Origin of the sequence: Novosphingobium sp. SG751A (genome assembly GCF_013149295.1) — a bacterium.
Classification (GTDB): domain Bacteria; phylum Pseudomonadota; class Alphaproteobacteria; order Sphingomonadales; family Sphingomonadaceae; genus Novosphingobium.
This window is the reverse complement of record NZ_JABGCB010000020.1, coordinates 1-57,671: the sequence shown is the minus strand read 5'-3', so window position 1 is coordinate 57,671 and position 57,671 is coordinate 1. Positions and strand designations below refer to the sequence as shown.

The 57,671-nt window shown below is 63.2% G+C and carries 47 protein-coding genes (1 of these 47 running past the window's edge); 20 read left to right on the top strand and 27 right to left on the bottom strand.

Annotated elements, in window-relative coordinates; genetic code table 11:
* The 3 genes from cofD to FHW96_RS21690 all read left to right on the top strand — a co-directional run.
* A protein-coding gene (cofD, locus tag FHW96_RS21700; RefSeq protein WP_172342659.1) for a 2-phospho-L-lactate transferase crosses the window boundary here: on the top strand, nucleotides 1-892 show its 3' portion. 38 nt of this gene lie to the left of the window's left edge; 892 of the gene's 930 nt are visible here — the last part of the coding sequence; its start codon lies beyond the left edge, outside the window; its stop codon occupies nucleotides 890-892.
* A 4-nt stretch (nucleotides 893-896) separates the two neighbouring features.
* Complete coding sequence (gene cofC / locus FHW96_RS21695; RefSeq protein WP_172342658.1) at nucleotides 897-1,481, top strand: 2-phospho-L-lactate guanylyltransferase; 585 nt, start codon at nucleotides 897-899, stop codon at nucleotides 1,479-1,481.
* Nucleotides 1,482-1,555: 74 nt separating this feature from the next.
* Nucleotides 1,556-2,728, top strand: a complete 1,173-nt coding sequence (locus FHW96_RS21690; RefSeq protein ID WP_172342657.1) for an acetyl-CoA C-acetyltransferase — start codon at nucleotides 1,556-1,558, stop codon at nucleotides 2,726-2,728.
* Between the two features lie 242 nt (nucleotides 2,729-2,970).
* On the opposite strand, the gene FHW96_RS21685 is transcribed toward FHW96_RS21690, so the two are convergent.
* Genes FHW96_RS21685 through FHW96_RS21670 form a run of 4 tightly spaced genes read right to left on the bottom strand, consistent with a single transcriptional unit; the run spans nucleotide 2,971 to nucleotide 7,526 of the window.
* Nucleotides 2,971-4,626: an acyl-CoA dehydrogenase family protein gene (locus FHW96_RS21685; protein ID WP_172342656.1), complete on the bottom strand. Its 1,656-nt coding sequence runs from the start codon at nucleotides 4,624-4,626 to the stop codon at nucleotides 2,971-2,973.
* Entirely contained in the window at nucleotides 4,623-5,486 is an 864-nt protein-coding gene (locus FHW96_RS21680) for an enoyl-CoA hydratase (RefSeq protein ID WP_172342655.1), read from the bottom strand. Before FHW96_RS21680 ends, FHW96_RS21685 begins: the two co-directional genes overlap by 4 nt.
* Nucleotides 5,487-5,499: 13 nt before the next feature.
* Entirely contained in the window at nucleotides 5,500-6,282 is a 783-nt protein-coding gene (locus FHW96_RS21675; protein ID WP_172342654.1) for an SDR family NAD(P)-dependent oxidoreductase, read from the bottom strand.
* Nucleotides 6,283-6,293: 11 nt separating this feature from the next.
* On the bottom strand, nucleotides 6,294-7,526 hold the full coding sequence (locus FHW96_RS21670; protein WP_172342653.1) for a CaiB/BaiF CoA-transferase family protein: 1,233 nt from the start codon (nucleotides 7,524-7,526) through the stop codon (nucleotides 6,294-6,296).
* A gap of 255 nt (nucleotides 7,527-7,781) precedes the next feature.
* Here FHW96_RS21670 and FHW96_RS21665 point away from each other — a divergent pair, with 255 nt between their 5' ends.
* Nucleotides 7,782-8,648 (top strand): DMT family transporter, encoded by an 867-nt coding sequence (locus tag FHW96_RS21665; RefSeq protein WP_172342652.1) that lies wholly within the window; start codon nucleotides 7,782-7,784, stop codon nucleotides 8,646-8,648.
* 38 nt (nucleotides 8,649-8,686) lie between these two features.
* Here the strand turns inward: FHW96_RS21665 and FHW96_RS21660 are convergent, their stop codons facing one another.
* Genes FHW96_RS21660 through FHW96_RS21630 form a run of 7 tightly spaced genes read right to left on the bottom strand, consistent with a single transcriptional unit; the run spans nucleotide 8,687 to nucleotide 16,464 of the window.
* Nucleotides 8,687-9,895 (bottom strand): acetyl-CoA C-acetyltransferase, encoded by a 1,209-nt coding sequence (locus FHW96_RS21660; RefSeq protein ID WP_172342651.1) that lies wholly within the window; start codon nucleotides 9,893-9,895, stop codon nucleotides 8,687-8,689.
* Between the two features lie 19 nt (nucleotides 9,896-9,914).
* Complete coding sequence (locus FHW96_RS21655) at nucleotides 9,915-11,066, bottom strand: acyl-CoA dehydrogenase family protein (protein ID WP_172342650.1); 1,152 nt, start codon at nucleotides 11,064-11,066, stop codon at nucleotides 9,915-9,917.
* A 32-nt stretch (nucleotides 11,067-11,098) separates the two neighbouring features.
* On the bottom strand, nucleotides 11,099-11,923 hold the full coding sequence (locus FHW96_RS21650; protein WP_172342649.1) for a MaoC family dehydratase N-terminal domain-containing protein: 825 nt from the start codon (nucleotides 11,921-11,923) through the stop codon (nucleotides 11,099-11,101).
* The gene (locus tag FHW96_RS21645; protein ID WP_172342648.1) at nucleotides 11,920-13,128 is read right to left on the bottom strand and encodes a CoA transferase; all 1,209 of its coding nucleotides are present in this window, start codon (nucleotides 13,126-13,128) and stop codon (nucleotides 11,920-11,922) included. The genes FHW96_RS21650 and FHW96_RS21645 overlap by 4 nt, the downstream gene beginning before the upstream one ends.
* Nucleotides 13,121-14,149: an NADP-dependent oxidoreductase gene (locus tag FHW96_RS21640; RefSeq protein ID WP_172342647.1), complete on the bottom strand. Its 1,029-nt coding sequence runs from the start codon at nucleotides 14,147-14,149 to the stop codon at nucleotides 13,121-13,123. The genes FHW96_RS21645 and FHW96_RS21640 overlap by 8 nt, the downstream gene beginning before the upstream one ends.
* A gap of 3 nt (nucleotides 14,150-14,152) precedes the next feature.
* A complete protein-coding gene (locus FHW96_RS21635) occupies nucleotides 14,153-15,280 on the bottom strand; it encodes an acyl-CoA dehydrogenase family protein (protein WP_172342646.1) in 1,128 nt (375 codons plus the stop codon).
* A gap of 14 nt (nucleotides 15,281-15,294) precedes the next feature.
* Nucleotides 15,295-16,464, bottom strand: coding sequence for an acyl-CoA dehydrogenase family protein (locus FHW96_RS21630; protein WP_172342645.1), 1,170 nt, complete (start codon nucleotides 16,462-16,464; stop codon nucleotides 15,295-15,297).
* A 349-nt stretch (nucleotides 16,465-16,813) separates the two neighbouring features.
* On the opposite strand from FHW96_RS21630, the gene paaG reads away from it, so the two are divergent.
* From paaG to FHW96_RS21610, 4 genes are all read left to right on the top strand, one after another.
* Nucleotides 16,814-17,608, top strand: coding sequence for a 2-(1,2-epoxy-1,2-dihydrophenyl)acetyl-CoA isomerase PaaG (gene paaG, locus FHW96_RS21625; protein WP_172342644.1), 795 nt, complete (start codon nucleotides 16,814-16,816; stop codon nucleotides 17,606-17,608).
* Between the two features lie 84 nt (nucleotides 17,609-17,692).
* Entirely contained in the window at nucleotides 17,693-19,018 is a 1,326-nt protein-coding gene (locus FHW96_RS21620) for an MFS transporter (protein WP_371815781.1), read from the top strand.
* A gap of 207 nt (nucleotides 19,019-19,225) precedes the next feature.
* Nucleotides 19,226-22,111: a TonB-dependent receptor domain-containing protein gene (locus FHW96_RS21615; protein WP_253951138.1), complete on the top strand. Its 2,886-nt coding sequence runs from the start codon at nucleotides 19,226-19,228 to the stop codon at nucleotides 22,109-22,111.
* An 85-nt stretch (nucleotides 22,112-22,196) separates the two neighbouring features.
* A complete protein-coding gene (locus tag FHW96_RS21610; protein ID WP_172342642.1) occupies nucleotides 22,197-23,027 on the top strand; it encodes a CoA ester lyase in 831 nt (276 codons plus the stop codon).
* Nucleotides 23,028-23,043: 16 nt separating this feature from the next.
* Here the strand turns inward: FHW96_RS21610 and FHW96_RS21605 are convergent, their stop codons facing one another.
* Nucleotides 23,044-24,537: an aldehyde dehydrogenase gene (locus tag FHW96_RS21605; RefSeq protein ID WP_172342641.1), complete on the bottom strand. Its 1,494-nt coding sequence runs from the start codon at nucleotides 24,535-24,537 to the stop codon at nucleotides 23,044-23,046.
* A gap of 141 nt (nucleotides 24,538-24,678) precedes the next feature.
* Between FHW96_RS21605 and FHW96_RS21600 the strand changes: the two genes are divergently transcribed.
* Nucleotides 24,679-25,347, top strand: a complete 669-nt coding sequence (locus FHW96_RS21600) for a helix-turn-helix domain-containing protein (protein WP_172342640.1) — start codon at nucleotides 24,679-24,681, stop codon at nucleotides 25,345-25,347.
* Here the strand turns inward: FHW96_RS21600 and FHW96_RS21595 are convergent.
* The 6 genes from FHW96_RS21595 to FHW96_RS21570 form a co-directional block, all read right to left on the bottom strand.
* The gene (locus FHW96_RS21595) at nucleotides 25,344-27,632 is read right to left on the bottom strand and encodes a sulfatase-like hydrolase/transferase (protein WP_172342639.1); all 2,289 of its coding nucleotides are present in this window, start codon (nucleotides 27,630-27,632) and stop codon (nucleotides 25,344-25,346) included. The two genes, FHW96_RS21600 and FHW96_RS21595, sit on opposite strands and share 4 nt — an antisense overlap.
* A 93-nt stretch (nucleotides 27,633-27,725) precedes the next feature.
* Nucleotides 27,726-27,926 (bottom strand): hypothetical protein, encoded by a 201-nt coding sequence (locus FHW96_RS21590; protein ID WP_172342638.1) that lies wholly within the window; start codon nucleotides 27,924-27,926, stop codon nucleotides 27,726-27,728.
* Nucleotides 27,880-28,938: a hypothetical protein gene (locus FHW96_RS21585; RefSeq protein ID WP_172342637.1), complete on the bottom strand. Its 1,059-nt coding sequence runs from the start codon at nucleotides 28,936-28,938 to the stop codon at nucleotides 27,880-27,882. The genes FHW96_RS21590 and FHW96_RS21585 overlap by 47 nt, the downstream gene beginning before the upstream one ends.
* A 41-nt stretch (nucleotides 28,939-28,979) precedes the next feature.
* On the bottom strand, nucleotides 28,980-29,303 hold the full coding sequence (locus FHW96_RS21580) for a 2Fe-2S iron-sulfur cluster-binding protein (RefSeq protein ID WP_172342636.1): 324 nt from the start codon (nucleotides 29,301-29,303) through the stop codon (nucleotides 28,980-28,982).
* Nucleotides 29,303-29,497, bottom strand: a complete 195-nt coding sequence (locus FHW96_RS21575) for a ferredoxin (protein WP_172342635.1) — start codon at nucleotides 29,495-29,497, stop codon at nucleotides 29,303-29,305. Before FHW96_RS21575 ends, FHW96_RS21580 begins: the two co-directional genes overlap by 1 nt.
* 5 nt (nucleotides 29,498-29,502) lie before the next feature.
* Nucleotides 29,503-30,723, bottom strand: coding sequence for a cytochrome P450 (locus FHW96_RS21570; protein WP_172342634.1), 1,221 nt, complete (start codon nucleotides 30,721-30,723; stop codon nucleotides 29,503-29,505).
* 117 nt (nucleotides 30,724-30,840) lie between these two features.
* Here FHW96_RS21570 and FHW96_RS21565 point away from each other — a divergent pair, with 117 nt between their 5' ends.
* The gene (locus FHW96_RS21565) at nucleotides 30,841-31,446 is read left to right on the top strand and encodes a TetR/AcrR family transcriptional regulator (RefSeq protein ID WP_172342633.1); all 606 of its coding nucleotides are present in this window, start codon (nucleotides 30,841-30,843) and stop codon (nucleotides 31,444-31,446) included.
* On the opposite strand, the gene FHW96_RS21560 is transcribed toward FHW96_RS21565, so the two are convergent.
* From FHW96_RS21560 to FHW96_RS21535, 6 genes are all read right to left on the bottom strand, one after another.
* Nucleotides 31,443-32,339: an alpha/beta fold hydrolase gene (locus tag FHW96_RS21560; RefSeq protein ID WP_172342632.1), complete on the bottom strand. Its 897-nt coding sequence runs from the start codon at nucleotides 32,337-32,339 to the stop codon at nucleotides 31,443-31,445. The genes FHW96_RS21565 and FHW96_RS21560 overlap by 4 nt on opposite strands.
* Nucleotides 32,340-32,390: 51 nt before the next feature.
* A complete protein-coding gene (locus FHW96_RS21555; protein WP_172342631.1) occupies nucleotides 32,391-33,872 on the bottom strand; it encodes a glycoside hydrolase family 30 beta sandwich domain-containing protein in 1,482 nt (493 codons plus the stop codon).
* A complete protein-coding gene (locus FHW96_RS21550) occupies nucleotides 33,865-35,331 on the bottom strand; it encodes a nucleoside hydrolase-like domain-containing protein (protein WP_172342630.1) in 1,467 nt (488 codons plus the stop codon). Before FHW96_RS21550 ends, FHW96_RS21555 begins: the two co-directional genes overlap by 8 nt.
* An 88-nt stretch (nucleotides 35,332-35,419) precedes the next feature.
* Nucleotides 35,420-36,994, bottom strand: a complete 1,575-nt coding sequence (locus FHW96_RS21545; protein ID WP_172342629.1) for an alpha-N-arabinofuranosidase — start codon at nucleotides 36,992-36,994, stop codon at nucleotides 35,420-35,422.
* A 5-nt stretch (nucleotides 36,995-36,999) separates the two neighbouring features.
* The gene (locus FHW96_RS21540) at nucleotides 37,000-39,216 is read right to left on the bottom strand and encodes a beta-glucosidase (protein ID WP_172342628.1); all 2,217 of its coding nucleotides are present in this window, start codon (nucleotides 39,214-39,216) and stop codon (nucleotides 37,000-37,002) included.
* Nucleotides 39,217-39,326: 110 nt separating this feature from the next.
* Nucleotides 39,327-41,609 carry a TonB-dependent receptor gene (locus tag FHW96_RS21535; protein WP_172342627.1) on the bottom strand — a complete coding sequence of 761 codons (2,283 nt, stop codon included), beginning with the start codon at nucleotides 41,607-41,609 and terminating at the stop codon, nucleotides 39,327-39,329.
* A 436-nt stretch (nucleotides 41,610-42,045) separates the two neighbouring features.
* Between FHW96_RS21535 and FHW96_RS21530 the strand changes: the two genes are divergently transcribed.
* On the top strand, nucleotides 42,046-44,061 hold the full coding sequence (locus tag FHW96_RS21530) for a beta-galactosidase (protein ID WP_253951137.1): 2,016 nt from the start codon (nucleotides 42,046-42,048) through the stop codon (nucleotides 44,059-44,061).
* 42 nt (nucleotides 44,062-44,103) lie between these two features.
* Nucleotides 44,104-44,886, top strand: a complete 783-nt coding sequence (locus FHW96_RS21525; RefSeq protein ID WP_253951136.1) for a FadR/GntR family transcriptional regulator — start codon at nucleotides 44,104-44,106, stop codon at nucleotides 44,884-44,886.
* Nucleotides 44,887-44,952: 66 nt separating this feature from the next.
* On the opposite strand, the gene FHW96_RS21520 is transcribed toward FHW96_RS21525, so the two are convergent.
* Together FHW96_RS21520 and FHW96_RS21515 are read right to left on the bottom strand one after the other, a co-directional pair.
* Complete coding sequence (locus FHW96_RS21520) at nucleotides 44,953-46,743, bottom strand: IlvD/Edd family dehydratase (protein WP_172342625.1); 1,791 nt, start codon at nucleotides 46,741-46,743, stop codon at nucleotides 44,953-44,955.
* 11 nt (nucleotides 46,744-46,754) lie between these two features.
* The gene (locus FHW96_RS21515) at nucleotides 46,755-47,894 is read right to left on the bottom strand and encodes an aldose epimerase family protein (RefSeq protein ID WP_172342624.1); all 1,140 of its coding nucleotides are present in this window, start codon (nucleotides 47,892-47,894) and stop codon (nucleotides 46,755-46,757) included.
* Between the two features lie 127 nt (nucleotides 47,895-48,021).
* Between FHW96_RS21515 and FHW96_RS21510 the strand changes: the two genes are divergently transcribed.
* The 8 genes from FHW96_RS21510 (at nucleotide 48,022) to FHW96_RS21475 (ending at nucleotide 56,416) form a co-directional block, all read left to right on the top strand.
* Nucleotides 48,022-49,359: a sugar MFS transporter gene (locus tag FHW96_RS21510; RefSeq protein ID WP_172342623.1), complete on the top strand. Its 1,338-nt coding sequence runs from the start codon at nucleotides 48,022-48,024 to the stop codon at nucleotides 49,357-49,359.
* A gap of 55 nt (nucleotides 49,360-49,414) precedes the next feature.
* Nucleotides 49,415-50,941: an aldehyde dehydrogenase (NADP(+)) gene (locus FHW96_RS21505; protein WP_172342622.1), complete on the top strand. Its 1,527-nt coding sequence runs from the start codon at nucleotides 49,415-49,417 to the stop codon at nucleotides 50,939-50,941.
* Nucleotides 50,942-50,993: 52 nt separating this feature from the next.
* Nucleotides 50,994-51,986 carry an AraD1 family protein gene (araD1, locus tag FHW96_RS21500; protein WP_172342621.1) on the top strand — a complete coding sequence of 331 codons (993 nt, stop codon included), beginning with the start codon at nucleotides 50,994-50,996 and terminating at the stop codon, nucleotides 51,984-51,986.
* 3 nt (nucleotides 51,987-51,989) lie between these two features.
* The gene (locus tag FHW96_RS21495) at nucleotides 51,990-52,910 is read left to right on the top strand and encodes a Gfo/Idh/MocA family protein (RefSeq protein WP_172342620.1); all 921 of its coding nucleotides are present in this window, start codon (nucleotides 51,990-51,992) and stop codon (nucleotides 52,908-52,910) included.
* A 555-nt stretch (nucleotides 52,911-53,465) separates the two neighbouring features.
* The gene (locus FHW96_RS21490) at nucleotides 53,466-54,026 is read left to right on the top strand and encodes a hypothetical protein (protein WP_172342619.1); all 561 of its coding nucleotides are present in this window, start codon (nucleotides 53,466-53,468) and stop codon (nucleotides 54,024-54,026) included.
* Between the two features lie 20 nt (nucleotides 54,027-54,046).
* A complete protein-coding gene (locus tag FHW96_RS21485) occupies nucleotides 54,047-54,703 on the top strand; it encodes a penicillin-binding protein activator LpoB (protein WP_253951135.1) in 657 nt (218 codons plus the stop codon).
* Nucleotides 54,681-55,922, top strand: coding sequence for a hypothetical protein (locus FHW96_RS21480; RefSeq protein ID WP_172342618.1), 1,242 nt, complete (start codon nucleotides 54,681-54,683; stop codon nucleotides 55,920-55,922). The genes FHW96_RS21485 and FHW96_RS21480 overlap by 23 nt, the downstream gene beginning before the upstream one ends.
* A gap of 44 nt (nucleotides 55,923-55,966) precedes the next feature.
* Nucleotides 55,967-56,416, top strand: coding sequence for a DUF1425 domain-containing protein (locus FHW96_RS21475; protein WP_172342617.1), 450 nt, complete (start codon nucleotides 55,967-55,969; stop codon nucleotides 56,414-56,416).
* A gap of 58 nt (nucleotides 56,417-56,474) precedes the next feature.
* On the opposite strand, the gene FHW96_RS21470 is transcribed toward FHW96_RS21475, so the two are convergent.
* Complete coding sequence (locus FHW96_RS21470; protein WP_172342616.1) at nucleotides 56,475-57,236, bottom strand: hypothetical protein; 762 nt, start codon at nucleotides 57,234-57,236, stop codon at nucleotides 56,475-56,477.
* Nucleotides 57,237-57,671 lie beyond the last annotated feature (435 nt).

Here is a 57,671-nt window from a genome sequence, read left to right as displayed (position 1 = left end):
CAAATTGGCGGCGGGGCTGGCCGCCGTGCTGCCTGCGGGCGAATTGACCATCGCGGTCAATACCGGCGATGATTTTGAACATATGGGCCTGAGCATCTGCCCTGATATTGATTCTGTCACCTATGCCCTTGCGGGGATGAACAACCGCGAAAAGGGCTGGGGCGTCGCGGACGAGACATGGGCCTTTATGGACATGGCGGGCAAGTTGGGCGGAGAGACATGGTTCGCGCTGGGCGACCGCGATCTGGCCACGCATGTGCTGCGCACGCAGGCGCTGCGCGGGGGGCAAAGCCTCTCGGCGGTGGTGGCGCGGATGGCGGCGGCGCTGGGCATTGGCCAGTCGGTTGTGCCGATGAGCGATGATCCGGTGCGCACGATCATTTCTACCGATGAGGGCGACCTGGCTTTTCAGGACTATTTCGTGCGACGGCAATGCGCGCCTGTGTTCCGCGCGATCCGGTTCGACGGGGCGGAGCGGGCGCATATGGCGCAGGGTTTTGCGGCGGCTCTGGCCGATCCGGGGTTGGAGGCGATTGTCTTTTGCCCGTCCAACCCGATCCTTTCGATTGCGCCGATCCTGTCGGTGCCGGGGGTCAGGGATGCCTTGATGCGGCGCAGGGTGCCTGCGGTCGCGCTCTCGCCCTTTATTGCCGGACAGGCGATCAAGGGGCCGGCGGCCAAGATTATGGGCGAGCTGGGCCTTGGCACCACGCCGGGCGCGGTGGCGGATCAATATGCCGGGTTGATCGATGGGTTGATGGTGGACAGCGCAGATGCCGGGGCGCTCAATGGCCTGGTGGTCTGCGCCACCGATACGCTGATGCGCGATGCCGCCGATCAGGCGAGGCTGGCGCGTGAAGTGCTGGGCTTTGCCCGCGAACTGGCGAATTGAGGCGATGGCGCGGCCAGTCATCCTCATCCCGGTCAAGCCTTTCGCGCGGGCCAAGTCGCGGCTGGCGGGCGTGATGGATGATGCGGCGCGAGAGGTTTTGGCGCGGCGGCTGTTTGCCCATGTGTTGGGGCAGGCAGGGCAGGTTGCCGATGTGCTGGTGGTCAGCCGCGACGAGGATGCGCAGGCGCAGGCGCGCGCGGCAGGCGCGATGGCGCTGCGCGAGACATGCGCGGGGCATAATCCGGCGCTGGCGCAGGCTTTGCTGAAACTGGACCGGATGGCGCGCGCGCCGGTGCTGATCGTCAGTTCCGATCTGCCCTTGCTGGGGCCGCAGGATTTGCGCGTGATGCTGGCGCCGCCCATGGGCGTCTCGGTGATGATTGCCACCGACACGGCAGGGCAGGGGACCAATGCGCTTTATCTGGCCCATCCCGCGATCCTCGCCCTGCGCTTTGGGCCGGGCAGCCGCGCCGCGCATGAGCGCGAGGCGCAGCGCGCGGGGCTGGGCTGCCGGGTGATCCGGCGCGAGGGGCTGGCGCGCGATCTGGATGTGCCTGCGGATCTGCCTATTTTGCTCTCAAGGGCATAATTGGCTTGTGTGATCCGGGCTGAAATGCCTATAAATCTGCATCACAGTATAGATTCATAAAGAGAGGATGAGGCATGGCGGAAGCCTATATCGTGGCCGTGGCGCGTTCGGCCGGGGGCAAGCGCGGCGGGCGGCTGGCCGGGGTGCATCCGGCGGATCTGGCCGGGCGGGTGCTGGCCGGATTGATCGACCGGGCGGGCATTGATCCCGCGCTGGTCGAGGATGTCATTATGGGCTGCGCCTGTCCAGGCGGTGAGCAGGGCGCCAATATCGCCCGCAACGCGGTGCTGGCGGGTGGATTGCCCGAATCGGTGCCCGGCACCCATGTCGACCGCCAGTGCGGATCGAGCCAGCAGGCCGTCCATTTCGCCGCCGCCACGGTGATGGCGGGCGTGATGGATGTCGTCATCGCGGCGGGCGTCGAGAGCATGACCCGCGTGCCGATGGGCCTGCCCTGGACGCTGGCCGCCAAGCATGGGTTTGGCACCTATCGCAGCCCCGGCATCGAGGCGCGCTATCCCGACACGCCCTTCAGCCAGTTTGGCGGGGCCGAAATGCTGGCGAAGAAATATGGCCTGACGCGCGATGTGCTGGACGCCTATGCGCTGGAAAGCCACCGCCGCGCCGCCGCCGCCACGGCGGCGGGCAAGTTCGACGCGGAAATCATCCCGCTGGAGGTGGTCACGCCCGAAGGCGAGACGGTGATCCACAAGACCGACGAGGGCATCCGCGCCGACGCCAGCCTCGAAAAGATTGCAAGCGTCAAATTGCTGACCGAAGGCGGCGTTATCAGCGCGGCCAATGCCAGCCAGATCTGCGATGGCGCGGCGGCTGTGCTGGTGGTCAACGAGCGTGGGCTCAAGGCGCTGGGTTTGAAGCCCTTGGCCCGCATCCATCAGATGACCGTTCTTGGCCACGATCCCGTCATCATGCTGGAGGCGCCGATCCCGGCCACCCAGCGCGCGTTGAGCAAGGCGGGTATGGGGATTGGCGACATTGACCTCTATGAAGTCAACGAGGCCTTTGCTCCGGTGCCGCTGGCTTGGGTGCAGGCGATGGGGGCCGATCCGGCGCGGATGAATGTACATGGCGGGGCGATTGCTCTGGGCCATCCGCTGGGCGGGTCTGGCGCAAAGCTGATGGCGACTTTGGTCAGTGCACTGCATTTGACCGGGGGGCGGTATGGTTTGCAGACCATGTGTGAGGCGGGCGGGATGGCCAATGTGACCGTGGTGGAGAGGTTGTAAGAAAGGGTTTGCCTCCGGCGGGCAAAGGGCGAAAGCCCTTTGCAATCCCGTTAATGGGGTGGGGCAAGATCGCATGCTGGGCATCAATCATTAAAGCCTGCGGCGCGCAAGGGGCATCCCTATCCGCGCCGTAGGCTTTAAACTTTCAACGCTGCGTCCGACACCTATGGCCGAACCCATAGCGCAACAAAGACAGTAACGGGAGCGCGAGGGTCTAGACCCTCGCACCTAAAATCCCTTCTTTAATTTCCCCCATCCAATAACCGCCGCGCAATCACCTGCGCTTGAATCTCGCCCGCGCCTTCAAAAATGTTCAAAATCCGCGCATCGGCCAGCAAGCGGCTGACGACATATTCCATCGCGAACCCATTGCCGCCGTGGATTTGTAGGGCATTGTCCGCCGCCGCCCATGCCACGCGAGCGCCAATCAGTTTGGCCATGCCGGCTTCAAGGTCGCATCTTTTGCCCTCGTCTTTGCGGCGGGCGGCGAAATAGGTGAGCTGGCGCGCTCCCATGATTTCGGCCGCCATTATCGCCAGCTTGTTAGCCACGCGGGGGAATTCGATGATCGGTCGCCCGAATTGCTTGCGGTCCATCGCATAGGCAAGGCCGACGTCGAGCGAGGCCTGCGCCACGCCGATGGCGCGCGCAGCGGTCTGGATGCGGGCGCTTTCGAAGGTGGCCATCAATTGCTTGAAGCCCTGCCCCTCCACCCCGCCCAGCAGATTGGCGGCGGGAACGCGGAAATCGTCAAAGCCGATTTCGTACTCCTTCATCCCGCGATAGCCGATCACGCCGATCTCGCCCCCGCTCATGCCGGGGCTGGGGAAGGGGTTGGCCTCATCGCCGCGCGCCTTGGGTGCGATCAGCATCGAGAGCCCGCTGTGGTTGCGCGTTTCCGGATTGGTGCGCACCAGCAGCGTCATCACATCGGCGCGGGCGGCATGGGTGATCCATGTCTTGTTGCCGCTGATGCTGTATTCATCCCCGGCCAATGTCGCGCGCGTGCGCAGCGAGCCAAGGTCCGATCCCGTATCCGGTTCGGTGAACACGGCGGTAGGCAGGATCGCCGCGCTGGCGATCTGGGGCAGCCAGTGCTGTTTCTGCTCCAGCGTGCCGCCGGTCAGGATCAGTTCGGCGGCAATTTCGGACCGCGTGGCCAGCGAGCCGACCCCGATCCACCCGCGAGATAGTTCTTCGGACACTACGCACATCGCGGTCTTGCCCATGCCCAGCCCGCCGAATTCCTCCGGGATGGTCATGGCGAACACGCCCATCTCGCCCAGTTCATCGACCAACTCGATGGGGATCAATTCGTCCTTCAAATGCCATTCGTGGGCATGGGGCGCGACCTTGTCGTTGGACAGGGCAAAGAACTGATCGCGGATCAGGGTGAGCGTTTCATCCAGCCCGCAATTTTCCAAAGTCACCCGCCCGCGCGCATCGATCAGATGGTGCGCGATGGCGGTTTTCACCCCTTGCATCCCGCCCTCGCGAATCAGGCGCGTGATCGCGGGCGCATCCAGCGCCGAGGCATCATCGCACAGATCGGCGGGGCGGATCACCTCGCCCTGATTCATCGCGATGCCGCCGCGCATCTGTGCCCCATATTCGGCAAACAGCAATTGTGCGAGCAGGGCCTCGACCTCGGTAAATTCCCCGGCCGTTTCCAGCGCGGCGGCCCAAGCGGCCACCTCGCGCAGCAATTCGGCATAGGAGGCATACCAGCCAAAGCCATGGACGATATGCTGTTCCACATCGGCGGCCACGCGGTCCACCTTGCCTTCAGGCGTGGCGATGCGGGCTTTCACCTGCGGCTCTGCCCGCGCGACAAAAGCCGCCGCCGCATCCGCCGCCGCAGACAGCAGGGCGGTCAGCCCCGGCAGAACAGGTGTCATTCCTTATCCTCTGCTTGATTTTTATTCGCCGCCGCCATCGCCTTGGCGTCCAGCCCGCCGACCAGATTGCCGGTCATCAACTGGTTATGCGCATGGGCCAGATGGTGCATGTGGAACACGCCATCCATCGCCTGCCGCTTGCCGCGCAGATCCTCGACGAAATTGAACGCCTGCTTGGTCAGCGCCATGCCGAAACGGTCGCGATCGACCAGTTCGGCGGCGATCTTGGCGACTTCTTCGCGCAGGGTTTCGCGCGGGAAAATCTCGTTGACCATGCCGAACTGATAAGCCCGCGCCGCAGGCATCCGGCGGCCCAGCAAGAGCAACTCGCGCGCCACGCGGGGCGGCAATTCGAATGCATGGGCGAAATATTCCACCCCCGGCTGCGCCATGCGCAACACCGGATCCTGAAAAAACGCATCTTCGGACGCGATAATCAGATCGCAGACCCATGCCAGCATCAGCCCGCCTGCGATGCAGGCGCCCTGCACCATGGCGATCATCGGCTTGGGGATTTCCTGCCAGCGGCGGCACAGGCCCAGATAGCCGTCCTGCTCCAGCACATATTGCCGCTCGGCCCCGCCCTTGTTCAGATGGTCCCACCACATGGTCGTGCGGTGGCGCGGCATGTGGCTGTCCTTTTCGGGCGTGCCAATGTCGTGGCCTGCGGAAAAATGCTTGCCCTCGCCGCCCAGCACGATGACCTTGACCTCATCGTCTTCGACCGCGCGCTTGAACGCATCGTCCAACTGGCCCAGCAGGCGATAGTTCTGCGCATTGGAATATTGCGGGCGGTTCAGCATCACCCATGCCACGCCATCGGTGACATTATAGGTGACGAATTCGGGTGTTTCGCTCATCGGCTCTATCCCCTCAACGCGGCGCCATGCGGATGCCGCCGTCAAGCCGGACATCCTCGCCGTTCCAATAGTCATTCTCGATCATGGCGATCGCCATGGCGGCAAATTCGCTCGGGCGGCCAAAACGCTTGGGGAAGGGCACGCTGGCGGCCAGCGAGGCCTTCACTGCATCCGCCGCGCGCGCCATCAGCGGCGTGTCGAAAATGCCCGGCAGGATGCAGTTCACCCGGATGCCATCGTTCATCAGATCGCGCGCCATCGGCAGCGTCAGGCTGACAATCCCGCCCTTGGAGGCGGCATAGGCGGCCTGCCCGATCTGGCCATCCTCGGCGGCCACGCTGCCGGTGTTGAGGATCACGCCGCGCGCGCCATCCTCCAGCGGGGCAAGGTCGAGCATCCCCCGCGCCGATTTGGCACAGCAGCGGAAGGTACCGATCAGGTTGATCTGGATGATCCGCTCGAATTGGTCGGTGGGGAAGGCTTTGGTTTCGCCGGTCGCCTTGTCGCGCGATGCGGTCTTGATGACATTGCCGGTGCCCGCGCAATTCACCAGAATGCGCTCCTGCCCATGGGCGGCGCGGGCTTGCGCGAAACCGGCGTCCACGCTGGCCTCGTCGGTCACATCCACCTTGCAGAAGATGCCGCCGATTTCGGAGGCCACGCGATGGCCCGTTTCCTCGTTAAAATCGAACAGGGCGACCTTCACCCCCTTGGCGGCCAGTGCCCGCGCCGTGGCCTCGCCAAGGCCCGAGGCGCCGCCGGTGACAATGGCCGATACGCTGGTGTCGAGCTGCATCAATTCTCTCCTCAAGCCTTGCGCTGGGCAATGACGCCCCCGGCGGAGAGCGCATCGAGCGCCTCGTCCGTCATGGGCAGCCAGTCCCGCAGGATCTCGTTGGTATGCTCGCCCACGCGGGGGGGCTGGCGGCGGTAATCGGCGGGCGTGGCCGACAGCTTGCCCGGATAGGCGACGGTGGGGATTTCCACCCCATCCTCGCGTTTGAAGCGGTGGACGGTGCCGCGCGCCTCGATAAAGGGGTCTTCGAACACGTCCTTGATGGTGTTGACCGGGCCGGACGGCACGCCGCATGCCTCGAAGCGGTCGATCAGGCTGTTGCGCGTGTGGGGCCGGACCAGATCCTGCACGATGGCTTCGATGGCATCGCGGTTGATGAGGCGTGCGCGGCTGGTGGCGAAACGCGGATCATCGGCCAGCTGGGCGGCATCCATTTCGACGCAGAGCGCGCGGAATTGTCGGTCATTGCCCACCGCGATAATCATGATGCCATCGGCCACTTCAAAGGTCTTATACGGCACCACCGTGGGATGCCGATTGCCCAGCCGCCCCGGCACAATCCCGCCCACCAGCCAGTTCGAACCCTGATTGGCCAGCATGGCGATTTGCGTGTCGAGCAGGGAAATGTCGATCTGCTGCCCTTCGCCGGTGCGTTCGGCATGGCGCAGCGCGGCCAGAATCGACACCGTGGCATACATGCCCGTGGACAGATCGGCCATGGCCACGCCCGCGCGCAGCGGCCCGCCATCCTCCTCGCCGGTGATCGACATAAAGCCGCCCATGCCCTGCGCCACGAAATCATAGCCGCCGCGTTTGGTATAAGGCCCGGTCTGGCCAAAGCCGGTGATCGAGCAATAGACCGCTCGTGGGTTGATCGCCTTCAGGCTCTCATAATCCAGCCCGTATTTCTCCAGCCCGCCGACCTTGAAATTCTCGACGATAATATCGGCCCGCGCCGCCAGATCGCGGATCAGCGCCGCGCCATCGGGATGGGCCAGATTGATCGCGGCCGAGCGTTTGTTGCGATTGGCGCACAGGTAATAGGCGCTCTCGCCCAGTTCAGGCGCGCCATCGGGGCCGATCAGATTAGGCGGGCCCCATGCGCGGGTGTCATCGCCAGCCCCGGGCAGTTCGATCTTGATCACATCGGCGCCGAAATCGGCCAGAATCTGCGTTGACCACGGCCCGGCCAGCACGCGCGACAGGTCCAGCACCCGCACGCCGTCAAGCGCGCGCGCGCTCATGCCGGTTTCTCGCAAAACTTGGTTGTGGTGGGCACGCGCCTGTCTCTCCCGTCCTGATTCTGCTCTTTGGACTTGTTGCTCCTGCGATAGACTCTGGCGCGGGCGAGGGCAAGATATTTTGCACCAAGGGTTACTTTTGATTTTGCGCGATGGACGCGCGCACGATAGGATGTGATCGCGAAAGTGCCGGAATTACAGCTTTCCCGTTGCACGTATTCCTGTACTCTTGTGCAAATATCATAAAGGGATGGGATCATGAATCAGCCACACCAGCCTATGGGTGCATCGGGCCTTGCCGTGGCGCTGCTGGTCAATGTGCTGTTTGCGGCCAATGTGATCGCGATGAAGGTGGTGGTCGATGCGACTTCGCCGCTGTGGTCGATTGCGGCGCGCATGGGGGTGGTGGCGCTGGTCTGTGCGCCGTGGTTTCGTATTCCGCGCGGGCGGGTGCATGTGATCGCGGCCTATGGCGTGCTCAATGGCGGGCTGTTCCTGCTGCTGATGAACCTTGCGCTGCATCTGGCCACCAATGTCGGGGCGCTGGCCATCGTGGGGCAGCTCAGCGTGCCTTTCTCACTCCTGCTGGGCGCGATTGTGCTGAAAGAGCGGCTCTCGCCCGCGCGTGGGGCTGGCGTGGCGCTGGCGATCATCGGGGTGCTGGTGCTGGGCTTTGATCCGCGCATTGCCGGGGAATTGCCCGCCGTGCTGGTGATGGCGGGCGCGGCGATGGTGTGGGGCGGCGCGGCGCTGATCCAGCGGCGGCTGGGCGGGATCGGGGTGATGACCATTCAGGCGTGGAACGGGCTGATGGGGCTGGTCATGCTGGCGCCCTTTGCCGCGATTTTCGAGGCGGATAAATTCGGTTGCCTGTTCGCCATGCCCGCCCCGGCGCTGGGCTGGTTCGCCTTTACCAGCCTTGGTTCGACCGTGCTGGGGCAGGGGGCGCTGGCATGGCTGCTGCAACGCTATCCGATCAATGCGGTGATGCCGCTGATGCTGGCCGCGCCGGTGCTGGCGACCTGCTTTTCCGCGCTCTATTTCCATTCGCCGATCACGACGATGATGGCGCTGGGCGGGGGGATCACGCTGATCGGCGTGGCGATCATCGCCCGGATGAAGTGAAACCGGCCACCCTTATGATGGCCGGTTTCGGTTGAGCGTCAGGCGCGCTCGAAAATGGCGGCAAGACCCTGACCGCCGCCAATGCACATGGTTTCGATGCCATAGCGGCCATTGCGCCGATGCAGTTCGCGCATCAGATTGGCCAGAATGCGGCCTCCCGTGGCCCCGATGGGATGGCCCAGCGAAATGCCCGAACCATTGACGTTAAGCATGTCGTTGCGGCTGTCATCCGCGCTCCAGCCCCAGCCTTTGAGGCAGGCCAGAACCTGCGGGGCAAAGGCTTCGTTCAGTTCGACCAGATCGATGTCGGACCACGACAGCCCATTGCGCGCAAACAGCTTTTCCACCGCCGGCACCGGCCCGATGCCCATGCGCGAAGGATCGCAGCCCGCCGCCGCCCAGCTATGGAAATAACCGATAGGCTCCAGCCCCAGCTCCGCCAGCTTGTCCTCGGCCACGACCAGACAGGCCGCACCCGCGTCATTCTGCTGGCTGGCATTGCCCGCCGTGACCACGCCGTCCTTTTCGATCAGCGGCAGCTTGCCCAGAGATTCCGCCGTGGCGTCCTCGCGGATCCCCTCGTCGCGGGCAAAGATGACGGGATCGCCCCGGCGCTGCGGCACGGCCACGGGAACCAGCTCATCGTCGAACTTGCCCGCCGCCCATGCCGCCGTGGCGCGCTGATGGCTGAGCGCGGCATAGGCGTCGCATTCCTGACGGGTGATGCCATAATCGCGGGCCAGATTGTTGGCCGTCTCGATCATGCCGGAAATCACGCCATAGCGCGCAATCGGCTGCGACATCACGCGCCCGCGCGTCAGGCGGTCATGCATGGTCGTCGATCCGCTGCGCGCGCCCCAGCGGTGGTCCATCGAGTAATATTCGACGTTCGACATGCTTTCCACGCCGCCCGCGATCACCACGTCTGCCGCGCCTGTTTGAATGCGCATGGCCGCGTCAATCACCGCCTGAAGGCCCGAGCCGCAGCGGCGGTCAAGTTGAACGCCCGGAATGCTTTCCGGCAAGCCCGCCGCCAGCGCCGACCAGCGCCCGATACAGGGGGCCTCGCCATTGCCATAGCCTTGGGAAAAGACCACATCGTCGATGCGTTCGGGATCGACTCCGGTGCGCTCCATCAACGCCTTGATGACAATGGCGCCCAGATCCCCCGCCGAAATGGATTTTAATGACCCGCCATATTTGCCGACGGCAGTGCGGATGGGGGCGACAATCGCGGCTCTGCGCATGGGAATGTCCTTTGAAAAATCAGGCCTGTTCGGCCTGACGGATCATCGCCTTGGCAATGATGGTTTGCTGGATCTGGCTGGTGCCTTCGTAAATGCGCAGCAGGCGCACATCGCGATAGAAGCGCTCAACCTTATATTCGGCCATATAGCCCGCGCCGCCAAAGATCTGCACCGCGCGGTCGGCAATGCGGCCCACCGCTTCGGAAGCGTGATATTTAAGCGCGGAGCATTCGAGGCTGACCTTTTCGCCCGCGTCAAACTTGGCCGCGACCGATTGCATCAGCGCTTCGGTGGTCAGCATATCGACCTTCATATCGGCCAGCAGCGCCTGCATCAGCTGGAAATTGGCGATGCGCTGGCCAAATTGCTTGCGCTCCATTGCATATTGCAGCGCCATGCCGATCAGCCGGTCGCACATGCCCAGCGCCACCGCGGCAATATGGATGCGGCCCCGGTCCAGCACCTTCATCGCGGTTTTGAACCCCATGCCGGGCACGCCGCCGATGATGCTGCTGGCCGGAACGATCACATCCTCAAGGATGACATCGGTGGTGACTGCGCCCTTTTGCCCCATCTTCTTGTCGGGCTTGCCTAACGAAAGGCCCGGCGTATCGGCGGGCAGGATGAAGGCGGAAATGCCGCCTGCGCCCTTATTGTCCGGATCGGTGCGCGCCATCAGCGTGAACACCGAGGCGCGCGGGGCGTTGGTGATATAGCGCTTGGTGCCGTTGATGCGGTAATTGTCGCCCTCGCGGATGGCGATGGTGCGCAAGCTGGCGGCGTCCGACCCGGCCTCCGGCTCGGTCAGGCCAAAGCTGGCCATCGCCTCGCCGGTGGCGAATTTGGGCAGCCATTCGGCTTTCTGTTCGGGTGTGCCGTCCATGACGATGCCCTGGCTGCCGATGCCCACCGTGGTGCCGATCACACTGCGAAACACGATCGAGGCGCGGGTCAACTCGCGGATCAGCCCGGCTTCCTCGGCCATGGTGCAGCCAAGGCCGCCGAATTCCTCCGGCACGGAAATGCCGAAAAGGCCCATCTCGCGCATCTGGTCGATGATTTCGGCGGGCACGGCATCGGCCTCTTCCACGGCATCCTCGGCCGGGATCAGCCGTTCGTCGACAAAGCGGCGGACGGTGTCGCGCAGCATTTCAAAGGTTTCTGCGTCCACGGGTGAAACTCCTCATGGGTTGAAAGGGTTGTTCAATATTCGACGCCGGCCACCATCGCCTCGGCCCCGTCGGCGCGTATCGCGGCCAGTTGGCCCGGTGAGACCTCGCGCAAGACAATGGGCGCGCCGCAAAACATCGGCGCTACCGCGCGAAAGGCGTAAGTGTGCGGGCGCGGGCCGTGTCGGCGGGCATGGCCAAACAGGCGCGTGGCGGTGAAAGGCCCATGCACCACCAATCCAGGATAGAACTCCTCGGCGGTGGCATAGGGCAGGTCGTAATGGATGCGGTGGCTGTTGAAGGTGACGGCGGAAAAGCGGAAGAGATCGACGCTGGTGGGGTTCCAGATTGCGTCATCGGGGGCGGGGGGCACATCGGCGGCGACAATGGCAGGCGTGGCCGCGCCCGCATCGCGATAGACGATGGTTTGCCGCTCGGTCACGCGGACCTCGCCAGCCTGCTCGATGGTATGTTCGACCTCCAGCAGGATCAGATCGCCGCTGCGCCCGGATTTATATTGCAGATCGCGGATGATCGAGCGGCGCGTGGCGGGCTGGCCTAAGGCCAGAGCTGCGCCAAATTCCATGCGTCCGGCGGCGAACATCCGGCGGGGCAGGGTGATCGGCGGCATGAAACCGCCGCGCTTGGGGTGGCCATCCGGGCCGATCTGGTCGGCTGCGGCGATGGGCAGAAAGAACGCCCAATGCGCCAGCGAAGGCTGATCCGTTTCGACCTCAAGGCTCTCGCCGATCGCGGCGGCAAAGCGGCGCAGCGCCTCGGCGTCCAGCACTTCGCGGCGGACTTCCTCGCGCCCGATCCATGTGCGCCAATGGGCCAGGTCGTTCTCGGCTATGCTCATGCCACCAGTCCTTCATCATGTAGCCGCCCGATGGCGCCGCCATCCAGCCCCAGCACTTGGGCGAGAACCTCATCGGTATGCTGGCCAAGGCGAGGGGCGGGGGTGAGGGTATGGCGCGCCTCGTCCGCCAATGTCGCGGCGGGGCCGGAGGCGGGATAGGTCAGGCCGCTGGGGTGAGTCAGCGATTGGAACAGGGGATTGGCGGTGAACAGGCGCGGGTCATCCGTCACGGCCTGATGCAGGCTTTGATATTGCCCCCATGTCACGCCGCCGGCGTCAAAGGCAGGCTTGAGCGCCTCGGCATCGCGCCGGGCAAAGGCGACCTCGAACAGAGGGAAAAGCGCGGCGCGATGGGTGAAACGCGCGCCCTCGTCGCGGGCGAAGCTCACGCCCAGCGCCGCTTCAATGGCGCCCACCGCCTCGGACAGGTCCAGCACTTTGACGAGGCCGATCCATTGGCGCGGGGTGATGGCCACCACGATCAGGCGCTGTCCGTCGGCCGTCAGAAAATCGCGGCCAAAGGCGCCGAACAGGTCATTGCCCATCCGGGGGCGGTCGCCGCCGGTCAGCACTTCGGCCACCTGACCCAGATGCGAGAGGCTGGAGGCGGCAAGGTCGGAGAGAGGCACGCGGATTTCCGCGCCGACGCCCGAGGCGCGCCGCCGCAGCAGCGCCGAGGCCGCCGCAAAGGCCGCATAGGCCCCACCCAGCAGATCCCAAGCGGGCAGGACATGGTTGACCGGGCGCGGATCATCGGCAGGCCCCGTCATTTGCGGCACGCCCACCGCGGCGTTGATCGTATAATCCACCGCCGGCGAGCCATCGGCCCAGCCCATGACGCGCACGGTGATGATATCCTCGCGCCGGGCCTTAAGCGTCTCGTGGCTGAGAAAACCCTTCACCGGATAATTGGTCAGAAATACGCCGCCTTGATCGCCCGGCGCGGTGGCCAGCGCCACGGCCAGTTCGCGCCCCTCCGGGCGGCCAAGGTCGAGCGCGATGCTCTTCTTGCCCTTGTTCAGGCCCTCCCAATAGAGGCTGGAACCATCGGGGGCCAGCGGCCAGCGGCGATAGTCCGGCCCGCCGCCGATGGCGTCAAAACGGATCACTTCCGCGCCCATCTGCGCCATATGCAGCCCGGCGGAAGGCCCGGCGATAAAGGCCGCGCCCTCGACCACGCGCAGGCCATTGAGGAGATCATACATCGCCTGCATCCCCCAGCTTGACCAAGGTACGGCCCAGATTGTCGCCGCTGAACAGACCGTTGAAGGCGGTCAGCGCGTTTTCGATGCCTTCATGCACCGTCTCGGCCTGACGGATCAGGCCCGCCTTGCGCCAAGCTATCATGTCGGCCATGAATTGCGGCTCCAGATCCTTGTGATCCAGCACGATGAAGCCTTCCATGCGGATGCTCTTGGTCATCAGCATGGTCAGGTTTTTCGGGACCACGGGCGCATCGGTGACATTATATTGCGAGATCATGCCGCAGATGGCGAAGCGGGCGAATTTGTTGGCCAGCGCCAGCGCGGCCTGAAGATGATCGCCTCCGACATTCTCGAAATTGACGTCAATGCCCTTGGCGCTCAAGGCTTTGACCTCGCGGGCGAGAGCCTTGGTCAGATTGGGTTCGGCCTTGTAATCAATCGCCGCATCGACCCCCACCGTGTCGAGCAGAAACGCCTTCTTGCGTGCCCCGCCCGCAGCACCAATGACCTTGCAGCCCTTGATCCGCGCGATCTGACAGGCGATAGAGCCTACCGCACCCGAGGCTGCCGAAACAAACACCACATCGCCTTCGCGCAGACCCGCAATGCGGATCAGACCGGCATAGGCGGTCAGCCCGGTCGATCCGGCAAAGCCCAGATAGGCCGAGGGCGGCAGGGCATCGCGGTCACGATGCTCCAGCGCGGCGGCGGGGGCGTTGAACACCTCGCGCCAGCCGAGGCGGGAGAAGATCAGATCGCCGGGTTTGAAATCGGGATGGTTCGAGGTGATCACCTCACCGATCGCGGGCCCCTCCATCGGCGCGTCCAGCGCAAAGGGCGGGACATAGCTGGGTGCATCGCTCATCCGCCCGCGCATGGCCGGATCGACCGCCATGAACAGGTTGCGTACCTGCACCTCGCCGGGGCCGGGGGGCGGCACATCGCGCGCGACAAGTGCAAAATCCTGGGCCACCGGCGCTCCAACGGGTCGGCGGATGAGGTGAATCTCTCGCGATTGCATCGTTCAATATCCGTTGAGGCGCGCCCAGCGTTCGCGGTGAAAAGAGGAGGAGCCATAGGCCTGTTCGGCCACGCGGGACCGTTTGAGATAGAGGCCCGCGTCATGCTCATGCGTCATGCCGATGCCGCCGTGCAACTGCACCATTTCGCAAGTGATGCGATGGGCGGTTTCATTGGCCATCGCCTTGGCCAGCGAGGCGAGCGAGGGCAGTTGCGGATCGTCGGCGTCAATCGCCGCCAGCGCCGCCTCGACCGCCGAGCGGGTGAGCTGCAATTCGCCGAACATGTCCGAGGCGCGATGTTGCAGCGCCTGAAACGATCCGATCAATTGGCCGAACTGGACGCGGGTTTTGAGATAGTCCAGCGTTGTTTCAAACGCCTGCGTTGCAAGGCCGAGCAATTCGGCGGCTTGCCCCACATAGGCGCGGTCGAGAATGGCAGAAAGCAGAGGCTCGCCTTGGCCCAGCATGGCGTCATCGCCCAGCACCACGCCGTCAAAGCGCAGCATCGCCGGACGGCGCGCGTCGATCTGATCGAGCGGTTCGCGGGTCAGGCCTGCGGTATCGGCAGGCACTAGGAGCAGCGTCGCGCCATCATCCCCGCGGGCGGCCACGATGAACAGGCCCGCGCCCATGCCATCAGCCACCGGGCGCTTGATCCCATCCAGACGCCAGCCATTTTCGACTCGTGCGGCTGACAGACTGAGGGCATGGGGCGCATGATGCGCTCCTTCGTCCACCGCCAGCGTGCCGATGATCGAGCCATCGGCCAGACCGGTCAGCCATGCGCTTTGCTGCGCAGCATTTCCGCCAAGGCGCAGCGCGCTGACTGCGATCATTGCGCTGCTCAGCAAGGGCAGAGGCGAGAGCGTGCGCGCCAGTTCCTCCAGCACGAAACCGAGGCTGAAAGCGCCGAAATCGCTGCCGCCATGCGCTTCGGGGGCGAGGATGCCGCTCCAGCCCATCGCGGCGATCTCGGCATAGGCGTCCTTGTCAAAGCCGGTGATGGCATCCCGCCGCCCGCCGCCGCTGTGGTCATACAATCCGCGCGCCACGCTCACCGGCATCTGGTCGCGGACCCATTGCGACACCATGTCTTTCAGCATGGTCTGTTCTTCATTCAACACGGCCATCGCGCGTCTCTCCCTCAGCGATCCGGCAGGCCGAGCGATCGCTTGGCCGTGATGTTGTTCTGGATTTCGTAGCTTCCGCCATAGATCGAGAAGGCCTTGGAGTGCAGCAGCGCGCGGGTGGCTTCGCGCGCGTCCGCCGGATAGGCATTGCCCGACCAGCCGAGGCCATCGGCCCCCAGCACCTCGACCAGCAATTCCGCGCGGCGCTGAACAATGCCCGACCACAGGTTCTTCAGCGTCGAGACGCCATTGCCGGGGCCGCCGTTGCGGGCCTCTTCGTTAAACCGGCGCACGGTTTGCAGGTAAGCCGCATGGCGCATGGCATTATGGACAATGCGCGCGCGTGCATCCGCATCGGCAATCCGCCCCTCCGCATCCGTGCCCAGCATCGCATGGGCGATGGGGGCCAGCGGGGTGACATCCGTTTTGACCTCCGACAGGCTGGAGCGTTCAAATTGCAGCAGGCGCTTGGCGATGTTCCAGCCCTGATTGACCGCGCCGACCAGATTGCCCTTGGGCACTTTCACATCGTTGAAGAACACTTCGCAGAAATGGGTCGATCCGCTGATGAGGACAATCGGGCGCGCCTCGACGCCGGGCGATGTCATGTCGATCAGAAGAAAGCTGATGCCGCCATGTTTGACGCTGGTGTCGGTGCGCACAAGGGCAAAGCACCAGTCGGCCTGATCTGCGCCGGATGTCCAGATCTTCTGGCCCGAGACCACCCAGTGATCGCCCGCATCGACGCATTTCATTTGCAGCGAGGCAAGGTCGGACCCCGCGCCCGGCTCGGAAAAGCCCTGACACCAGCGCAGTTCATGGGTGGAAATGCGGGGCAGATGTTGCAGCCGCTGTTCCTCGGTCCCGAATTCCAGCAGCGTGGGGCCCAGCATCATCGTGCCGTAGGAGCGGATCGGGTTGAACGCGCCGATGGCGGATAATTCCTGCGCGATAATCTTGGCTTGTGCCGTCGAAAGCCCGGCCCCGCCATAGGCTTTGTCCCATGTCGGCGTGCCCCAGCCTTTGTCGGCCATCGCCTTGCGCCAGACCTGAAAATCCTTGCTGGCGGCGGCGGCATGGGCATCACCCTGAAAGATCAGCCCGTTCACGCCTGTCAGCGCCGGCGGGAAGTTGGCGGATAGCCAATCGCGGACCTCCTGTCTGAATTGCTGGTCTTCCATCATCCCGCCCGGTTCTTGTTGTGTGTCTGTCGTCAAGGCCGGTTGCGACCGGCTCTGCTTCGATGGTGATGTGTAAGCGATGCGGAGACGCTAGGCCAGCAATATTTTGCATCATAGAGCAGAATTGAGATAAAATTTTCATGATGTATCGGAGCGAAATCTGCGCTTTTGGTAAGGTTTGGTGGCGGAGTTGTCGTGCAAAAAATTAGATATATGACTGAAAATAAGTGATATATATGAGCGTCGCATCCCATCGATTGACAGGCTCTGGAATTGACGTAACTGTACCGCAGTGCAATTTTTATGCGGTGCAGCATGATCGCATGCGCCCGATTCCAACGAGGCTGCCCTCATGAACGATTCCCAAACCTGCGTGCTGTTTGCTCTTGAGGATGGCGTGGCGCGCATCGTTCTCAACCGTCCGGATCAGTTGAACGCGATCACCGTAGGCATGCATCGCAGGCTGAACGAAATCCTCGACGAAATCGAAGCCAGCGCGGACCTGCGCGTGATCCTGCTGACCGGGGCGGGGCGCGGCTTTTGCGCGGGGCAGGATCTGGGCGAAAGGCCGGTCGAGCAGGAAGGGCCGCTCGATCTGGGGGAGAGCATTGAGCTGCGCTATAATCCGCTGATCCGGCGTCTGGCGCGGTTGCCGGCGCCGCTGGTCTGCGCGGTCAATGGCGTGGCGGCGGGGGCCGGGGCGGCTTTGGCGCTGATGGCCGATGTGGTGATCGCCGCCCAATCGTCCAGCTTCATCCTCTCCTTTGCCAAGATCGGCCTGATGCCCGATTGTGGGATCAGCTGGCTGCTGCCCCGCCTGATCGGCCAGCCCCGCGCGCTGGGCATGGCGATGACGGGCGAGCGCATCAGCGCCGCCCGCGCGCAGGAATGGGGCATGATCTGGCAATGCGCGCCCGATGAGGATTTCATCGAAAGCGTCGAGGCGCTGGTCACTTCGCTGGCCGCCGGGCCCACGCAGGGGATCATGGCCGCGCGCAACGCGATTCGCGGCAGCTGGTCGCGCGATCTGGACGCCCAACTCGACATCGAGCGCGATGGCCAGCGCCGCCTTGGCCATACGCAGGATTACCGCGAGGGCGTCAGCGCCTTTCGCCAAAAACGCAGCCCGCAGTTTCGCGGTCGTTGATCTGCGTTAAAAGTTGACCTCATCCAAAAATTGCACGAAGGTGCATTTATTGCGCCGTTAATAAGGCCTCATGGGAGAGTTTTCGTGTCCGATCCAAATGTGGCCGAAGGCCCGATCTATCCGCGCGCGCCCATGGCTTGGCTGACGGTGGCGATCCTTTTCGTGCTTTATATCCGTTCGCTCGCTGATCGCTATCTGATGGCGCTGATGGTCGAACCGATCAAACAGGGCCTGCACCTGTCCGACACGCAATTCAGCCTGTTGCAGGGTCCGGCCTTTGCGGTCTTCTATTGCCTCTGCGCCATTCCGGTGGGGCTGATGCTCGACCGATACAGCCGCCGCTGGGTGCTGTTCTTCTGCATCCTGTTGTGGAGCGCGGGGGCGGGGGCCTGCGGCTTTGCCGGGGCTTTTGCCATGTTGATGGCCGCGCGCGCCCTCGTCGGTGCGGGTGAGGCGGGTTATACGACCGGCGCCTATTCGATTATCGGTGACAGCTTCCCGGCTTCGCGCCTGTCTTTGGCCATGGCGGTCTTCGTCATGGGCGGGGTGATGGGGGCGGGCATCGTCTTCTTGCTGGGCGGGCCGCTGGTCGGCTTTGTGCTGGAAGGCGGCATTTCGCATTGGCCATTGATGGGCCATTTCGCCCCGTGGCAGCAGGCCTTTGTCATCACCGGCATTCCGGGCATGGGTTTTGCCTTTCTCGTCTTCCTCTTCCCCGAACCGCGCCGCCGCCAGCAGGCCGCTGTCTCTGCGCTCGAAGGCTACCGCGAGGCGTGGCGTTTCATCATGACCTATCCGCGCTGTTTCAGCGGGATCATCTTTGGCATCGGTTTTGTCTACACCGTCACCATCGCGCTGCAGATCTGGAGCCCGACCTTCCTGACCCGCGTCCATGGCTGGAAACCGGGCCAGATCGGGCTGGCGATGGGTTTGGCGCAATTGCTGGCCGCGCTCAGCCTGCCGGTGCATGGCTGGGTGGTGGATCGGCTGTATAATTCCGGCTATCGCGATGCGCATCTGCGCTGGTGCCTGATCACGCTGGCGCTGGCCGGGCCGCTGGCGGTGGCGGCCTATCTGGTCAGCAATCCCTATGCCACGGTCGTGCTGTTCGGCCTTTATATGACCTGCATCCATTCGACCTCCTCAATGGGGCCTGCATCGGTGCAGCTTGTCACGCCCACGGCCTTGCGCGGGCGGGTGACGGCGATCTTCGTGCTGATGACCGGGCTGATCGGCATGGCGCTGGGCACATTTCTTGTCGGCTTTGTTACCGACAAAGTATTGGGCGATCCGGCTAAAGTCGGGCTTTCGATGGTGGCTCTGGTGGTGGCAGGACTGATTCTTGCGGCGGGATTTTTTGCCCATGGCTGCGCCGGGGTGCGTCGTTTGCTGGCCGCGCGGGCGGGGTAAGGTCCAAGGACGCGTAAAAATCTGCCGATTTCATGGGGCTGGCGCGCGATGTGATATTTATCCGTCAGCCTCGAAGATTATGCATAGGGATGCAAATTTGCATTGACTGGCAAAATTCTCCGGCCTACAAATTCTGCAACATAGGGCAAAAAGCGAAGCGTTGGACTTCGCGGGCTTTTATGGGAGGTTGGGATGCGAATTCATACCATGTCCGTATTGTTGGCAGGGACGGCGCTGGCCGCCGCGTTTCCGGGGGCCGCCAGCGCCGCCGATGAACCCAAAGCCGCCGACATCATCGTCACCGCCACGCGCATCGTGCGCGATGGCTATACCGCACCGACGCCGGTAACCGTCGCCTCGGCCGAAGAACTGGCCAAATCCACGCCGACCAATATTCCCGATGCGCTCAACAAGCTGCCCAATTTCCAGAACTCGCTGGGGCCGGGCAAGTCGGCGAACAATTTCTCGGCCATTCCGATCCATGGCAATATCCTGAATCTGCGCGGTCTGGGCACGCCCACGGCCAATCCCAAGGGGCCGCTGCGCACCCTTATCATGGTCGATGGCGTGCGCGTGGTGCCCACCGAATATATCGGCACCATCGACACCAACGTCATCCCCAACCTGCTGGTTCAGCGCGTGGATGTGGTGACGGGCGGCGCTTCGGCGGCATGGGGCTCGGACGCGGTGGCGGGCGTGGTCAACTTTGTCCTCGACAAGAAGTTCGTGGGCCTGAAGGGCAATCTTCAGGCGGGCACGTCTCAGCGCGGCGACAACAATAACCAGCGCATCGGTCTGGCCTTTGGCACCAAATTCGCGGGCGATCGCGGCCATCTGCTGCTGAGCGCGGAATATTACAACAATGGCGGCATGTATCGCGATGCGCGCAAGGCGGGCCAGAACGGCTATGCCTGGGTCGGATCGACGCCGGGCTGCGTCAACACCACGTCTGATGCCACCGCCTGCTCGCCGGGCGGCTCGCTCAATCCGTATAAGCTGGCCAGCAATGTGCTGATTTCCTCGGCCTCGACCTATGGCAAGCTGTATAATGGCGCCACGGCTCTGGGCACCAAGCTGAATGCCGATGGCACCGTCTCGGCCTTCAACACCGGCACCGCCACGGGCAGCGCGGGCATCCAGGTCGGCGGTGATGGCTATACGATCCCGGCGCACACCACCGCGATCGCGCCCTCCAAGACCTATCAGAACTTTGGTCGCCTCAGCTTTGATTTCAGCGACAATTTCAGCGTCTATACCCAGATGATCTATTCGCGCACCGAAATTGGCTATGACGCGATGGCCAACACGCTGGTTCAGGGCAGTCCGACCGCGACGATTTACGCGGGCAATCCCTATATCCCGGCCTCGCTGGCCTCGACGGTGGCGACCAATGGTTCGGTGGGCATTGCAGCCTATTATTCCGACAATCGGACCAACGTGCGCGAAACCACCGATTTCATCCAATCGACCTCGGGCATCGAGGGCAAATTCGGCGGGTGGAAGGTCAAGGCCGATTACACCCATTCGGAATCGACCCATAACATGTCCCAGTCGGGCCTGTTTGACTGGAAGAAGTTCTTTGCCGCGGTCGATGTCGTCTCGGTGGGCGGCACGCCTACCTGCCGCGTGCTGACCGATCCGACGGTGGCCGCGCAATATGCCGGGTGTCAGCCGATCAACCTGTTTGCGGGCAATCCGGCCGTGTCCAGTCCGGCGGGCTATGCCTATGCCACGGGCACCTCGCAATATCGCGCCCGCTTCAAGCATGACTCGATCACCGCCAGCATCAGCGGCAGCCCCTTCAGCCTGCCCGCAGGCCCGGTCGATGTCGTGATCGGCGGCGAATACCGCAAGCAGACGATGGGCCTGACCAGTAATGCCGATCCGGCCAACCTGGACACGGCGGCCAAGAAGGCGGCCTATTTCGCGGGCCTGCGCGGGGTGCAGTCGGCTTCGCTCTATTACTGGCTGACCAATGTGGGCACGGCCAATGGCTCGATGGATGTCAAGGAAGCCTTTGGCGAAATCGCGGTGCCGCTGCTCAAGGACGCTCCGCTGGCCCAGCAGCTCAGCCTCAACGGCGCGGTGCGCGTGACCGATTATTCGACCTCGGGCACGGTGACGACCTGGAAGGCCGGCGGCACATGGAAGCCGGTCAGCGACTTCCTGCTGCGTGCCACCTATTCGCGCGATATTCGCGCGCCCAACCTCTATGAACTCTATCGCGGCGACACCAGCGGCATCGGCATCGTGCTGGACCCGGTCACGGGGCTGAACCAGAACGCATCGACCGTTTCGGGCGGCAATCCCAAGCTCAAGCCCGAAGTGGCCAAGACGCTGACCATCGGCGGCGTGTTCACGCCCAGCTTCCTGCCGGGCTTCAGCATGTCGGTCGACTTTTACAAGATCGACATGACCGGCGCCATTGACGCGCTGACCGCGCAACAGATCCTCAACATCTGCGGCACGGCCGGGACGGCGCCCGAATGCGCGCTGATCTCGCGGCCCAATTCGACCTCGTTCCCCTCGATGGTGCGGATCACGGAATCGAACATCTCGTTTCTGAAAACGCAGGGCGTGGATATTGACGCCAGCTATCGCCGTCAGGTGGGCAAGGGCGCGCTGGGCATCCGCCTCTATGCCAACTATCTGGGCCAGTTTGACACCCAGCTTTATGCAGGGCAGCCGGTGGTGCATTATGCCGGGGCCAATGTGGTGGGCTCGAACCCTGTGTCTTATCCGCGCTGGCGCGGGTCGCTCTCGGTCGATTACGCGATCGGGCCGATCGGCATCAACATTGCCGAACAATATATCGGCTCGATGAACCGCTTCCTCAATGCTTCGGCGCCCAATCTGTCGAACTTTGTGGGTGGTTCGGTGCCTGCCTATGTTTACACCGACCTTTCGGTGCGGGCGCGCATTCCCCATGGCAATGGCGGCTATTTCGAAGTGTTCGGCACGGTCAACAACCTGTTCGACACCGACCCGCCGATCATTCCGGGCATCACGCCGGGCGTCAATCTGGCCACCAATATCTCGACCTATGACATGATCGGCCGTGCCTTTACGGCGGGGGTCCGCTTCAAGTTCTAAGGGACTGCTCCTTACCGGGGAACATTGCTTGGCCGCGCTCATCATAGGATGGCGCGGCCATTTTTTATCGAAAGAAGGATGCAAGATGCTGCGTTGGCGATCCATGCTGTTTGCCCCTGCCGACAATGCGGAACGCTGCGCCAAGGCGGCGCGGGCGGGGGCCGATGCGGTGATACTCGACCTTGAGGATGCGGTGGCGTACGGCGCCAAGCCCTCCGCCCGGGCGGCTTTGGCGGGCGCGGTGGGCGATGTGCGGGCGCAGGGCGTGGCGGCCTGCGTGCGGATCAACGGGGCGTGGATGATGGCGGTCGAGGATCTGCGCGCGGCGGTGGGCGCGGGGGCCGATGCGATTATGGTGCCCAAGGTGGAATGTCCGCATGATCTGTCGGTGATCGCGGCAATGGTAGCCGAATTGCGCGGGGCGCCTTTACCGGTCATCGCCCTGATCGAAAGCCCGCGCGGCGTGGCGCAGGCGCAGGCCATCGCCGATCTGCCCTGCGTGGCGGGCTTGGCGCTGGGCACCGAGGATTTCTCTCTGGCGGTGGGGGTGGAGCCATCGAGCGCGGTGCTGGACCTGCCCGCGCGGCAATTGGCTTTGGCGGCGGCGGGCGGCGGCCTGATGGCGCTGGCGGTGCCTTTCTCCATCGCGCGTTTCCGCGAGGAGGAGGCCTATCGCGCCATTGCGGGTGAGGCAGCGGCTTACGGCGTCAACGGCGCGATCTGTATCCACCCCAAGCAGGTGGCGGTGGCCAATGACATCTTTGGCCTCTCCCCCGCCGCGCGCGAGGAGGCGGAGCGGATCTGGGCGGCTTGGGAGGAGGCGCGGGCGCGGGGCCTGTCGGTGGTTACGCTTGACGGGCGGATGATCGACCTGCCCGTGGCGGAACGGGCCAGAAAGGCTCTGGCCCGCCCCTGATTATTTGGCCCGTAATTCAGTTGGTCTTGATCCACACGCCCTTGGTCTGCAGATAGGCGTCAATATGCTCATGGCCGCCCTCACGGCCAAATCCGCTCATCTTGTAGCCGCCGAAGGGCACCGCAGGGTCCATCGCGAAATAGTGGTTGACCCAGACAGAGCCAGCCCGGATGCGCCTGACCGCCGACATGGCCTTGTCGATGTCCTTGGTCCACACCCCGCCGGCAAGGCCAAAACGCGTGGCGTTGGCCCGCGCGATCACCTCGTCGAATGTGTCGAAAGGCATGATCGAGGCGACGGGGCCGAAGATTTCCTCACACGCAATCCGCATATCGTCGCGCACATCGGCAAAGACCGTGGGGGCCACCCAATAGCCCCGATCCAGCCCGCCCGCCGTGACGCGCCCGCCGCCGGTAATCAGCCTTGCACCCTGCTGCGAGCCCAGTGCGAGGTAATCGGAAACGCGATTAAACTGCTTGCCCGACACGATGGGGCCGATCTGTGTGGCCGGATCAAGGCTGAGGCCGACTTTCAGCCCGTCGGCGAAAGCGGCAAAGCGGCCGACGAATTCCTCATAGACCGGGCGCTCGACATAGATCCGCGTGCCCGCCGCGCAGACCTGTCCGCTGTTGTTGAACACACCCATGGCCGAGGCGGGGATGGCCGCGTCCAGATTGGCGTCGGCAAAGACGATATTGGGCGATTTGCCGCCCAGTTCCATTGTCACCTTTTTGAACGTGCGCGCCGAGGCTTCGACAATCCGCGCGCCGGTGGGGCCTGAGCCGGTAAAGGCAACCTTGTCCACATCGGGATGGGCCGAGAGCGCCGCCCCGGTGGCCCCTGCGCCCGTCACCACATTGACCACGCCCGGCGGCACGCCCGCTTCATGGCAGAGTTCCGCAAAGCGCAGCGCCGAAAGCCCCGCATCCTCGGCGGGCTTGAGCACGATGGTGCAGCCTGTGGCCAGCACCGGCCCGATCTTCCACGCGGCGCTGAAAAGCGGCCCATTCCACGGGATGATCGCGCCAACCACGCCGATGGGTTCACGCAGAGTATAGGACAGCAGATCGACCGGGAAGGAATTGCCCAAAGTCTGGCCATAGATCGCCGTGGCTGTGCCCGCGAAATGGTGCAGCGAACGCTTCAACATGCCCCTAAGCCCGCGCGATGCGGTGATTGGGCGGCCCATTTCCAGCGTATCGAGCATCGCCAGATCATCGCATTCGGCGTCGACCAGCTCGGCCAGCCTGAGGATCACAGCCTGCCGCTCGGCGGGTTTGAACCGGCTCCACGGCCCTTCAAAGGCGGCGCGGGCGGCGCGCACAGCGCGGTCCACATCTTCCTCTCCGGCCAGCGCAAGCTGCGCCACCAATTCGCCGGTAGAGGCGCTGATGCTGTTGAACGTCTCGCCCGAAAGCGCGTCCACCGCCTCGCCATTGATCAGCAGTTTTTTGCGCCCGTCGCCCAGCCACGCGGGGCGGAAAGCGCTGACGCTGCTATAGTCGGTCATATCTGGCATCCTCTTGGCTCTTTGCCCGATCATAGGCACATTTCTGCACATGAGGTCAATAATAAAACGCCCCGCAAAGCGGTCACCCGGTTTGCGCCCTGCCGCGCCCTATGGCATGGCAGGGCGCATAAGAGAGGAACCATGGCTGATCCTGCCCCCCTGTTTAATCCGGTCAAGCGCCATCTGCTGCTGACCGCCGAGCGGCTGTTTGCCCAGCGCGGATGCGAGGGCGTGTCCTTGCGCGAGATTGCGCAGGAGGCCGGATCGCGCAACAACAATGCCGTGCAATATCACTTCGGATCGCGTGAGGGGCTGATGGCCGCGATCCATGTCTGCCGCGTGGGCGATATGGAGGCGATGCGGGAGGCGATGCTGGCGCGGGCCGGGGCGGAAGGGTTGCTGGGCGACTCGTTGACCTTGCTGCAAATCCTGTGTCTGCCGCATCTTGCGCTGAAAGATGAGGATGGCAGCCATCCCTATGCCGGGTTTCTGGTGCATTATGTGATGCGCCACTGGCGCGCGCCCGATGCCGATGCTGCGGTGGGCGCGGGCGGGGTGGCTCCGGCGCAAAGGCGGGTGGTCGAACTGATCGCGGCGACTTTGGGCGATCTGTCCCCCGCCTTCATCCGCTCGCGCAGTATGTTGGCGCTGATGCTGTTCCTCAATGCCTTGCTGCGCCACGATCATGTCGAGCGGCAGTTGGGCGGAGCGGCCCTGCTGGAGGATGCGCTGCGCAGCGCTCATGCCGCACTTTGTCAGAGCGCGGGCGGGCCGGGGCCTTTGCTCTTTGTCGATATGCTGGCTCTTTAGCCCCCGATCTTCACCGTCACCGCGCGCAGGGTTCCGGTAAAGCGGCTGTTCGCCACGGTATAGGTCGGATCGACCGGCGAGATCGTGTCCTGCCCTATGTCGAAACTTTCGGTATGCGAAATGACCTGCGCAAAGGTGCGGGAGATACGCCCGCCGCCCACCGGCGCGCCGTCGAGCAGCAGCGTGACCGTGCCGGCGCTGGTCGGCGCCTCCTTGTCGAGGGCAAAGCGCATTTCCAGCCGATGCGCGCCCGCGCCGATGCTCTTGGTCGCGGCGATGCGGGTCATGTTGGCCGGGGTCAGATTATAGGTGAGCACCGGGCGGCCATGGTCGAGATAAAGGCTGTATCCGCCAAAGCGCCCGCCTTGGGCGGCGATCACGCCATTTCCAGAGGTCAGCTCCGCGCTGATGGTGAAGGAATGGCCGACGGTGGGCGGGGCGGCGCTTTCGGCAATGTCGGTGATCGGCATCGTATAGGTGAAGGTGGTGCGACCTGCGCTGGGGTCGGGGCGGCCCTTTTGCCCGCCATCGGGGCTGTGAATCGGCAGGATCCTGGTCCGCGCCGCCTCGGCCCAGAATTGCGCCTTCATCCGCTCCAGACGGACGGGTTCGGCGCTGGCAAGATCGTGGGCCTCGCTGAAATCCGCCTCGATATTGTAGAGTTCCCATTGGCGGTTCTCGACCGCCACGCGGGGCGGGGGCGTGCGCTCCCAAGGCGTGACCATCGGCTTGGTCGCGGCCACCCAGCCGTCCTTATAGAGGCTGAGGTTTTCGGCCATGGCAAAGACCTGCATGGTGCGGCGCGAAGGAGCGGCGGGTTGATCGAGCGTATAGCGCGCGCTGATGCCGGTGATCGGCTGTTGGGGCGTGCCGTTGAACACATCGGGCGCCGCGACCCCGGCCACGTCGAGCAGCGTCGGCATGATGTCGCTGACATGCAGAAATTGCGAGCGGATCGCGCCCGCATCGGCAATATGATGCGGCCATGAAACGACCATCCCGTTGCGCAGGCCGCCGAAATGCGAGCCATAGCGCTTTGACCACTGAAACGGCGCATTGAGCGCCCAGCCCCAGCCGCCGGGATAGAGATTATAGGCGTTGCGCCCGCCAATATCGCCAATATGCGCGATGGAGCGGGCCAGATCCTCCTTCACGCCGGACAGGGGCGACTGCTCGTAGAGCTTGCCGTCGAAACTGCCCTCGGCGCTGGCGCCATTGTCGCCCTGAATATAGATGATCAGCGTGTTGTCATAGGTGCCGCTGTCCTTCAGGCTCTGGATCACGCGACCCACCTGATCGTCGGCATAGGCCAGCGAGGCGGCATAGGCCTCCATATAGCGGGCATAGAGGCGCTGTTGGTCGGGCGTCAGGCTGTGCCAAGCGGGCAATGTGGCGGGGCGGGGTGGGGCCTGCGTGTCGGCGGGAATGGTGCCCAGCGCCTTTTCTTGGGCAAAGATCTCATCGCGCAGCGCGTCCCAGCCTTTGTCGAAGCGGCCCTTGAATTTGGCCAGCCATGTGGCGGGCGCATGGTTGGGCGCATGGGCCGCACCGGTGGCGTAATAGGCAAAGAAGGGGCGGTCGAGGGTATTGGCCTTTTGCTCGGCGATCCAGGCGATGGCGTGATCGGCCAGATCGCTTTCCAGATGGTATCCGGGCCGGGCGACATCGGGATGGGCGGGGCGGGTGTTTTCCACCAGCGAGGGTTCGAACCCCGAAGAATCCGCGCCCAGAAAACCGTAGAAATAGTCAAACCCCAGCCCCGTGGGCCAGCGGTCGAAGGGGCCGGATGCGCTCATTTCCCATTCGGGCGTGATATGCGATTTGCCGAACATGGCGGTGGAATAGCCCCCGGCGCGCAGCAGCGCGGGCAGGGCGGCGGCGCTCTTGGGGATCACGCTGTTATAGCCTTCATAGCCGGTGGCCCAATTGGCGACATAGCCCATGCCCACGGCCTGCGGATTGCGCCCGGTCAGCAAGGATGCGCGGGTGGGCGAGCAGATGGCGGTGGTGTGAAAGCGGTTATAGCGCAGCCCCTCGCGCGCCAGAGCGTCGAACGTGGCGGTGGGGATCGGGCCGCCAAAGGCGGACGAGGCGCCAAAGCCAACGTCATCGGTCATGATCAGCAGGATATTGGGCGCGGATTTGGCCGCGCGCACCGGTTGCGGCCAGACGGGGGGCGAGGATTCCGCCGCCGAGATGCCATAGGTAGGGGTTTGCGCCAGAGCGCAGACCGGCACCAGAACCGACACGGCCAGCAGGGCGGATTTCAGGCTTGCACTACGCATCGGTATTCTCCCGAACCGGAGTCTGATGCGCCGGTTTCGGGAGCGACTATGCCGGTTCAAATCTGCACGTCAATATAAATTAAGTCGAATGACTTAAATGGTCCGTCCGCAGCGATCTCCTTCGCGAAACGCCTCCAGCGCGGATCGCGGGGCCACCATGTAGCCTGCGCTCATCACCCTGTATCGCCCGCCTAATGCCTCGATCAGCCCGGTTTGCGGCGAAGGGGCCACGCCCGCGACGATCAGGTCAAGCCCCTCGCGCCGCTCCGCGCCCGAGAATGCATGGCGGATCACCGCCTCGCCATCCTCCACCCGCACCAGCAAGGATTGCGCCACCAGTTCGACACCCAGCGCGGGTCATGCCGACCAGATCGCAATCGCCCGCCTTCAGCGCCTGTTCGGCCAGATCATGGGTGGGGATCTTGCCCACGCCGATCACGGGGATCGCGCCGCTGATCGCCTCTTTGAGGCCACGCGTATAGGGCAGCCATTCGCCCATTTTATAACGATAGCTGCCGATGGCGCGGACATAATGCGCGCCGCCAGCGCCCTCGGAATGGTTGAGATAATCGAGATGGCCTGTCGCCACCGCGCCCGCCGCCACATCGCGCAACCCATCCGGCCCCAGACCGCCCGCACCCGACAGGAAGTCATCGGCGGATATGCGCAGACCCAAAATCTTGTCCGGCCCGATGGCCGCGCGCACGCGATGGATCACGGCGGTCAGGAAAGCCAGGGGCTCGCCCCAGCGGTCGGTGCGCTGGTTGCCCCATGGGCTGAAGCTTTGCTGGATCAGATAGCCATGCGTGCCATGCAGTTCGACGCCATCGACGCCGTTTTCGCAGGCGATGCGCGCGGCGGCGGCAAAGCTCTCGATGATCTCCTCGATCTCCTCCTCGCTCATCGCATGGGCGGTTTCGCCCTGAGAGGAGGTGAGCGCCGACATGCCCCAGAGCGGGTGCATATCATCGCGCGCCTCGGATTTTCCGGTGGCGCCATAGTGGAACAATTGCTGGACCAGTCGCGCGCCATGGGCATGGGCGCGATCCGAAAGTTCGCGATATTTGGGCGCCATATCGGCCGCGTCATAGACGAAATGCATCTCCTTCTGGCTGGAGGCATGCACATGCATCGCGGTCAGGATCAGCAACCCGCAGCCCCCGCGCGCCCGGCGCTCGACATAGGCGATGTAGCGCGCTCCATCATTGCCCTTCTGCCAGAAATCCACAAAGGCCGAATGGGCCGTCTGCACGACGCGATTCTTCACCTCGACCCGCCCGAGGCGGATCGGTTGCAGCAGTTTCATGATGCTCTCTCCCTTGCGTCCCGCTTATGGCGCGGGTCGGCTCAGATCAGTTGGGTCTTGGGCAGTTGCACGGTCATTCCATCCATCGCCTCGCTGACCGGGATCTGGCACGAGAGGCGGCTGCCGGCCTGAGGATCGGCGGCGAATTCCATCATCGCCTCCTCTTCCTCGCTGGCGGGCGTCAGGCGGGCGATCCAGTCATCGGGGATCACCACCTGACAGGTCGCGCAACTGCAAGCCCCGCCGCAATCGGCCAGAATGCCGCGCAGGCCCTTCTTGACCGCGCCCTCCATCAGGCTCCAGCCTGCGGGGACATCGACGATCTGGTCGGTGCCATCGGCAAGGCGATAGTTGATTTTCGCCATCAATCCTCTCCGATGCTCAGCGCGCGTTCGGGGCAGGCGCGGGTGGCGCGTCCCGCCAGCGCTTCCTGTCCGGCCGGCACGATAATATCGCGGGGCAGGACATAGCCTTCGTCATCCAGTTCGAACAATTCGGGCGCCAGCGCCCAGCAGCGCGCGTGTCCTGCGCATTTCTCGCGATCAACCTTGATAATCATCACCATTAACTCCAGTCGAGCACCAGATTTTCCACGCCAAAGACAAAGCCGCCGAAAGTGACGGGCGCGGTGCCTTCCTTGATGCGGAAGGGGGGTATGCGGGCGAACCATTCGTTGAGCGCGATGATGATTTCGCGCCGCGCCAGATGCGAGCCAAGACAGCGGTGCGGACCATAGGAAAAGGCGGTGTGGCGATTGTCCTCGCGGTTGAAATCGATGGTGTTGGGATCGGGAAATTCGGCCGGATCGCGGCTTGACGCCATCGAGGGGCAGGAGACGAGATCGCCTTTCCTGATCGGGCATCCGCCCAGATCCATGTCGCGCGTGGCAGTGCGGATCGGGGTGACGCTGGGGAAGGCGCGCAGCATTTCCTCGACCGCGCTGGGCATGATGGCGGGATTGTCGCGCAATTCCTGCTGGCGGTCGGGGTTGCGGGCGAGGAAATAGAGGTCGAGGCCAATGGCGGTCGCCACCGTATCCAGCCCGCCGATGAACAGCAGCACGGCGATCGAGCGGATTTCCTGATCGGTAAGGGGTCGCCCTTCGACCTGCGCCTTCACCAGAAAGGTCATGAAATCGTCGGCAGGCTGCGCCTTGCGCTGGGCGATCATGCTTTCAAGGAAGTTCAGCACCTTATGCGCGGCGGCGGTGCGTTCGGCCGGCCCCATATGCAGCAATTCATTGGCCCAGCCGACAAATTCCATCAGCCGGTCATCGGGAATGCCAAGGAAGGCGAGAAACACGCTGACCGCCAGCGGGAAGGCGAATTCGGTCATGATTTCGGCCGATGCGCCGCGCGCCTTGAGGCCCTCTATCAACTCGACCGCCTTGGCCGTGACGAAAGGCTCCAGCGCCGCCACCCGCTTGGGGGAGAGCAGCGGGTTGAGCATCGAGCGATATTTGCCATGTTCGGGCGGATCGAGTTCGAGCGGGATCACCGGCCAGTCCTCGCCAATGGCCGAGGAGAAGATGCGGCGATAGGAGGAGAAGCTGGCGCCGTCCTGAAGGACGTTGCGCTGTTCCTCCGCCGTGGTGACGATCCATGCGCCCTGTCCGTCGCGGGTGGTTTCGGGGGCGTAGAACACCGATGGCCCATCCAGCAATTTGGCCACCGCTGCAAAGGGGTCGCCAAACGGGGTGGGGCGCATTTCGGGCGATTTGTAAAGGTTGAAGGCCCCTACGCAATGGGCGGGGACGTGATCGGGCACCGTCGGCTTACTGGCCATGGTCATCCTCCAATATTTTGTTCTTTGGACAGGCTATAGAATCCTGCACCTTAGTGCTAGATACAACAGATGTTTTATCTGTACAACGCCTGTTTTATCGCGCAGTCATATCCGACTATGAACGATCTTGCTCCCCCCCCCACCGCTGCCGATCTGCGCCGCGCCGAAGTGATTGCCTGCGCGGCCCAATTGCTGGTCGAGGGCGGGCTGGGCGAGATCACCTTCCGCAATCTGGCGCGGCGGATGGATTGTTCGACCACCGTCATCAGCCACCATTTCCGCAACAAGGATGAGGTGGTGCTGGAAACCTATCGCCATGTGAATGCGCGGGCCGCCGCGATGCGCGATGCGGCGCTGTCGGACCGGGCGCATGGGGCGGTGCGCGCCATCGAGGAACTCTTGCCCATCAGTGCGGCGCAGCGCGACAATTGGGCGGCATGGCTGCATTTCTGGAGCGCGGCGCTGCATGATCCGGTGCTGGCCGCCGAACATGCGGTAGGCCTGTATCAGACGGTTGAGCGGGTGGCGGCCTATCTGCGCTCGACCGGGATGGAGGACGAACAGGCGCAGGGCGCGGCGCAAGCCATCAGCAACGCGTTGTATGGCATTGCGATACAGGCCCTGTTCGACCGCGACCATTGGAGCGAGGCGCGGCTGCGTCAGGAGTTTCGCCGCACCACCGCCTATGCCTTGGGGCCGGACATGGCAGCCAGACAGGTTTAACCCTCGGCCAGAAAGGCCCGAATATCCTCCAGCACCGTGGGAAAGCGGTCATGGTGGAGCCAGTGGCTGGCATTTTCATATTCGATCAGGCGGGCGTTGCGGAAATGCTCGATTCGCCCGTCCTTGCCCGGATTGGGCATGAACGTGTTGCTGCCGTGCAGAAACAGCATCGGGCAGGTGACGGCCTGCCACATGGCGATCACTTCCTCTTCCGGGAAATCCAGCACCGGCCAGATGTTGAGCCGGGGATCGAATTTCCAGCTATAGGTGCCATCATCATTGCTGCGCAGCGCATGATGGGTCAGATGGCGAACCTGATCGTCGGAGAGATAGGGGTTCTTTTCCCGCATCCGGGCAAAGGCGTCCTCCTCGGATGGATAGCGCTTGTGGTTGCGCCTGGCCGCTTCCTGATGCAGGCGAATCCAGTTGGCGACGCGCGCGGCAAAGGGCTGGATCATCCGCTGTGAATTGCGCCCGCTCGACAGGGCCAGCCCCTCGATATTGACGAAACGCGCCACTCGGTCGGGGAAGATTCCGGCATAGCGCGTGGTCACCATCGCGCCCAGCGAATGGGCGCAGATGGTCAGTTTCTCCTGACCAAGCGCATCGGCCAGATTGGCGAAATCCATCAGGAACGCAGCCATTGTGTAATCAGCGTCGGGCGACCATGCGCTGTTGCCATGCCCGCGCAGGTCGGGCGCGATCACCCGCCATTCCCCGGCCAATTCGCGCGCCAGCCAGTCCATCGAGCGGGCGTGATCGAACCCGCCATGTTGCAGCACCAGCACCGGAGCATTGGGATCGCCCCATTCCAGATAATGCAGGCGCAGGGTCTGGCTGGTGAAATAGTTTGACCGGGGCCGGATGGAATCGGAGGATGACAGCTTGACCATGCGTGCAGGTTTGGATCGCCCCGCACGCATGGTCAATGGGCTTATGGCGTCTTATCCCAGCGCGCCGGCCGGCAGCACGATCGTGTTGAGCGAATCAGCCGCCAGTTCCAGCGTCAATGCCTTGCCGCCCAGCGCATAACGCACCTTCTGCTTTTGCCCCAGCGCGTTGTTGGCGATCAGCACCACGCTGCCATCGGGATTGCGGAAGGCGATATTATCGTCAAAGCCAAGGAAACTGTCCACCGAGAGCGCCCGCGCGCCCGGCTTCACATAGGAGGAGAGGTGGCGCATCAGCCAGTAATCGGGCGTCAGCCGCCATGATTTCGTGACCGGATCGACCACGATCAGGCTGTTTTGCGGCCAACCCCATGGCGACAGTCCGCCCGTGGGCAGGGCGGCGTTCCAGTAATCCCATGCGCTGGCGCCAAATTCGATATAGCGGCGCAGATTGGTCCAACCATAGCGGGCATAGTGCCAGTCATTGGCCGAGGTGCCGCATTCCCATTCGGTGGCCCAGATTTCCATCTGCGGATATTGGCGCGCGATCTGGGGCAGGGCGCGCTTGCCGTCCCATTGCACACCCACGCCCTTGATCACCGCCGCCGCCTTGGGGTCGGCCAGCACCGCGTCGAGCATTTCGACCTTGCCGCGTTCGAGCGTGCCGAAGAACACCTTGGCCCCCACCTTGTCCATTTCGCGGCCAAGGAAGGGCAGGAACCGCGCCAGCCCCTGCGGCGTCCATGTGCAGGAGGCATAGGGCTGGGCCGAGTTGAATTCGTTCTGCGGCATCACCGTGCCGATGGTGATGCCCGCCTTGGCGTAATCCTCGACATAGCGGCGGAAATAGCGCGCATAGGCGTCGAAATAGCGGTCTTCCTGAATGAAGGCATCCTCGCCTTCGCGGCCGGTCTGATCGTCGCGGATGCCGGTTTCGGGCGCGCCGGGCCAAGGCTTGGCCATGGCGTAAAACCCGTTCTTCTTCATCCAGCTTGGCGGGCTCCACGGGCTGGCCCAGAGCTTGAGGTCGGGGTTAAAGCTCTGCGCCGCCTTGATATAGGGGATCAGCGTTTGCTGGTCATTGGCGGTGGAAAAGCTTTTGAGATCGAAATCCCCCGGGGTTTCGTCATAGGAATACCACCGCCGCGCAAAGTCATTGGCCCCCACCGGCGTGCGGCACAGGGTGAAGGCGGCCTGATCGGGCGCAAAGAGCGTGGCCATCGCGGCATGGCGGTCGGCGGGCGACAGGTGCGAGAGCGCGACCCAGCCAAGCTCGTTAAAGCATGCGCCAAAGCCCGCCATCGTCTGGCGCGGATTGGCCAGATTGATCGTCGCATCGGTGCCGAACAGGCTGGCCCTGCTGACTTCGGCTAGCGCGGGCACGCTCTGCTTTTGCCATGGCGCATCGGCCTGCGTGGAAAACCACAGCGCGCCGGGCAGGGCGGGCGTTTCCACCGCGCGGGCGGCGACAGGCGCGACAGCTGTGGCCCCGATCAGGCCAAGCGCGGCTCGGCGGGAAACGGAAAGATCAGTCATGGTCGGACACCTCGATCAGAATGCGGCGATAAGTGGTCAGCGCGGGCGCGCCATTGTCGGTGACGGCAAGGATCACATGGGCCGTGCGCACCGGCGGGCATTTCATTTGCGGGAAATCCAGCCAGCTCTTGGCGCAGCGCGCGGCGACCTTCACCGTGGCGCGCGCGGTGTTGCCATTGACGATTTCGATGGCGGGATTGGGCGATGCGCCGTCAAACCCGGCCTCGTCATAGGCGAACCAGCGATAGGTCAGCTTGCTGCCATCGGGATCGCGGCTGGCGGCGGCGTCCAGCGTCAGGCTCTGGCCGACCTTGGCCTTCAGCGTGACGGGGGCAAGGCCCGCGCTGCCGTTGACCACGGGCTTTGGCGCATGGTTGGCCTTGGCGGGGGGCAGGATGGTCCAGTCCATCCGCGCGGCGAAATCGTTCTGAAACGCCTCGCGCCAGCGCCAGATCGTGGCCTGATCGCTGGTATGGCCATCGACCGTATCGGCGCTGGTGACGCGCATGAAGGCATCGCCTCCCTGCGTCCAGAGCTTGCGGCTCTCGCCCGCCGATTGACGCAGGACATAGCGCCCGCCCCAGCCGCCCCAGTTCGGCGTTTCCTGGGCGTTCAAACCGTTGGGGATGAGGCCGAGGAAGGAGGGCGTATCGCCTTCCATGATGAACATGTGATGCGGATAGGCCGCGCCCAGCGGGCCTTTCGACCGGATGTTCTTGTCCAACCATTCGTTGGAAACCGGCGTGAAATTCGCGCCTGCGCCGTTGCGATAGTATCGGTCGCCCGAAATGCCGGTCCATGTCGCGGCGGCATAGTCGCTGCCGTCCTGCGAGGATGGCGTGCCGATCCAGAACAGTCCCGGATAGGTGCGGCGCAGTTGTGCGCCCGCATCGTCCTGATCGCTGATGGCATAGACGCGCAGGCGGGCAACCAGCGAATCGAATTCAGCGGCGGGAAGGGTCTTTTGCGCATGGCCCAAGGCTTCGGCCAGAGTATTGCCGCCGCCCCACAGGCCCACCCAGAGCGGGCGCGGATCAGGCCGCCGCGCCGCCTCGATCAGGGCCAGCGCGGCCGCGCTGGGATGATCCATATCCACCGCCGCCATGCCATAGCCCGCGCGGCCGGCGTAAACGCGCTGCGCAATCGCCTCGCCGGTAGGATAGGCCGGATCGTGCAGGCGCAGATTGGCCGCGACCTTGCCATAGGCGTCGATCACCTTGTGCATGATCTCTGGGCTGACCTTTTCGCGCTGCCAAACCGAAGTGGTGGCGCCAAGGCCCTCGATGTCGATCTCGTTCGAATAGAGCAGCAGGCGCACCAGCGACATCTGATCGTCGGGTTCATTGCCGATGTCGGACAGGACGAAGAGGCGGGGATGCGCCTCGCCTGCCGGGGCGGCCTGAACCGCAGGCGCGGCGGCCAGCAAAAGGGCAGCCGAGAGCATGGGCAGACGGGGCATCGCTTTCTCCTGTTATGGCTGGCCCCGCCGGGATGACAGGCGGGGCCAAGGCTCTTTCGGCCTTCGTGCAACTTATGATTGCTTACGATTAGCCTTCGATTTTTACGACGACAACCGATTTTGCCGGAATATCCAGCAGCAATTTGCCACCCGCGATTTTGCCGCCCGTATAAATGGCCGGTGCGATCTCTTCCTTCTGCCCCGGCGTGTTATGCGCATCCAGCTTGGCCGCTGTCAGCACCTGCCCGGAAACCTTGGCTCCCTTCAACCCGCCAAGGTCGAGCGCAAGCTTATAGCCTTTGTCCTTGTCAGCATTGGCCACCGCCACATAGGTCTTGCCATCCTTGGCCTTGGCCGCGCTGACGGTAAAGGCGGGGAAAGACCCGCTCTCGGCCTTGAGCATGGGGGCGGGCGCATTCACCGGAATGAAAGTGGCGTCCTGAAACGGCGTGTACATGGCAAAGGTGTAATAGGTCGGCGTCTTGGCCAATTTATCGCCATCGGTCAGCAGCATGGCCTGAAGCACATTCACCGCCTGGGCAATGTTGGCCATGCGCACGCGGTCGGCATGGGCGTGGAAAATATTGAGCGTGATGCCCGCCACCAGCGCATCGCGCAATGTGTTCTGCTGATACAGATGCCCCGGTTCGGTGCCGGGTTCGGTGCGATACCATGTGCCCCATTCGTCAACGAACAGGCCGATCCGTTTTTTCGGGTCCACCTTGTCCATCACCGCTTCATGCCCGCGCAGCACTTCGTCCATGCGCGAGGCCTGGTAGAGGATCTCGTTCCAGTGCGAGACGGGGAAACCGGTGGCCATGGCGGTGTCGCGTTGCGCCCAGTCGCCATGCCACACGGTGTAGTAATGCAGCGAGATGGCATCCATCTGTCCGCCTGCATTATTCAGGACGACTTCCATCCATTTGGTGTCGTCATTGTTCGGACCCGATGCGACCCGGAGAGCCGAATTGTCATTATGCATGTGGAAGGTTGAACCGTTCTTGTGAAAGAAGGTTGCAAATTTCCGATATTCATTTGCGAAATATTCCGGAGTCTGCGCGCCGCCGCAACCCCATGCCTCGTTGCCGATGCCCACGAAATCAACCTTGAAGGGGGCGGCATGGCCATTGGCGCGGCGCTCCTGCGCCAGCGTGTCCTCGCCCTTGGACGTCAGATAATCCATCCATTCGCGCATGACGGCGGGCGTGGCCGTGGCCATGTTGATCGCGACATAGGTGTCGGTGTTGATCTGCTCGGCAAAGTCGAAGAATTCGTGAGTGCCAAAGGCGTTGGTTTCCAATCCGCCCCACCAGTCATTCTTGCGCACCGGGCGCTTGGCTGCCGGGCCGATGCCATCGCGCCAGTTGTAGATGTCGGCAAAACACCCGCCCGGCCAGCGCACCACCGGCACCTTGATGGCTTTGAGCGCATCGACCACATCGCGGCGGATGCCGCGCGTGTTCGGGATCGCGCTGTCCGGCCCGACCCAGATGCCGTCATAAATGTCGCGGCCCAGATGCTCGGCAAACTGGCCCTGAATATGGCGCGAGAGAACCGGGCCGGACTGGTCGGCCCGGATCGCTCCGTTGATGGTTTCCTGTGCGGTGGCAGGGGTTGCAAAGGCCACCGCAGCGGTGGCCATCAGCGAAGCGATCCGGCGCATCGGACTTATTCCTTCCAGCTCTTGGCGGGCAGGGTGATGTTCACCTTCTCGCCCAGATGTTCCGCATCCCGGCCCAGCGCAAAGCCATAGGCGCCCTTGGGCGTGACCCACAGGCCATCCTTCCAGTCGGCCAGCAGGCGCGGGTCGATGGTCAGCGTGACCGGCTTGCTCTCGCCGGCTTTCAGCGAGACGCGGGCAAAGCCGACAAGGCGCTGCTTCACTTCGCCATTGCGGGTGGCGAGGTAAAGCTGGGCCACTTCATCGCCATCGCGCGCGCCGGTGTTCTTGACCGTGAAACTGGCGGTCAGGCCCTTGAGGGCAAGGCCGGTGGTCTGGAACGTGGTGTAGGACAGGCCATAGCCGAAGGGGAACAGCGCCTTTTGGCCCTTGCGTGCAAACCAGCGATAGCCGACGTCCGAACCTTCGATGTCATAATCGGCATGAAGCTGGTCGCTGCCCGAGGTGGGATCACCGGCAAAGTTCGGCTCAACCCAGTCGCTGCCGTCCAGCTTGGGACGGGGCAGTTGCTCGGTGCCGGCCGGGAAGGTGATGGGCAGGCGGCCACCGGGGTTGGTGTCGCCAAACAGCACGCTGGCGATGGCCTCGCCGCCGCGCGCGCCCGGATACCATGCCTCGACCACGGCCTTGACCTTGGACAGCCAAGGCATCGCCACCGGTCCGCCATTTTCCAGCACGACCACGGTGTTCGGATTGGCAGCCGCAACCGCCGCGATCAGTTCGTCCTGACCATTGGGCAGATGCAGGTCGGGCACGTCGAGGCCTTCGGTGGTGTATTGCGTGGCAAAGATCACTGCCACTTCGGACTGACGCGCCTTTTCCACCGCATCGGTGATGTAGCGGCCGTCGCGGAAGGCCACCTTCGCTTGCGGGGCCTGCGCCTTGATCGCCTTCAAGGGGCTGGAGCGGTGATAGTTCTGGCCGATGAGGCCCGCCCAGACGCCATCGCCCATGATCGGGATCGTGACGGCCGGGCCGCCTTCACCCTGTACCTGCGAGGAACCGCCGCCCGACAGCACGCCGCCATCGGCAAAGCCGCCGATCACCGCAATCGACTTGGCACTCTTCATCAGGGGCAGCAGGCCGCCTTCATTTTTGAGCAGGACGATGCCCTGCTTGGCGGCGTCTTCGGCCACCTTGGCATTGGCGGCGAAGTCGATCTTGCCGCCCTTTTCGGCGGGGAACTTGTCGATGCCCGCGGCATAGATCGCGGTCAGCACGCGGCGGTTCATGTCATCGACGCGGGCCGCCCATTTCGGGTCGGCCTTCGCCTTGGCGGCAAGTTGGTCGGTGAAGAACACGCCCTTGTCGAGCTGTTCGCCCGATTGCTGATCGAGGCCGTTGATCGCGGCCTCTACGCCCGGCACCGCGCCCCAGTCGGACATGACAAAGCCCTTCCAGCCCCAGTCCTTCTTCAGAACCTTGTTGAGCAGGAAATCGTTCGAGCAGGCGTTCTGGCCGCCCACGCGGTTATAGGCGCACATCACCGAGAGGGGCTGGCCCTGTTCGATGCCGATCTTGAAGGCCAGCAGGTCGGATTCCTTGGCCGCCGCCTCGCTGATCTTGATGTCGACATATTTGCGCCCGGTCTCCTGACCGTTGAGGGCAAAATGCTTGATCGTGGAAATGATGTGGTTCGATTGAATGCCGCGGATCGCCGCGCCTACCAGCACGCCCGAAAGCAGCGGATCTTCGGACAGATATTCAAACGTGCGGCCATTGCGCGGATCGCGCATCAGATTGACGCCGCCCGCCAGCAGGACGTTAAAGCCCTTGGCGCGGGCCTCGCCGCCGATCATCGCGCCGCCGCGATACAGCACTTCCGGGTTCCACGTCGCCGCCTGAAGCACGCCCGAGGGCAGCGCCGTTGCGCCATCCTTGCGCAGGCCCATCACATAGGACACGCCCAGCGAAGCATCCGATTCCTTGAGAGCAGGCACGCCAAGGCGATCAATCCCGGCCACATAGCCCGCGCCCGGCACCGCATCGGCGGGGATCTTCGTCGTGCCGATGCCCAGATCCATCGGCATGATGCCATGGGTCAGGATGGTCTTTTCTTCGGTCTTCATCGCCTTGACGGTGGCGGCGGCGCGGGCGTCGGCCTTGGCGACATCCTGTGCATTGGGGGCCTGCGCGGCGGCGGGCTGCGAAGCCATGGCCAGCGCCATCACGCTCAAAGAAGTCCAGACCTTGGGGGTGCTCATCACTGTCATCCTCGTATCTTCAGATAGGCAATAATTCGGGGGCAAACATAAAAAAAGCGGGTGCGGCCAAAGACCGCACCCGCCCTCCCTCATGGCTCGTATCGTGTCACTTAGAACTTCACACCGGCGCGGACGCCATAGGTGCGCGGTTCTTCCATCGTCACGGCGGGCGTGTTGCCGGCCACGGCGTTGGCCACGGTGATCACGTTTTCCAGATTCTTGGCATAGCCCTGGATGTACCAGCGATCCTGCGGAGCCTTATAGGTCACCGTCACGTCGGTCTTGGTATAGCTGGGCATGCGGAACTGATACAGCATGTTCAGGTCCGAGATGTAATATTCGGACGAGAGCTGGGTGCGCACACCGGCTTCGACATGGGCGCCATTGGCCACGTCAAAGTTGCGGGTATAGCCCACGGTCGCGGTCCACTTGGGCGCGTGATCCAACTGCTTGCCGCCAAAGTTCACCGTCTGGCCCGACGAATTGGTGGGCGAGAAGTTGCTGTAGCGAGCATTGGTGTAGTTGCCGGCGATCGAGAACGTGTCATCCGGGGTCGGCTTCAACGTGGTTTCGGTTTCGATACCGTCGATCTTGGCGGTGCCGGCGTTCTGGATCAGCGTCTGCAACACCTTGGCGCCGGTGGTGGCGTCGGTCAGCGTGGCAGCCTGCGAAAGCTGGAGGTTGCTGTAATCATAGTGGAAGGCCGAAGCGTTGAAACGCACCTTGCCGTCAGCGAACTTGAACTTCACGCCGCCTTCATAGGCGGTGAGCTGTTCGGGGCGATAGTAGAGCTGACCGGCGCTGAGCGCGCAGCCCAGACCCGAGCCGCTGACGCAGCCGTCGTTGAAGCCGCCGGCCTTATAGCCGGTCGACACGTTGAAATAGGCAAGGCCCAGACCCGGCACGTCATAGTCAACGCCAACCTTCCACGTCACCTTTTCGAACGTGGCCGAAGCGATGTTCAGGTTGAGCGTGCAGGTGGTGCCCACGCACTGCGAACCAAAGGCCGAGGGAACCGAAGCCTGATTGGGGAAGTACAGGACCGTGGCGCCGCTGCGCGACTTGAAGTCGTTGGTATAGCGCACGCCGCCGGTGATGTGCAGGCCGGGCTGAACATCATAGGTCAGCTGGGCAAAACCGGCCTTCGAGCGCGACACGGTCGGGCCCTGCGGGAAGGCGTAGCCCGAAGCGCCCGCATAGACCATCGAGGAGAGCGGGTTGCCCAGCGTGTAGTTCAGGTGCGACTGTTCGTCGAAGTAATAGCCACCGGCCTGACCGTGCAGCTTGTTGCCCTTGCCGAAGGCCAGACGCAGTTCCTGCGAATTCTGGTGATAGCGGCCCCAGAAAGTGGCGGGGTTTTCCAGCACGCCAAGGAACAGCAGATCCTGCGTGAAGTCCTGCTTGGATTCGCGATACGAACCCAGATAGGTCACGTCGATCGTGTCGGTCAGGGCATAGGTGAATTCGCCCATCACGCCCTTGGTCGTGTTCCACTTATAGCTGGAATACTGCTGACCATAGCCCAGACCGCGATAGGCGTTTGCGCTCTTGCCCGAGATGAAGGTGGGGTTCACGCCCACGGTGCCGGTGTTGGTGTAGAAGTTCGAAAGCGGCACAACGTTGGTCATCGAACCGCGCTGGCTCGAATAATCGCCGCGCACGACGAACTTCAAACGACCGATATCGCCGCCGAACGACAGGCGGGTCGAGAAGATCTTGCGATAGGGGTTGAGCGGATAGGCCGGGTTGCTGGCCGTTTCCAGAACGTTGCTGTCCTGGCGGTCATAGTTGGCGGCCAGACGGATGCCCAGCGAGTTGCCGATCGGCGCGTTGATCATGCCGGTATAGTTCTGGCTGTTCAGATTGCCGACCTTGGCGTCGAACGAACCTTCCCACTTGGCCTTGGGGCGAGCCGACTGAACGTTGACGACGCCGGCGGTGGTGTTGCGGCCATAGAGCGTGCCTTGAGGCCCGCGCAGCACTTCAACCTGCGCCACGTCGAAGAAGGCGCCCTTCTGGTCCTGCGGGCGGGCGATATAGATGCCGTCGAGCAGGAAGGCGGCCGAGGGGTCGCCCTTTTCGGTGCCGTCGGTGCTGGTCACGCCGCGGATGGCGATGCGCACGCCGTCACCGCTTTCGGTGATGGCAAGGTTGGGGGCCACCTGGGCCAGCGAGCGCGGATCGGTGATGCCGGCCGAACGCAGGCTGTCGCCGGTCACGGCGGTCATGGCGACCGGGGTTTTGGACAGCAGGGTGCTCTGGCGCGTCGCGGTCACCACGATGTCGCCGGAATTGGCGGCGGGGGCGGGGGCGTCAGCGCTCTGAGCAAAAGCGGGGGTCGCGACGGACAGGGCAAGGGCAACGGCAGCGCCGCCCAGCAGATTCGTCTTCATGAAATTCCTCTCTATCAAACCGGCTAAAGATTTTGGGGGCAGCGCGCTTTGGGCTGCTCGGTCTTTGGCTGGGGCGGAGTTGGCTGGACCTGTCAACGCTGTCAAGACGGCTCGAGAAAAGTCCTACCAAATGATGGTCAATTCTTGCGTATTTACTTCTCGATGTTGCGCAAATGGCACAGGCAATCCTGTCAATCTGTTCAGAAATGGCGGATTTTCGCCATTCCTTGATCTGACGCAAATTGCGTACATCCCCGCTGGCCAAGGACGCGATGGGGCGCTAGGCTTGTATTAGTTTATCAAAATATCGGGGAAAGCTGAGATGGCGCCGCTCAAGAAATCTGCTCTGGCATCACTGTGTTTCGGTGCGATTTCGCTGATTTTGCCGGGAAATATATGGGCCCAGACGGCGCCAAAGCCCAGGGATCAGGCCGTTTTGCCGCAAAGCATCCTGTTCGGCGCGGCCTATTATGACGAATATGCTCCGACTGATCGGCTGGACGAGGATGTCGCGTTGATGAAGGCGGCCCATATCAGCGTCGTGCGCATCGCCGAATCGACATGGGGCACGATGGAAACCGCGCCCGGCGTGTTCGACTTCCACCATATCGACCGTACTCTGGCCGCGATGCATAAGGCGGGGATCAAGGTCATTATCGGCACGCCCACCTATGCCGTGCCGACATGGCTGGTGCGGCAGCATCCCGATGTGCTGGCGACCACGCCGCAAGGACCCTACACCTATGGCCGCCGTCAGAACATGGACATCACCAGCCCCGAATTCCGCAAGGCGGCGCAGCGCGCGATTGTCGCCCTGATCGACCATGTGAAGGATAATCCGGCGGTCATCGGCTATCAGCTCGACAATGAAACCAAGGCCTATGGCACCAGCGGTCCCAATGTGCAGGCCGCTTTCGTTGAGCATATGAAGCAGAAGTTCGGCGGCGATCTGGATGCGCTCAACAAGGCCTATGGGCTGAACTACTGGAGCAACCGCATCAACCGCTGGGAGGATTTCCCCTCGGTCAACGGCTCGATCAACGCGAGCCTGAACGCCGCCTTCGCCGAATTTCAGCGCGGGCTGGTGACCGAATATCTGGGCTGGCAGGCGGATCTTGTCCGAGCCCACGCGCGCAAGGACCAGTTCCTGACCCAGAATTTCGACTTTGAGTGGCGCGGCTATTCCTATGGCGTCCAGCCCGATGTGAACCACTGGCAGGCTGCGCGCAGCCTGGATGTGGCGGGCGTCGATATCTATCACCCGGGACAGGACAAGCTGACCGGCACGGAAATCGCGCTGGGCGGCGATCTGGCGCGCTCGATCAAAAATGGGCAGAATTACCTTGTGCTGGAAACCACCGCGCAAGGCTTTCCGGAATGGACGCCCTATCCGGGCCAACTGCGTTTGCAGGCGTTCAGCCATCTGGCATCGGGCGCCAATATGCTGGAATATTGGCATTGGGGCACGACGGCCAATGCGATTGAAACCTATTGGCGCGGGCTGCTGTCTCAGGATTTCAAGCCCAACGCCACCTATCGCGAGGCCGCCACGATCGGCGCGGATCTGGCGCGGATCGGGCCGAAACTGGTCAATATGACCAAGGCGAACAAGGTGGCGATCTATGTCAGCAACCGGGCGCTGACGGGGTTTGAAGCGTTCAAGCCGCAGGGCGAAGGTCGCGCCATCGGCTATAATGACGTGCTGCGCGGCTATTACGATGCGCTCTATCGCATGAATGTCGAGGTGGATTTCATCACCCCCGATTCCACCACGCCGCTCTCCAATTACAAATTCGTCGTGGTTCCCGCGCTCTATGCCGCCGGCGATGCCGAGATCGACAAGCTGAACGATTACGCCAAGGCGGGCGGCCATCTGCTCTACACCTTCAAGAGCGGCTTCTCGGACGAGAACGTCAAGGTCCGCTATGCCGACCAGCCCGGCCGCATCGCACAGGCCGCCGGCATCCATTATCAGCAGTTCGCCGCGCCCGTGGGCGTCTCCCTCGATGGCGACCCGTTCCATGTGGGCGAGGCGGCGAACAAGGTGCGCTGGTGGATGGAATTTGTCGAGCCTACGACAGCTAAGGTCGTCGCGCGTTACAAGCATCCCTCATGGCCCAATTATGCTGCGGTCACGCGCAACGCTTGGGGGCGGGGGCAGGTGACCTATGTCGGCTTCATGCCCGGCGATGAGACCATCGCGGCGCTGCTGAAGGATGAAGTGGCGCAGGCCGGGGTCGGGGCCGAGCAGGTGCAATTCCCGCTGGTCCTGCGTCAGGGCGTGCTGAACAATGGCCACAAGGTGCGTTATGTGTTGAACTATTCGCCCACCCCGACAAGCTATGCTATCCCGGCCGCATCCGCCGAGTTGCTGAGCCAGCGTAAATATGGCGCGGGGCAAAAGCTTGAACTGGGCGCATGGGGCGTGGGGATTCTGGAAGAGGATCGCTGAAACAGTGAACGGGGCGAATAAGATGATTCTGGGGGCAGGAATTTGACCGAGCCGGAAGAAGGCCCGGAAGAAGCCGTCGCAAAGAAAGCCAAGCGCGGCACGGGGCGCCGGTTGCAGGGGGCCATCGCGCATCGGTTGGGCACGGATATCGTTTCGGGGGTCTATGCCCCCGGCACGGTGCTGTCGAGCGAGGTCGAATTTGCCCAGGCGCTTGATGTGTCGCGCGGGGCGCTGCGTGAGGCGATGCAGGTGCTGGCGGCCAAGGGGCTGGTGGAAAGTCGCCCCAAGGCGGGCACGCGGGTGCTGCCGCGCACGCGCTGGAATCTGCTCGACCCCGATGTGCTGGCATGGGCCTTTTCGGGCGAGCCGGACCCGGCGCTGGTGCGCGGTATCTTTGAACTGCGCGCGGTGGTGGAACCGGCGGCGGCGCGTTTCGCCGCGCAAAGGCGTGACCGCGAGGATCTGCGCGCGATGAAGGATGCGCTGGGCGCGATGCGTCGCCACACGCTGGCCACCGAGGCGGGCAAAGCGGGCGATCGCGATTTCCACGATGCCATCCTGCGCGCCACGCGCAATCCGGCGCTGGTGGTCCTGTCGGCCAGCATTGGCGCGGCGGTGCATTGGACCACGCAGTACAAGCAGCGCTCCCGCGCCCTGCCGCGCAATCCGATTCCAGATCACGCCAAAGTCTATGAGGCGATTGCCGCAGGCGATGGTGATGCCGCCGCCGAAGCTATGCGCGTGCTGGTGGACCTTGCCATGAAGGACACCGCCGAGGAGATGGGGTTGAGCGTTCTGCCGCAACCGGGGATCGACCCGGCATAGCGCTCTTGGCGTAAAAGGCCCGGACATTGACGAATGTCCGGGCCTTTTACGTCAGCGCTTATCGCATCAGTGATTGTCGCGCGGCAGCCCCATGGTCTGGGCAATGCGCTGATACTTTTCCGCGCCTTCCAGAATGGCGCCGCTGTTCATCTGGCCCACCAGTGCGCGCTGGATTTCCTGCCACGGCGTCTGGCTGGCCGGATAGGCATAGCCGCCCGCTTCGATCAATGCTTTGCGGCGGGCGTCCAGTTCCTCATCGGAAATCAGCACATTGACCGTACCCTTGCGCAGGTCGATCCGCACCCGGTCGCCGGTTTGCACCAGCGCAAGGCCGCCATTGGCTGCCGCTTCAGGGCTGGCGTTGAGGATGGAAGGGCTGCCGCTGGTGCCCGATTGGCGCCCGTCGCCTATGCAGGGCAGGGCCGAGACGCCCTCGGTGATGAGATAGGCGGGCGGACGCATGTTGACGACCTCGGCCGCGCCGGGGTAGCCGATGGGCCCGGCCCCGCGCATGAACATCAAGGTTTGCGGCGTGATGCCAACGGCGGGATCGTCGATGCGGTGGTGGTAATCCTCCGGCCCGTCGAACACGACCGCCGGGCCTTCAAACGCTTCGGGATCATTGGGGTTGGACAGATAGCGCGCGCGGAATTCTTCCGAAATCACGCTGGTCTTCATGATCGCCGCATCGAACAGATTGCCCGACAGCACTAGGAAACCGGCCTCTTCCTTGATCGGTTGGCTGAACGGGCGGATGACCTTTTCATCCTCGATGGTCGCCTTGGCGCAGTTTTCGCCCATGGTCTTGCCATTGACGGTCATGGCGCCCTCGCGGATCAGGCCCTGACCCATCAATTGCGCCACCACGGCGGGCACGCCGCCCGCGCGGTAATAATCCTCGCCCAGATATTCGCCCGCCGGTTGCAGGTTCACCAGCAGCGGGATCTTGTGGCCGATGTCCTGCCAGTCCGACAGGGGCAGTTCGACGCCGACATGGCGCGCAATCGCGGCCAGATGGATCGGCGCATTGGTCGATCCGCCGATGGCCGAATTGACGGCAATGGCGTTGTGGAACGCATCCAGCGTCAGAATGTCGGAGGGTTTCAGATCCTCATGCACCATCTGCACAATGCGCTTGCCGGTGTGATAGGCGCATTCCTGACGGTCGCGATAGGGGGCAGGGATCGCCGCGCTGCCGGGCAGCATCATGCCCAAAGCCTCGGCCAGCGAGTTCATGGTCGTGGCCGTACCCATCGTGTTGCAATAGCCGGTCGAAGGGGCCGACGAAGCCACCAGCTTGATGAAGCCTTCATCGTCGATCTCGCCTGCGGCCAGCATCTGGCGGCCCTTCCACACGATGGTGCCGCTGCCGGTCCGCTCGCCCTTGTGCCAGCCGTTGAGCATCGGCCCGACCGAAAGCGCAATCGCGGGCAGGTTGACCGTGGCCGCCGCCATCAGCAGCGCGGGCGTGGTCTTGTCGCAACCTGTGGTCAGCACCACGCCGTCGAGCGGATAGCCATAAATCGCCTCGACCAGACCCAAATAGGCCAGATTGCGGTCAAGGCCAGCGGTTGGGCGCTTGCCGGTTTCCTGAATGGGGTGGACCGGAAATTCCAGCGCAATCCCGCCCATTTCGCGGATGCCCTCGCGGATGCGTTCGGCCAGCACGAGGTGGTGGCGGTTGCAGGGCGAAAGGTCGCTGCCGGTCTGGGCGATACCGATGATCGGCTTGCCGCTGCGCAATTCCTCAAGGCTGATCCCGAAGTTCAGGTAACGCTCAAGGTAAAGCGAGGTCATGTCGATATTGTCGGGATTGTCGAACCATGCGCGGCTGCGCAATTTGCGTGTTTCGGTCATAAAGCCTTCAATCAATGCGAAATGGTGAGGCGGTAGATCATGGCATGGCGATAGGGCTTGCCGGGATCGACGCGGGCGGAAATGAAATTGCTGTGGTTGGGCGCATCGGGAAATTTCTGCGGTTCCAGCGCGATGCCGTCGCCCATGCGGTAAAGATGCCCATGCTTGCCGATCAGCGTGCCGTCTAGGAAATTGCCCGAATAGAATTGCAGGCCCGGCTCGGTGGACAGCACCTCCAGCGTGCGGCCCGAGGCCGGATCGACAAGGCGCGCGGCCAGTTGCGGCGTGGCGGTCACGCCTTTGTCCAGCGCGAAATTATGGTCATAGCCGCGCCCGGCGACGATCTGATCATCACGGCCATCGCGCAGGGCATCGTTCAACCGGCGCGGGGCGCGGAAATCGAACGCGCCGCCCGCCACCTTGCGCAACTCGCCCGTGGGGATGAGCGTGGCCGACACCGGCGTATAGGCGCTGGCCGGAATGGTCAGGCGATTGTCCATCGCGCCGCCGCTGCTGCCTTCGCCTGCCATGTTGAACAGCGCGTGGTTGGTCATGTTGACGATGGTGGGCTTGTCGCTTTCCGCCTCGAACAGGATGCCGAGGTTGCCCTTTTCATCGAGGCTGTAGGTGACGCGGGCCTTGAGCGTGCCGGGATAGCCGGAATCGCCATCGGGGCTGGTGTGGATCAGCACGAGCTTTGCCACCGGGCCGGAGGTGACGGATTCCACCTTCCACAACACCTTGTCGAAGCCGCGCCCGCCGCCGTGCAGCGTCTGGCCATTGTTGTTCTGGGGCAATTGATAGGTCTTGCCGTCCAGCACGAAACGTCCATCGGCAATGCGATTGGCAAAGCGGCCGATGGTCGCCCCGAAATAGTTGGGGTGATTCACATAGGAATCGAGATCGTCATAGCCCAGCGCAATGTCCGCCTTGCGCCCCTTTGCATCGGGCGCGAACAGCGATTGCAGCGTGGCACCATAGGCCAAAATCCGCGCCGCAACCCCATTGGCGGCTTTCAGCGTCACCGCTTCGACCACCGCCCCATCGGGCAGTTTTCCGGCATTTTCGCGCTGTGCCGTTACGGCCATGGCATCATTCGCCATCGTCGCCGCACAAAGGGCGGCGAGTGATGCGAGAGCGTAAAATTTCATGCCTAGTCTCTCCCGGCAATCTTGGGCCATTGACGCGGCCTTGCGCTCTCTATAGTCCGACAAATATGATGAGCGCAAGCTGCTATGCCGTGCAAAAGGCAAGCGGTCGGCTTTTGAGAGGATCGAGATGGCCCCCCCTGTAGGTTCGAGTGCGAGTGTCGCTGCGATGGGCGTGTCCCATGAACACCATGGTCGCTATGGCCGTGCGCTATCCCTGCTGGCCACGCTGTTTTTCATGTGGGGCTTCATCACGGTCATCAACGGCACGCTGCTGCCCCATCTGCGCTCGGTGTTTGAACTGAGCTATTTTCAGGCGGCCTTGATCGAATCGGTCTGGTTCATCGCCTATTTCTTCGCCTCGATTCCCGCCGCCATGCTGATCGAGCGGATCGGCTATCAGAAATCGCTCGTCACCGGCCTGCTGATCATGGCGGGCGGGGCGGTCGGCATGATGGTGGCGGCCTCGATCCCCTCCTATGGCATCACGCTGGCCATGCTCTTCGTAATCGCCAGCGGGATCACCTTGCTTCAGGTCGCGGCCAATCCCTATGTGGCGGTCATCGGCCCGGCTGAAACCGCCTCCTCGCGCCTCAATCTGGTGCAGGCGATGAATTCAGCCGGAACGATGCTGGCGCCGATGTTTGGCGCATGGCTCATCCTTGGCCGGTCGAAGGGCGGCACGGCGGCGGCGGGCACAGTGCTGACACAGGCCGAACGTCTGGCCGACGCGCATTCGGTGATCCTGCCCTATGGCATTGTCGCGGTGGTGCTGACGGTGCTGGCGATTGTGATCGCGCGCTTTCCCTTGCCCGCCATCGGCGCGGCCAATCGCCGGGTCAAGGAAGCCATCGTCGAAGGCTCGCTCTGGAGCCGTTTCTGGAACCATCCCCTGTGGCAGCATCGCAATCTGGTGCTGGGGGTTCCGGCGATCTTCATCTATCTGATCGCGGAAATCGGGGTCGGCAATCTGTTCATCAATTTCATCAGCCGCCCCGACATCGGCGGTATGACCACCGAGCAGGCCGGGCGTTATCTCACGCTGCTGTGGGGCGGGATGATGGTGGGCCGGTTCATCGGTTCGGCCATCATGCAGAAGGTTGATGCCGGAATCGTGCTGGCGGTGTTTTCGATCGGCGCCTTTGTGGTGATGAGCATCACGGTGGTGTCCTCCGGCCCGGTGGCCATGTGGTCGCTGATCCTGGTTGGCCTGTTTCACTCGATCATGTTCCCCACGATCTTTACGCTGGGCATTCGCGGCCTTGGCCCGCTGACCGAGGAAGGTTCGGGCCTGCTGATCATGGCGATTGCGGGCGGAGCGCTGGTCGCGGTGCAGGGTTGGCTGGCCGACCGTTACGGGTTGCAGACCTCCTTCATCCTGACCGCTGTGTGCGAGCTTTACACCCTGTTCTACGCGGTCTGGGGTTCGCGCCCCACCCATGCCCTGCCGGATCTTGAGGTGGAATGATTTTACTCTGACTAAACGCATCAGCGACGGTCGGTAGTGCAATGTGGAGTTTTCGATGACTGAATTTCGTTCGATTGATGCCGCCACGGGGCAGGCATCGGGTCCGGCCTATACGGTCGATGGTCTGGCGCAGGTCGAGGCGGTATGCGCCGCCGCCGATGCCGCGTTTGATGCCTATCGCGCCACCACTCGCGAGGCGCGCGCTGCTTTCCTCGAAACTATCGCCGATGAAATCCTTGCCCTTGGCGACGATCTGATCGTGGCGGCGATGCGCGAGAGCGGCCTGCCCCGCGCCCGCCTTGAGGGCGAACGTGGCCGCACCATGGGCCAGCTCCGCCTGTTCGCGCAGGTGGTGCGTGCTGGTGCTTGGCAGCAATTGCGCATTGATCCCGCGCTGCCCGACCGCGCGCCTCTGCCGCGCCCCGATCTGCGCCTGCGCATGATCCCGGTAGGGCCGGTGGCGGTGTTTGGCGCGTCCAACTTCCCGCTCGCTTTTTCGACCGCTGGTGGCGACACCGCCTCGGCGCTGGCCGCCGGCTGCCCGGTGGTGGTCAAGGGCCATCCGGCGCACCCCGAAACCGGCGCGCTGGTGGCCTCGGCCATCGCCAAGGCGGTTGCGGCTTGCGGTCTGCCCAGCGGTGTGTTCGGCCATCTGGTCGGCCCGTCGAACGAACTGGGCGCGGCGCTGGTAACCGACCCGCGCATTGCGGCGGTGGGCTTTACCGGGTCGCGTGCGGGCGGTCTGGCGCTGGCCAATCTGGCGGCCTCGCGCCCGGTGCCGATCCCGGTCTATGCCGAAATGAGCAGCATCAACCCCGTCCTGCTGATGCCCGAAGCGCTCAAGGCGCGCGGCGCGGCGCTGGGCAACGCTTTCGTCGGCTCGCTGACCATGGGCGCGGGCCAGTTCTGCACCAACCCCGGCCTGCTGCTGGCGATTGAGGGCGAAGGGCTGGACGAATTTGTCGCCACCGCCACGGGCGCCGTGGCGCAGGCCCCCGCGCAGGTCATGCTGACCACGGGCATCGGCAATGCCTATCGCAGCGGTACGGCGGCTCTGGCAGGCGCCGAGGGCGTGGAACAACTGGCCGCTGGTACGCCGGGCGAGGGCACCGCATGCGGCGCGATCCTGTTCCAGACCACGGCTTCGGCCTTCCTCGCCAATCCGGCGCTGGCGCATGAAGTGTTCGGGGCCTCCTCGATCCTGGTGCGCTGCGCCGATGAGGCGGAGCTGACCGCTGTGCTCAAGGGTCTGGAAGGGCAATTGACCGCCACGCTGCATATGGATGATGCCGACGCTGATCTGGCCGCCGCCGTCCTGCCGGTGCTTGAGCGCAAGGTGGGCCGTATCCTCGCCAATGGCTGGCCCACGGGCGTTGAGGTGGCCCATGCGATGGTCCATGGCGGACCGTTCCCGGCCACCAGCGATCCGCGCACGACCTCGGTGGGCAGCCTTGCCATCGACCGTTTCCTGCGTCCGGTCAGCTATCAGAACATCGCGCCTGCGCTGCTGCCCGCCGAATTGCGCGATGATGCGCGCGGCGATGGCGCGCCGCGTCTGATCGACGGCGTCCTGACGCTCTGATTTTTGCCATTCATCCCCGCCGGGCATCCCGGCGGGGCAAGGAGTTTTGACGATGGCCCAGCGCCTTTTGCAACATCGCGCCGATGATGGCGCGCGTTCCGTTATTTTTGCCGATGGGGATCAGGCCTGGTTTCTGAACGGTGTTTCCTCCACCGGCGAACTGGCTCTGCGCGCGATTGCGGCGGGGCGTTCGCTGGCGGCGGAGGCTGAGGCCGCCGGTAAGGGCGCAGGCGTGGATATTGCCGCGGAATTGACCGCTGGCCGCCTGCTGGCCCCGATTGACCATGAAGACCCTGCGCATCTGTGGATGACCGGCACGGGGCTGACCCATCTGGGTTCGGCGGAAGGCCGCAACAAGATGCACGCCGCTGCCGCTTCGGGTGAAAAACTGACCGATTCGATGCGCATGTTCCTTGAAGGCGTCGAGGGCGGCAAGCCCGCAGCGGGCCAGATCGGTCAGCAGCCCGAATGGTTCTACAAGGGCGATGGTTCGCAGCTTGTCGGCCCCGGCGACGATCTGCTCAGCCCCGCTTTCGCGCAGGATGGCGGCGAGGAGCCCGAACTGGCGGGCGTCTATATCGTCGGCCCGGACGGCACGCCCTTCCGGCTTGGCCTCGCGCTGGCCAATGAATTTTCCGACCATGTGACCGAGCGGCACAATTACCTGTGGCTGGCCCATTCCAAGCTGCGCGTGGCGGCGCTGGGCGCCGAATTGCTGATCGGCGAAGTGCCCGAGGATATTCGCGGCGCCAGCCGGATCTATCGCGACGGCGCGCTGCTCTGGGAAAAGCCCTTCCTGTCGGGCGAGGCGAATATGTCGCACAGCATCGGCAACCTTGAACAGCACCATTTCAAATATGGCCTGTTCCGCCGCGCGGGCGATGTGCATGTGCATTTCTTCGGCACGGCCACGCTGTCCTTCTCGGACGAAGTGCGCACGAACCCCGGCGATGAGTTCGAAATCAGCGCTGCGCCCTTTACATTGCCGCTGCGCAACCGCCTTGCCATCGCGGCGGCGGAAACTGTCTCGGTTAAGGTGCTCTAAGCCATGGCCATCCGCATCGCCATCATCGGCGTGGGCAAAATCGCCCGCGATCAGCATTTGCCCGCCATTGCGGCCAATCCGGCCTACGAACTGGTCGCCACGGTCAGTCGCCATGACCCGGAGCTTTCCGTGCCGTGGTTTGCCGATCTGGACGATCTGTTGGCATCGGGCATCGCGGTCGATGCGGTGGCGCTCTGCACCCCGCCGCAGGTGCGATACGAATTGGCGGTCAAGGCGTTGCAGCACAAGCTGCATGTCTTTTTGGAAAAGCCGCCCGGCGCGACTTTGGCCGAGGTTGAATCCCTGCGCGCCATGGCCGACGAGGCGGGGGTGACGCTGTTTGCCTCGTGGCATTCGCGCTATGCGGCCGGGGTGGAGCCGGCGAAGACATGGTTGGCTGATCGGGCGATCCGCGATGTGAAGATCATCTGGCGGGAGGACGTGCGCGTCTGGCATCCGGGGCAGGCATGGATCTGGCAGGCGGGCGGATTGGGCGTGTTCGATCCGGGTATCAATGCGCTTTCCATCGCCACGCATATCCTGCCGCGTCCGTTCTTCCTGACCGATGCCACGCTGGAGGTGCCGTCGAATTGTCAGGCGCCGATTGCCGCCGATCTGACCTTTACCGACAGCGCAGGCACGCCGATCCATATGGATCTGGATTTCCGCCAGACCGGCCCGCAAAGCTGGGACATGATCATCCAGACCGACGATGGCGTGCTGAAACTGGCCAAGGGTGGTTCGGTGCTGACGCTGCCCGAAGGCGTGCGTGAGGATGAGGACCGGGAATATCCCGAACTCTATGCCCGTTTCGCCGCGCTTGTGGCCGGGGGGCAGAGCGATGTCGATATTGCCCCGCTGCGCCATGTGGCGGACGCTTTCCTGCGCGGCCACGTGCGCGCGGTGGAGCCGTTTATCGAATAGTTGGTTTGGTCCTGCGCCGTCACGCTGGGGTGGGGCGGGGGCCATTGGCCGAAAGGGGCGCTTTTCCGATAGGGAGGGCGCCCCTTTCTATGTATGCGGTGTGGGCGCATTGCTTGCCCGCCCATGCTTTCGGCGCGTTTGTCAGCGTCGGAATCGTGAATGTTTTCATGATTTTCGCAATGACGGCAAGATAAACTCTATTGGGATACTTTCGCTGTCGCCGGATTTTGGGTGGATTGAATACCGTCTGAATTGGACAATTGGCCGTTTGGTTTAGATGTATAAGGCGAGTGGAAATCAGCGTTTGAGGTTATCTTCGGATGATTGATAAAACGCATTGGTAAATTCATGTAAATAAACAAGTTATTTTTCAACGTGCCGTTGTATGGCGAAATTCTCGCCGCAATCGTGGATAAGCTATACGGTTATGCATCTATTTTACCTAGACGCGGCCAAGAATTATCCTTAGCTGAACGCCAAGGTCATATCTGCGATCCACCGCACGGGGGCATGTGCGGCGCCGAATATGCGCCTTCGAATGGTTAAGGGGGTTCCATGCGTATTATTCTCAAGGCATTTGTTATTGCCGGGCTGGCGGTTGCCGGGTCGCTCACCGTCGCCTCACAGCCGGCGCAGGCCGGTCTGCTCGGTTCGCTTGGCGCGCCCAAGCTGCCCGCTGCCGACACGCTTGTCGCGCCTTCGCCGATTGAGGGCAATTCGGGCAAGTATATGTCGCCCTTCACCTCGGACGGGGTGACGGCGGAATGGGTGACGAAGGCGATGAAGGTTGGCGCGGGCGGCGCCATCGGCAGCGCGGCGGGCCAGTATGCGGGGCAGCAGGCGCTCAGCCAGGTGCCTTTTGTCGGCGGTATGTTGGGCAAATCGCTGGGCAATTCGGCCGGTCGCGCTATCGCGCTCAAGTCGATCGGCGGCGAAGCTTTTCTCAAGAGCAGCTCGGACCTGTCGTTCGACAATGGCGATGCGATGCTGGTCTTTGTCTATGCCAAATATTCGACTCACGCCGAGTATAACAAGATCCTCGATGCGACCTATTCGATTTACCCCGAGCTGAAGGACCGTTACCAGAGCGCGCTTCAGCACGCCCAGAAGAAGTAATTGGGAATAATCGGAGCAACATGATGGCTATCACGAAATCGGGCACAAAATCTGGTCGTATCGCGACTTTCGCCCTGTCTTGCGGCCTGCTGTCCATGCCGGGCGTGGCGCTGGCCGCGCCCAAGCCGCCGGCAAGCGTCTATCGCCCCGCCGATTCCTCGGGCGATGTGCGGGGCGTGGGCACCGAATCGCAGGACATCATCGCGATGGCCGACCAGATGGTGCGCGACTTGCTGACGGTTCCTGCGCTGCTTAACGCCAAGACGCCGCCGCGCGTGCTGGTCGATCCCAGCAGCTTCAAGAACCAGAGTTCGGAAATCATCGACAAGGCGCTGATCACTGATCGCATACTTGTCGGCCTGAACCGGGCGGCGCAGGGGCGCGTGATGTTCATCAGCCGCGAGGATCTGGAAGACATCCAGGCCGAGCGCGACATGAAGCGCAAGGGGCTGGTCGACAAGGGCACCACGGGGCAGACCGCCGCTGTGGCCGGTGTCGACTATGCTCTGACCGGGCGCATCAGCACGCGCGATGCGGTCAACACCGCCAATGGGCAGCGCTCGCGCTATACCCAGATCATGTTCCGCATGGTGGATATGGAATATTCGAACATCATCTGGTCGAATATTTTCGAATTCAAGAAAGAGGCTGGCGATGGTGGTGTCGTTTACCGCTGATCGGCGGAGCGGACGACATCTCGGCCTGAAAAAAGCGATGGGAGCCGGCGCCTTGCTGCTGCTGGCTCCTTCGTTTGCCATGGCTCAGGGGCTGGGCGTTATCCCGCCCTCGGGCAATGCCGAGATGTATGAAGCGCGCATCGACAAAGAGGGCGAGCGCAACCGCGTGCTTAACGAGATGGAGGTGGGCGCCCGCTCTTTCTGGCAGGGCGACATCGACCGTTCGCGGGTGATGCTCGACGATGCGATTTTGCGCATTGAATCGGTCTATAACAACAATGCCGCGGCCCAAAAGGCGCGCAGCCTGTGGTATTCGGAATCGGTAAAGCCGTTCAAGGGTGAACCTTATGAACGGGTCATGGTCTATTATTACCGCGGCCTGCTGTACCTGCGCGCGGGCGATTATGAAAATGCGCGCGCCGCTTTCCGTCAGGGGCAGATGCAGGATGCCTTTGCCGAGGAAGAGCAGTTTCAGTGCGATTTCGCCATCATGCTGTTTCTTGAGGCATGGGCGTCGCATCTCAACCACGATTATGCCCTGCGCGATGAAACGCTGGAGCGTTTGGCCAAGCTGCGCTCGGGGTTCCCCGGCATCGGCAAGGATGACGATACGCTCATCATCGCTGAAACCGGTTCGGCCCCGCGCAAGCTGGGCGATGGCGCGGCCCATGCCTATTTCGTTTACAAGCGGGGCAAGGGCTTTACCGAAAACAGCGCAGTGCTGATGGGCGTGGGGGGCGAAGCGCCCTTCTATCCGATGGAGGACGTCTATTGGCAGGCCAACACACGCGGCGCGCGCCAGATCGACAAGATCCTCAACGGCAAGGTCGAATTCGTCAACACCAGCAATGCGATCGGCTCGACGCTGCTCAAGGCGTCGGACGTGGCGCTGACGGTCAGCAGCGTGGCGCAGAGCAACACGTTCCTGCATGATTCCAGCGTGGGGCGGATTGCCGGTGATGTCGGCGTGGGCATGGGGGCGGTGGGCGGCGTGATCGCGCTGATCGCGGCCAATGCCAAGCCCACGGCCGATACGCGCACGTGGAGTTCGCTGCCCGATGGCATTCACATTCTGACGCTCAATTCAAAAAAGGCCGCCGGGGCCAAACTGGTGGCGCAATTCCGCAATCCCGACGGCACACCGGCGGGCGTGGAAAAGGAACTCGCTCTCGAACCTTCGGGCAAGAACGGCAAAATGGCGCTGGTGCGTTCCCGATAGGGTTTAGTGCTATAAGTCAATGGGTTAAACTAGGAGCAATGCCGATGAAAATGTTTGTGAAGGGCGGGCTGGCTTTGGCCCTGATGGCGACGCTTTCGGGTTGCAACGAAGGGACCGAAGGCGGGGTCCGCATCGATAATCAGAATCAGATCCGTCCCGCGCTCAATTCGGTGCGCGTGGTCGATCCCACGCTGGCCCATTACAAGAACCGTTCGGGCACCAAGGTGGCGTCCGCGCTGGACATCGAGAATGTCACCGTGTCGCCCTCGGAAACGGGTTTTTCGCGCCTTTCGGTCGAAATTCGCAACAAGGTCGATGTGCCGCTGATGCTGGAGGTTCGTTCGAGCTGGTATGATGCCTCGGGCGCGCCCAGCGATGCGGCGCAGTCGTGGAGCCGGGTCAACCTGCCGCCACAGGGCGTGACGGTGTACAAGACCGTCTCGACCAACATGACCTCGCGTCAGTATTACGTCGAGATTCGGCAGGCTCGCTGACCGACTGGCTCGATGAATAAGGAGAGCGGAAGCCGAGGCGTCCGCTCTCCTTATTGCGTCAGCGCGCCAGTTCGCGCATCACATCGCCGGCCAGTTGGCGACCGATGCCTTCGGGCGTGATATCTTGATCCTGCACCGCCACATAGCGGTTGCCGCGCGCCTCATACCTTGTAGGCCCGGACGGCGGCGTGGCGCTGGAAACGAATTGCGCGACCAAGGCCGAGCTGGGCAAATGTTTGATCTTGACCGACATGGCCAGATCGGTGGTGCCATTATCGGTTTCGTTCGGCACGATTTCGACCAGATAGGTCACGCCCTGTTTGAGCGCCAGTGTTTCAAGATATTGCACATCGTCGCGGCTCTGGGCCAAAACCTTGGTGCTGATCGAGCGCATCAGGGCATTGCGGTCGAGCAACCGCCCGCCCGCATGCAGAAACTCGCTCATGAACGCGCCTTCGACCCTTTGCATCGGCACCCCGGTCAGATCGGTGGCCAGCCCGCCCGACTGACGCTTTACGCCGACTTCGGTGTTGGTTTCATAAGAGAAATTCTGGCTGTCGCCGGACCGCGACCCGCTCGAACTGGCCTGCAGCGAATAGCGCGAAACGCTGTCCTCGCCCAATTCGCGGTTCCAGAACACCAAAATGCTGGGCTTGCCATGCGCTGCGTACCAGCGCTGAAAATTGCCGGCAACAAAGCGGCCCGAGGCGCGGGGATCGACCGGCCGGGGCGCTGCCGCCACTTCGGGCATGCCCATGCGATTGCCGTTGCGATCAACCTCCTGCGCCATCACGCTGGTGCCGCCCATCACCAGAGCCATGGAAAGTGCAAATTTTTTGAAACGAACCGTGCTGATAGTCATCCCGTGAAACCCAATATTATCGACCGCCTGCGAATCTCTGCGCAACCATAAAGGTCGATGTTCCGCCCCGTAAAACTTTACTATAAATTGCAGGAAAGCCCGTACAACTAAAAATATGCTAGACCTGCCCTGATGCTTTAGCCTTATGGAGCACAGAATGACAGTGTCCGGGTGCATGGTTTCATGGATTTGATGCGGTTGCCGGTTTGCGGATTGATTTTGAAGGCAGAATAGCGCTTGGCCTTTGGCCTGCTGCCATGCACAAGGCGTCCTGATCGGTCTGAGCCCGACGGTGATCGGTTAGCGTCCGGGCTCGTGGTGTAATTTCCGGTGTAGATTGAGGCGATCGCATGGGGTGGGGCATGCCCCACCCCATGCGATTTCGATCTCGGT

Coding starts and splice junctions, on each gene's coding strand:
- cofC (WP_172342658.1), top strand. CDS start 897: ATGGCGCGGCCAGTCATCCTCATCCCGGTCAAGCCTTTCGCGCGGGCC.
- FHW96_RS21690 (WP_172342657.1), top strand. CDS start 1,556: ATGGCGGAAGCCTATATCGTGGCCGTGGCGCGTTCGGCCGGGGGCAAG.
- FHW96_RS21685 (WP_172342656.1), bottom strand. CDS start 4,626: ATGACACCTGTTCTGCCGGGGCTGACCGCCCTGCTGTCTGCGGCGGCG.
- FHW96_RS21680 (WP_172342655.1), bottom strand. CDS start 5,486: ATGAGCGAAACACCCGAATTCGTCACCTATAATGTCACCGATGGCGTG.
- FHW96_RS21675 (WP_172342654.1), bottom strand. CDS start 6,282: ATGCAGCTCGACACCAGCGTATCGGCCATTGTCACCGGCGGCGCCTCG.
- FHW96_RS21670 (WP_172342653.1), bottom strand. CDS start 7,526: ATGAGCGCGCGCGCGCTTGACGGCGTGCGGGTGCTGGACCTGTCGCGC.
- FHW96_RS21665 (WP_172342652.1), top strand. CDS start 7,782: ATGAATCAGCCACACCAGCCTATGGGTGCATCGGGCCTTGCCGTGGCG.
- FHW96_RS21660 (WP_172342651.1), bottom strand. CDS start 9,895: ATGCGCAGAGCCGCGATTGTCGCCCCCATCCGCACTGCCGTCGGCAAA.
- FHW96_RS21650 (WP_172342649.1), bottom strand. CDS start 11,923: ATGAGCATAGCCGAGAACGACCTGGCCCATTGGCGCACATGGATCGGG.
- FHW96_RS21645 (WP_172342648.1), bottom strand. CDS start 13,128: ATGTATGATCTCCTCAATGGCCTGCGCGTGGTCGAGGGCGCGGCCTTT.
- FHW96_RS21640 (WP_172342647.1), bottom strand. CDS start 14,149: ATGCAATCGCGAGAGATTCACCTCATCCGCCGACCCGTTGGAGCGCCG.
- FHW96_RS21635 (WP_172342646.1), bottom strand. CDS start 15,280: ATGGCCGTGTTGAATGAAGAACAGACCATGCTGAAAGACATGGTGTCG.
- FHW96_RS21630 (WP_172342645.1), bottom strand. CDS start 16,464: ATGATGGAAGACCAGCAATTCAGACAGGAGGTCCGCGATTGGCTATCC.
- paaG (WP_172342644.1), top strand. CDS start 16,814: ATGAACGATTCCCAAACCTGCGTGCTGTTTGCTCTTGAGGATGGCGTG.
- FHW96_RS21615 (WP_253951138.1), top strand. CDS start 19,226: ATGTCCGTATTGTTGGCAGGGACGGCGCTGGCCGCCGCGTTTCCGGGG.
- FHW96_RS21610 (WP_172342642.1), top strand. CDS start 22,197: ATGCTGCGTTGGCGATCCATGCTGTTTGCCCCTGCCGACAATGCGGAA.
- FHW96_RS21605 (WP_172342641.1), bottom strand. CDS start 24,537: ATGACCGACTATAGCAGCGTCAGCGCTTTCCGCCCCGCGTGGCTGGGC.
- FHW96_RS21600 (WP_172342640.1), top strand. CDS start 24,679: ATGGCTGATCCTGCCCCCCTGTTTAATCCGGTCAAGCGCCATCTGCTG.
- FHW96_RS21595 (WP_172342639.1), bottom strand. CDS start 27,632: ATGCGTAGTGCAAGCCTGAAATCCGCCCTGCTGGCCGTGTCGGTTCTG.
- FHW96_RS21585 (WP_172342637.1), bottom strand. CDS start 28,938: ATGAAACTGCTGCAACCGATCCGCCTCGGGCGGGTCGAGGTGAAGAAT.
- FHW96_RS21580 (WP_172342636.1), bottom strand. CDS start 29,303: ATGGCGAAAATCAACTATCGCCTTGCCGATGGCACCGACCAGATCGTC.
- FHW96_RS21575 (WP_172342635.1), bottom strand. CDS start 29,497: ATGATTATCAAGGTTGATCGCGAGAAATGCGCAGGACACGCGCGCTGC.
- FHW96_RS21570 (WP_172342634.1), bottom strand. CDS start 30,723: ATGGCCAGTAAGCCGACGGTGCCCGATCACGTCCCCGCCCATTGCGTA.
- FHW96_RS21565 (WP_172342633.1), top strand. CDS start 30,841: ATGAACGATCTTGCTCCCCCCCCCACCGCTGCCGATCTGCGCCGCGCC.
- FHW96_RS21560 (WP_172342632.1), bottom strand. CDS start 32,339: ATGGTCAAGCTGTCATCCTCCGATTCCATCCGGCCCCGGTCAAACTAT.
- FHW96_RS21555 (WP_172342631.1), bottom strand. CDS start 33,872: ATGACTGATCTTTCCGTTTCCCGCCGAGCCGCGCTTGGCCTGATCGGG.
- FHW96_RS21550 (WP_172342630.1), bottom strand. CDS start 35,331: ATGCCCCGTCTGCCCATGCTCTCGGCTGCCCTTTTGCTGGCCGCCGCG.
- FHW96_RS21545 (WP_172342629.1), bottom strand. CDS start 36,994: ATGCGCCGGATCGCTTCGCTGATGGCCACCGCTGCGGTGGCCTTTGCA.
- FHW96_RS21540 (WP_172342628.1), bottom strand. CDS start 39,216: ATGAGCACCCCCAAGGTCTGGACTTCTTTGAGCGTGATGGCGCTGGCC.
- FHW96_RS21535 (WP_172342627.1), bottom strand. CDS start 41,609: ATGAAGACGAATCTGCTGGGCGGCGCTGCCGTTGCCCTTGCCCTGTCC.
- FHW96_RS21520 (WP_172342625.1), bottom strand. CDS start 46,743: ATGACCGAAACACGCAAATTGCGCAGCCGCGCATGGTTCGACAATCCC.
- FHW96_RS21515 (WP_172342624.1), bottom strand. CDS start 47,894: ATGAAATTTTACGCTCTCGCATCACTCGCCGCCCTTTGTGCGGCGACG.
- FHW96_RS21510 (WP_172342623.1), top strand. CDS start 48,022: ATGGCCCCCCCTGTAGGTTCGAGTGCGAGTGTCGCTGCGATGGGCGTG.
- FHW96_RS21505 (WP_172342622.1), top strand. CDS start 49,415: ATGACTGAATTTCGTTCGATTGATGCCGCCACGGGGCAGGCATCGGGT.
- araD1 (WP_172342621.1), top strand. CDS start 50,994: ATGGCCCAGCGCCTTTTGCAACATCGCGCCGATGATGGCGCGCGTTCC.
- FHW96_RS21495 (WP_172342620.1), top strand. CDS start 51,990: ATGGCCATCCGCATCGCCATCATCGGCGTGGGCAAAATCGCCCGCGAT.
- FHW96_RS21490 (WP_172342619.1), top strand. CDS start 53,466: ATGCGTATTATTCTCAAGGCATTTGTTATTGCCGGGCTGGCGGTTGCC.
- FHW96_RS21485 (WP_253951135.1), top strand. CDS start 54,047: ATGATGGCTATCACGAAATCGGGCACAAAATCTGGTCGTATCGCGACT.
- FHW96_RS21480 (WP_172342618.1), top strand. CDS start 54,681: ATGGTGGTGTCGTTTACCGCTGATCGGCGGAGCGGACGACATCTCGGC.
- FHW96_RS21475 (WP_172342617.1), top strand. CDS start 55,967: ATGAAAATGTTTGTGAAGGGCGGGCTGGCTTTGGCCCTGATGGCGACG.
- FHW96_RS21470 (WP_172342616.1), bottom strand. CDS start 57,236: ATGGCTCTGGTGATGGGCGGCACCAGCGTGATGGCGCAGGAGGTTGAT.